This window comes from uncultured Reyranella sp., from assembly GCF_945957355.1.
Classification (GTDB): Bacteria; Pseudomonadota; Alphaproteobacteria; order Reyranellales; family Reyranellaceae; genus Reyranella.
The window spans coordinates 327,929-382,094 of record NZ_CAMFKM010000003.1 but is presented as its reverse complement, the minus strand read 5'-3'; the positions used below and the strand labels follow the sequence as shown (position 1 = coordinate 382,094).

The 54,166-nt window shown below is 65.6% G+C and carries 61 protein-coding genes and 1 pseudogene (2 of these 62 cut by a window edge); 25 read left to right on the top strand and 37 right to left on the bottom strand.

Going from position 1 to position 54,166, the window contains the following annotated elements:
• The 9 genes and pseudogenes from Q0Q48_RS07560 to Q0Q48_RS07520 form a co-directional block, all read right to left on the bottom strand.
• On the bottom strand, window positions 1-497 hold the 5' end (the start) of the coding sequence (locus tag Q0Q48_RS07560; RefSeq protein WP_295136216.1) for an ABC transporter ATP-binding protein. 589 nt of this gene lie to the left of the window's left edge; only the first 497 of its 1,086 coding nucleotides appear in the window; it begins with the start codon at window positions 495-497; its stop codon lies off the left edge, out of view.
• A 96-nt stretch (window positions 498-593) separates the two neighbouring features.
• Window positions 594-1,586: a glutathione S-transferase family protein gene (locus Q0Q48_RS07555; RefSeq protein WP_295136214.1), complete on the bottom strand. Its 993-nt coding sequence runs from the start codon at window positions 1,584-1,586 to the stop codon at window positions 594-596.
• 7 nt (window positions 1,587-1,593) lie between these two features.
• Window positions 1,594-2,661, bottom strand: coding sequence for a magnesium/cobalt transporter CorA (corA, locus tag Q0Q48_RS07550; RefSeq protein WP_295136212.1), 1,068 nt, complete (start codon window positions 2,659-2,661; stop codon window positions 1,594-1,596).
• Between the two features lie 23 nt (window positions 2,662-2,684).
• On the bottom strand, window positions 2,685-2,969 hold the full coding sequence (locus Q0Q48_RS07545) for a putative quinol monooxygenase (protein WP_295136210.1): 285 nt from the start codon (window positions 2,967-2,969) through the stop codon (window positions 2,685-2,687).
• A gap of 20 nt (window positions 2,970-2,989) precedes the next feature.
• Window positions 2,990-3,481, bottom strand: a complete 492-nt coding sequence (locus Q0Q48_RS07540; RefSeq protein WP_295136208.1) for a MaoC family dehydratase — start codon at window positions 3,479-3,481, stop codon at window positions 2,990-2,992.
• Between the two features lie 2 nt (window positions 3,482-3,483).
• On the bottom strand, window positions 3,484-4,170 hold the full coding sequence (locus Q0Q48_RS07535) for a glutathione S-transferase N-terminal domain-containing protein (protein ID WP_295136206.1): 687 nt from the start codon (window positions 4,168-4,170) through the stop codon (window positions 3,484-3,486).
• Window positions 4,171-4,177: 7 nt separating this feature from the next.
• Window positions 4,178-5,080, bottom strand: a pseudogene (gene mmsB / locus Q0Q48_RS07530) (3-hydroxyisobutyrate dehydrogenase); the annotation flags it as partial.
• A 7-nt stretch (window positions 5,081-5,087) separates the two neighbouring features.
• A complete protein-coding gene (locus Q0Q48_RS07525; RefSeq protein WP_295136204.1) occupies window positions 5,088-6,155 on the bottom strand; it encodes an enoyl-CoA hydratase/isomerase family protein in 1,068 nt (355 codons plus the stop codon).
• Between the two features lie 4 nt (window positions 6,156-6,159).
• Entirely contained in the window at window positions 6,160-7,299 is a 1,140-nt protein-coding gene (locus Q0Q48_RS07520; RefSeq protein ID WP_295136202.1) for an isobutyryl-CoA dehydrogenase, read from the bottom strand.
• Between the two features lie 89 nt (window positions 7,300-7,388).
• Between Q0Q48_RS07520 and hemB the strand changes: the two genes are divergently transcribed.
• Window positions 7,389-8,399, top strand: coding sequence for a porphobilinogen synthase (gene hemB / locus Q0Q48_RS07515; protein WP_295136200.1), 1,011 nt, complete (start codon window positions 7,389-7,391; stop codon window positions 8,397-8,399).
• 10 nt (window positions 8,400-8,409) lie between these two features.
• Entirely contained in the window at window positions 8,410-8,898 is a 489-nt protein-coding gene (locus tag Q0Q48_RS07510; protein WP_295136198.1) for an NUDIX domain-containing protein, read from the top strand.
• Here the strand turns inward: Q0Q48_RS07510 and Q0Q48_RS07505 are convergent.
• From Q0Q48_RS07505 to Q0Q48_RS07495, 3 genes are read right to left on the bottom strand one after another with little or no spacing between them, the layout of a single operon-like run.
• The gene (locus tag Q0Q48_RS07505; RefSeq protein WP_295136196.1) at window positions 8,895-9,020 is read right to left on the bottom strand and encodes a hypothetical protein; all 126 of its coding nucleotides are present in this window, start codon (window positions 9,018-9,020) and stop codon (window positions 8,895-8,897) included. The two genes, Q0Q48_RS07510 and Q0Q48_RS07505, sit on opposite strands and share 4 nt — an antisense overlap.
• 10 nt (window positions 9,021-9,030) lie before the next feature.
• Entirely contained in the window at window positions 9,031-10,008 is a 978-nt protein-coding gene (locus tag Q0Q48_RS07500) for an alpha/beta fold hydrolase (RefSeq protein ID WP_295136194.1), read from the bottom strand.
• Complete coding sequence (locus tag Q0Q48_RS07495; RefSeq protein WP_295136192.1) at window positions 10,005-11,012, bottom strand: alpha/beta fold hydrolase; 1,008 nt, start codon at window positions 11,010-11,012, stop codon at window positions 10,005-10,007. The genes Q0Q48_RS07500 and Q0Q48_RS07495 overlap by 4 nt, the downstream gene beginning before the upstream one ends.
• Before the next feature lie 29 nt (window positions 11,013-11,041).
• Between Q0Q48_RS07495 and Q0Q48_RS07490 the strand changes: the two genes are divergently transcribed.
• From Q0Q48_RS07490 to Q0Q48_RS07480, 3 genes are read left to right on the top strand one after another with little or no spacing between them, the layout of a single operon-like run.
• Entirely contained in the window at window positions 11,042-11,917 is an 876-nt protein-coding gene (locus tag Q0Q48_RS07490; protein WP_295136190.1) for a DMT family transporter, read from the top strand.
• Window positions 11,918-11,926: 9 nt separating this feature from the next.
• Window positions 11,927-13,084 carry a CaiB/BaiF CoA-transferase family protein gene (locus tag Q0Q48_RS07485; RefSeq protein WP_295136188.1) on the top strand — a complete coding sequence of 386 codons (1,158 nt, stop codon included), beginning with the start codon at window positions 11,927-11,929 and terminating at the stop codon, window positions 13,082-13,084.
• Window positions 13,085-13,088: 4 nt separating this feature from the next.
• Window positions 13,089-15,524, top strand: a complete 2,436-nt coding sequence (locus tag Q0Q48_RS07480; protein WP_295136185.1) for a penicillin acylase family protein — start codon at window positions 13,089-13,091, stop codon at window positions 15,522-15,524.
• Between the two features lie 106 nt (window positions 15,525-15,630).
• Here Q0Q48_RS07480 and Q0Q48_RS07475 read toward each other — a convergent pair whose 3' ends face one another.
• The 3 genes from Q0Q48_RS07475 to Q0Q48_RS07465 are packed head-to-tail and all read right to left on the bottom strand — an operon-like array spanning window position 15,631 to window position 18,592.
• On the bottom strand, window positions 15,631-16,941 hold the full coding sequence (locus tag Q0Q48_RS07475; RefSeq protein WP_295136183.1) for a hemolysin family protein: 1,311 nt from the start codon (window positions 16,939-16,941) through the stop codon (window positions 15,631-15,633).
• Window positions 16,942-16,952: 11 nt separating this feature from the next.
• On the bottom strand, window positions 16,953-17,789 hold the full coding sequence (locus tag Q0Q48_RS07470; protein WP_295136181.1) for a TauD/TfdA family dioxygenase: 837 nt from the start codon (window positions 17,787-17,789) through the stop codon (window positions 16,953-16,955).
• Window positions 17,790-17,791: 2 nt separating this feature from the next.
• A complete protein-coding gene (locus tag Q0Q48_RS07465) occupies window positions 17,792-18,592 on the bottom strand; it encodes an enoyl-CoA hydratase/isomerase family protein (protein WP_295136179.1) in 801 nt (266 codons plus the stop codon).
• On the opposite strand from Q0Q48_RS07465, the gene mepA reads away from it, so the two are divergent.
• Complete coding sequence (mepA, locus tag Q0Q48_RS07460) at window positions 18,591-19,457, top strand: penicillin-insensitive murein endopeptidase (RefSeq protein WP_295136177.1); 867 nt, start codon at window positions 18,591-18,593, stop codon at window positions 19,455-19,457. The two genes, Q0Q48_RS07465 and mepA, sit on opposite strands and share 2 nt — an antisense overlap.
• Before the next feature lie 5 nt (window positions 19,458-19,462).
• Here mepA and Q0Q48_RS07455 read toward each other — a convergent pair whose 3' ends face one another.
• The 4 genes from Q0Q48_RS07455 to Q0Q48_RS07440 form a co-directional block, all read right to left on the bottom strand.
• Complete coding sequence (locus Q0Q48_RS07455; RefSeq protein WP_295136175.1) at window positions 19,463-19,789, bottom strand: hypothetical protein; 327 nt, start codon at window positions 19,787-19,789, stop codon at window positions 19,463-19,465.
• Between the two features lie 95 nt (window positions 19,790-19,884).
• Window positions 19,885-20,682: an ABC transporter permease gene (locus tag Q0Q48_RS07450; protein WP_295136173.1), complete on the bottom strand. Its 798-nt coding sequence runs from the start codon at window positions 20,680-20,682 to the stop codon at window positions 19,885-19,887.
• Window positions 20,679-21,452, bottom strand: coding sequence for an ABC transporter ATP-binding protein (locus Q0Q48_RS07445; protein ID WP_295136171.1), 774 nt, complete (start codon window positions 21,450-21,452; stop codon window positions 20,679-20,681). Before Q0Q48_RS07445 ends, Q0Q48_RS07450 begins: the two co-directional genes overlap by 4 nt.
• Before the next feature lie 7 nt (window positions 21,453-21,459).
• The gene (locus Q0Q48_RS07440; RefSeq protein ID WP_295136169.1) at window positions 21,460-22,671 is read right to left on the bottom strand and encodes a pyridoxal phosphate-dependent aminotransferase; all 1,212 of its coding nucleotides are present in this window, start codon (window positions 22,669-22,671) and stop codon (window positions 21,460-21,462) included.
• Window positions 22,672-22,770: 99 nt separating this feature from the next.
• Between Q0Q48_RS07440 and bamE the strand changes: the two genes are divergently transcribed.
• Genes bamE through Q0Q48_RS07420 form a run of 4 tightly spaced genes read left to right on the top strand, consistent with a single transcriptional unit; the run spans window position 22,771 to window position 25,151 of the window.
• Window positions 22,771-23,070: an outer membrane protein assembly factor BamE gene (bamE, locus tag Q0Q48_RS07435; protein WP_295136168.1), complete on the top strand. Its 300-nt coding sequence runs from the start codon at window positions 22,771-22,773 to the stop codon at window positions 23,068-23,070.
• A 31-nt stretch (window positions 23,071-23,101) separates the two neighbouring features.
• A complete protein-coding gene (locus tag Q0Q48_RS07430; protein ID WP_295136166.1) occupies window positions 23,102-24,052 on the top strand; it encodes a hypothetical protein in 951 nt (316 codons plus the stop codon).
• Complete coding sequence (locus Q0Q48_RS07425) at window positions 24,049-24,621, top strand: chromate transporter (RefSeq protein WP_295136164.1); 573 nt, start codon at window positions 24,049-24,051, stop codon at window positions 24,619-24,621. Before Q0Q48_RS07430 ends, Q0Q48_RS07425 begins: the two co-directional genes overlap by 4 nt.
• Window positions 24,618-25,151, top strand: a complete 534-nt coding sequence (locus tag Q0Q48_RS07420; RefSeq protein WP_295136162.1) for a chromate transporter — start codon at window positions 24,618-24,620, stop codon at window positions 25,149-25,151. Before Q0Q48_RS07425 ends, Q0Q48_RS07420 begins: the two co-directional genes overlap by 4 nt.
• On the opposite strand, the gene Q0Q48_RS07415 is transcribed toward Q0Q48_RS07420, so the two are convergent.
• A complete protein-coding gene (locus Q0Q48_RS07415; protein WP_295136160.1) occupies window positions 25,148-25,717 on the bottom strand; it encodes a hypothetical protein in 570 nt (189 codons plus the stop codon). The two genes, Q0Q48_RS07420 and Q0Q48_RS07415, sit on opposite strands and share 4 nt — an antisense overlap.
• A 175-nt stretch (window positions 25,718-25,892) precedes the next feature.
• On the opposite strand from Q0Q48_RS07415, the gene Q0Q48_RS07410 reads away from it, so the two are divergent.
• The 3 genes from Q0Q48_RS07410 to Q0Q48_RS07400 all read left to right on the top strand — a co-directional run bounded on the left by Q0Q48_RS07410 (window position 25,893) and on the right by Q0Q48_RS07400 (window position 27,282).
• Complete coding sequence (locus Q0Q48_RS07410; RefSeq protein ID WP_295136158.1) at window positions 25,893-26,192, top strand: hypothetical protein; 300 nt, start codon at window positions 25,893-25,895, stop codon at window positions 26,190-26,192.
• 85 nt (window positions 26,193-26,277) lie between these two features.
• A complete protein-coding gene (locus tag Q0Q48_RS07405) occupies window positions 26,278-26,844 on the top strand; it encodes an NnrU family protein (RefSeq protein ID WP_295136156.1) in 567 nt (188 codons plus the stop codon).
• A gap of 90 nt (window positions 26,845-26,934) precedes the next feature.
• The gene (locus tag Q0Q48_RS07400) at window positions 26,935-27,282 is read left to right on the top strand and encodes a hypothetical protein (RefSeq protein WP_295136153.1); all 348 of its coding nucleotides are present in this window, start codon (window positions 26,935-26,937) and stop codon (window positions 27,280-27,282) included.
• Here the strand turns inward: Q0Q48_RS07400 and Q0Q48_RS07395 are convergent.
• From Q0Q48_RS07395 to Q0Q48_RS07375, 5 genes are all read right to left on the bottom strand, one after another.
• The gene (locus Q0Q48_RS07395) at window positions 27,279-28,814 is read right to left on the bottom strand and encodes an amidohydrolase family protein (RefSeq protein WP_295136151.1); all 1,536 of its coding nucleotides are present in this window, start codon (window positions 28,812-28,814) and stop codon (window positions 27,279-27,281) included. The genes Q0Q48_RS07400 and Q0Q48_RS07395 overlap by 4 nt on opposite strands.
• 26 nt (window positions 28,815-28,840) lie before the next feature.
• Window positions 28,841-29,671: an ABC transporter permease gene (locus Q0Q48_RS07390; RefSeq protein WP_295136149.1), complete on the bottom strand. Its 831-nt coding sequence runs from the start codon at window positions 29,669-29,671 to the stop codon at window positions 28,841-28,843.
• Entirely contained in the window at window positions 29,643-30,425 is a 783-nt protein-coding gene (locus Q0Q48_RS07385; RefSeq protein ID WP_295136147.1) for an ABC transporter ATP-binding protein, read from the bottom strand. The genes Q0Q48_RS07390 and Q0Q48_RS07385 overlap by 29 nt, the downstream gene beginning before the upstream one ends.
• A gap of 10 nt (window positions 30,426-30,435) precedes the next feature.
• Complete coding sequence (locus Q0Q48_RS07380; protein ID WP_295136145.1) at window positions 30,436-31,434, bottom strand: ABC transporter substrate-binding protein; 999 nt, start codon at window positions 31,432-31,434, stop codon at window positions 30,436-30,438.
• 61 nt (window positions 31,435-31,495) lie between these two features.
• Window positions 31,496-31,942, bottom strand: coding sequence for a YqaA family protein (locus Q0Q48_RS07375; RefSeq protein ID WP_295136143.1), 447 nt, complete (start codon window positions 31,940-31,942; stop codon window positions 31,496-31,498).
• A gap of 158 nt (window positions 31,943-32,100) precedes the next feature.
• Here Q0Q48_RS07375 and Q0Q48_RS07370 point away from each other — a divergent pair, with 158 nt between their 5' ends.
• Window positions 32,101-32,433 carry a hypothetical protein gene (locus tag Q0Q48_RS07370; RefSeq protein ID WP_295136141.1) on the top strand — a complete coding sequence of 111 codons (333 nt, stop codon included), beginning with the start codon at window positions 32,101-32,103 and terminating at the stop codon, window positions 32,431-32,433.
• A gap of 163 nt (window positions 32,434-32,596) precedes the next feature.
• On the top strand, window positions 32,597-34,198 hold the full coding sequence (gene mdlC / locus Q0Q48_RS07365; protein ID WP_295136122.1) for a benzoylformate decarboxylase: 1,602 nt from the start codon (window positions 32,597-32,599) through the stop codon (window positions 34,196-34,198).
• On the opposite strand, the gene Q0Q48_RS07360 is transcribed toward mdlC, so the two are convergent.
• Window positions 34,183-35,649: an amino acid permease gene (locus Q0Q48_RS07360; protein ID WP_295136120.1), complete on the bottom strand. Its 1,467-nt coding sequence runs from the start codon at window positions 35,647-35,649 to the stop codon at window positions 34,183-34,185. The genes mdlC and Q0Q48_RS07360 overlap by 16 nt on opposite strands.
• A 55-nt stretch (window positions 35,650-35,704) precedes the next feature.
• Here Q0Q48_RS07360 and Q0Q48_RS07355 point away from each other — a divergent pair, with 55 nt between their 5' ends.
• Window positions 35,705-36,079 (top strand): hypothetical protein, encoded by a 375-nt coding sequence (locus Q0Q48_RS07355; protein WP_295136118.1) that lies wholly within the window; start codon window positions 35,705-35,707, stop codon window positions 36,077-36,079.
• A gap of 8 nt (window positions 36,080-36,087) precedes the next feature.
• On the opposite strand, the gene Q0Q48_RS07350 is transcribed toward Q0Q48_RS07355, so the two are convergent.
• Window positions 36,088-37,056 carry a tripartite tricarboxylate transporter substrate binding protein gene (locus Q0Q48_RS07350; protein WP_295136116.1) on the bottom strand — a complete coding sequence of 323 codons (969 nt, stop codon included), beginning with the start codon at window positions 37,054-37,056 and terminating at the stop codon, window positions 36,088-36,090.
• A 93-nt stretch (window positions 37,057-37,149) separates the two neighbouring features.
• On the opposite strand from Q0Q48_RS07350, the gene Q0Q48_RS07345 reads away from it, so the two are divergent.
• Together Q0Q48_RS07345 and Q0Q48_RS07340 are read left to right on the top strand one after the other, a co-directional pair.
• Window positions 37,150-37,650 (top strand): helix-turn-helix transcriptional regulator, encoded by a 501-nt coding sequence (locus tag Q0Q48_RS07345; protein WP_366915272.1) that lies wholly within the window; start codon window positions 37,150-37,152, stop codon window positions 37,648-37,650.
• Window positions 37,651-37,826: 176 nt separating this feature from the next.
• Window positions 37,827-38,114: an MliC family protein gene (locus Q0Q48_RS07340; protein ID WP_295136112.1), complete on the top strand. Its 288-nt coding sequence runs from the start codon at window positions 37,827-37,829 to the stop codon at window positions 38,112-38,114.
• Window positions 38,115-38,124: 10 nt separating this feature from the next.
• On the opposite strand, the gene Q0Q48_RS07335 is transcribed toward Q0Q48_RS07340, so the two are convergent.
• Genes Q0Q48_RS07335 through Q0Q48_RS07320 form a run of 4 tightly spaced genes read right to left on the bottom strand, consistent with a single transcriptional unit; the run spans window position 38,125 to window position 41,112 of the window.
• Window positions 38,125-38,790 (bottom strand): amino acid ABC transporter permease, encoded by a 666-nt coding sequence (locus Q0Q48_RS07335; protein ID WP_295136347.1) that lies wholly within the window; start codon window positions 38,788-38,790, stop codon window positions 38,125-38,127.
• Window positions 38,787-39,467, bottom strand: coding sequence for an amino acid ABC transporter permease (locus Q0Q48_RS07330; protein ID WP_295136110.1), 681 nt, complete (start codon window positions 39,465-39,467; stop codon window positions 38,787-38,789). Before Q0Q48_RS07330 ends, Q0Q48_RS07335 begins: the two co-directional genes overlap by 4 nt.
• A gap of 13 nt (window positions 39,468-39,480) precedes the next feature.
• The gene (locus Q0Q48_RS07325) at window positions 39,481-40,224 is read right to left on the bottom strand and encodes an amino acid ABC transporter ATP-binding protein (protein WP_295136108.1); all 744 of its coding nucleotides are present in this window, start codon (window positions 40,222-40,224) and stop codon (window positions 39,481-39,483) included.
• 39 nt (window positions 40,225-40,263) lie between these two features.
• On the bottom strand, window positions 40,264-41,112 hold the full coding sequence (locus tag Q0Q48_RS07320) for a transporter substrate-binding domain-containing protein (protein ID WP_295136106.1): 849 nt from the start codon (window positions 41,110-41,112) through the stop codon (window positions 40,264-40,266).
• Window positions 41,113-41,200: 88 nt separating this feature from the next.
• Between Q0Q48_RS07320 and Q0Q48_RS07315 the strand changes: the two genes are divergently transcribed.
• Entirely contained in the window at window positions 41,201-41,863 is a 663-nt protein-coding gene (locus tag Q0Q48_RS07315) for an aspartate/glutamate racemase family protein (RefSeq protein WP_295136104.1), read from the top strand.
• Between the two features lie 16 nt (window positions 41,864-41,879).
• On the opposite strand, the gene Q0Q48_RS07310 is transcribed toward Q0Q48_RS07315, so the two are convergent.
• Genes Q0Q48_RS07310 through Q0Q48_RS07295 form a run of 4 tightly spaced genes read right to left on the bottom strand, consistent with a single transcriptional unit; the run spans window position 41,880 to window position 45,910 of the window.
• Window positions 41,880-42,503, bottom strand: a complete 624-nt coding sequence (locus Q0Q48_RS07310; RefSeq protein ID WP_295136102.1) for a flavin reductase family protein — start codon at window positions 42,501-42,503, stop codon at window positions 41,880-41,882.
• Window positions 42,504-42,514: 11 nt separating this feature from the next.
• Window positions 42,515-43,465, bottom strand: coding sequence for an N-carbamoyl-D-amino-acid hydrolase (locus Q0Q48_RS07305; protein ID WP_295136101.1), 951 nt, complete (start codon window positions 43,463-43,465; stop codon window positions 42,515-42,517).
• Window positions 43,466-43,478: 13 nt separating this feature from the next.
• The gene (gene hydA, locus Q0Q48_RS07300) at window positions 43,479-44,948 is read right to left on the bottom strand and encodes a dihydropyrimidinase (protein ID WP_295136099.1); all 1,470 of its coding nucleotides are present in this window, start codon (window positions 44,946-44,948) and stop codon (window positions 43,479-43,481) included.
• A gap of 5 nt (window positions 44,949-44,953) precedes the next feature.
• Window positions 44,954-45,910 (bottom strand): dihydrodipicolinate synthase family protein, encoded by a 957-nt coding sequence (locus Q0Q48_RS07295; RefSeq protein WP_295136097.1) that lies wholly within the window; start codon window positions 45,908-45,910, stop codon window positions 44,954-44,956.
• A gap of 136 nt (window positions 45,911-46,046) precedes the next feature.
• On the opposite strand from Q0Q48_RS07295, the gene Q0Q48_RS07290 reads away from it, so the two are divergent.
• The 6 genes from Q0Q48_RS07290 to Q0Q48_RS07265 are packed head-to-tail and all read left to right on the top strand — an operon-like array spanning window position 46,047 to window position 53,074.
• Window positions 46,047-46,985, top strand: coding sequence for an ABC transporter permease (locus tag Q0Q48_RS07290; protein WP_295136095.1), 939 nt, complete (start codon window positions 46,047-46,049; stop codon window positions 46,983-46,985).
• Window positions 46,982-47,887, top strand: coding sequence for an ABC transporter permease (locus Q0Q48_RS07285; protein ID WP_295136093.1), 906 nt, complete (start codon window positions 46,982-46,984; stop codon window positions 47,885-47,887). The genes Q0Q48_RS07290 and Q0Q48_RS07285 overlap by 4 nt, the downstream gene beginning before the upstream one ends.
• 24 nt (window positions 47,888-47,911) lie before the next feature.
• Window positions 47,912-49,486, top strand: a complete 1,575-nt coding sequence (locus tag Q0Q48_RS07280; RefSeq protein ID WP_295136091.1) for an ABC transporter substrate-binding protein — start codon at window positions 47,912-47,914, stop codon at window positions 49,484-49,486.
• 35 nt (window positions 49,487-49,521) lie between these two features.
• Window positions 49,522-50,985: an amidohydrolase family protein gene (locus Q0Q48_RS07275; protein WP_295136089.1), complete on the top strand. Its 1,464-nt coding sequence runs from the start codon at window positions 49,522-49,524 to the stop codon at window positions 50,983-50,985.
• Between the two features lie 8 nt (window positions 50,986-50,993).
• On the top strand, window positions 50,994-52,001 hold the full coding sequence (locus Q0Q48_RS07270; protein WP_295136087.1) for an ABC transporter ATP-binding protein: 1,008 nt from the start codon (window positions 50,994-50,996) through the stop codon (window positions 51,999-52,001).
• On the top strand, window positions 51,998-53,074 hold the full coding sequence (locus tag Q0Q48_RS07265) for an ABC transporter ATP-binding protein (RefSeq protein WP_295136085.1): 1,077 nt from the start codon (window positions 51,998-52,000) through the stop codon (window positions 53,072-53,074). The genes Q0Q48_RS07270 and Q0Q48_RS07265 overlap by 4 nt, the downstream gene beginning before the upstream one ends.
• Window positions 53,075-53,081: 7 nt before the next feature.
• Here Q0Q48_RS07265 and Q0Q48_RS07260 read toward each other — a convergent pair whose 3' ends face one another.
• Together Q0Q48_RS07260 and Q0Q48_RS07255 are read right to left on the bottom strand one after the other, a co-directional pair.
• Window positions 53,082-53,657 carry a hypothetical protein gene (locus Q0Q48_RS07260; RefSeq protein WP_295136083.1) on the bottom strand — a complete coding sequence of 192 codons (576 nt, stop codon included), beginning with the start codon at window positions 53,655-53,657 and terminating at the stop codon, window positions 53,082-53,084.
• A 177-nt stretch (window positions 53,658-53,834) separates the two neighbouring features.
• A protein-coding gene (locus Q0Q48_RS07255; protein WP_295136081.1) for an NAD(P)/FAD-dependent oxidoreductase crosses the window boundary here: on the bottom strand, window positions 53,835-54,166 show its 3' end. The gene runs 691 nt beyond the window's last position; 332 of the gene's 1,023 nt are visible here — the last part of the coding sequence; its start codon lies off the right edge, out of view — the gene reads right to left on this strand; it ends in the stop codon at window positions 53,835-53,837.

Below are 54,166 nucleotides of genomic sequence, written 5' to 3'. Positions count from 1 at the left end.
TCGTCCATCAGCAGCACTTCGGGATTGTACACGACGGCCCTTGCCATCGCGACGCGCTGCTGTTGGCCACCCGACAGCTGGGCGGGCTTGCGCTCGCCATAGCCTTCGAGGCGCACCGTGCTGAGTGCCGCGCGCGCCCGTTCCTCACGCTCGGCCCGGCCGATCCTCCTCATGCGGAGCGGGAATGCGATGTTGTCGAGCACGGTCATGTGCGGGAACAGGGTGTAGCGCTGGAACACCATCCCCAGGTTGCGCTTGTGGGACGGCGTCCAGGTCACGTCCTGTCCGCCAATCTCGATGCGCCCGGAGTCAGGAAAATCGAAGCCCGCGATGTTCATAAGGACTGTGGTCTTGCCCGATCCCGAAGGGCCCAGCAGGGCAAGGAATTCTCCGGTACGGACACCGAACGTCACCCCGTCCACGGCCGCGACATCACCGTAGCGCTTTACCAGCTCGTGAACGCCGACATGCTCGCCATTTCCGGTGCCTGTACGCAACTCTGCCCCGCCTGCTGCTGCACGCATCCTAAAGAGCGGCCGACGTCGCGCACAACCTCATATTTGCACGATGCTGCTAGTCGTGACATCCGTACGCTAGTCCGCCAGCACTTTCAGGCAGCCACTCTCGGCCAGTAGCCTGTCGAGGCCGGGCGCATCCTTTGCCGCTTCATACTTGCGCCGGATCTCGGCCAGCGAGCGTGCATGGTACTTCTGCGGCTCCTGCGTCCACTCCGCGCCGCCGAGGCTCAGGGTGAAGCTCTTCTCGCCGGCTGCGATCGCGGCCGCGTTGGCCTTCGACCAGGGCAGGAACAGCGCACCGACCTCTTCGCGCAGAAGCGGCATCAGCGTCGGCACGAGGGCCGACAGGGCCTCGAACTCCCCTTCCAACCGTGGCGAGAGCATGCGCTGGAGCCAGGCCATCACGTTCGGTGCCGTTTCCCGCATGATCGCGCCCGGCGTGGGATCGGTCGCGCCCTCGTAGAGCTGTGCCCAGAGACCGAAATCCGCCATCGCGGGCCGGCCGCCCAGCAGGTAGGGCCGCGACGCCAGATGAGCCTCGATCAGGCCAAGCGCCGTCTTGAATGAGGCCTCGATCAGTTGCTGGGTCTTCTCGTTCGATCCCACGAATCCCAGCCGTCCCATCATGCGCTCGGCCACGGCCGCCCGGGCCTGCGCGACGGCCAGCGTGCCCTGTGCGCCCATCATCTGCTGGGCGATGCGCTCGGCCGTCGACCAGACGTCCGGTTGGTAGCGCCAGCGATAGTGGAACATCCATTTGTTGCCCCACTCGTCGCCATACTCTTCGAGAAGTGCGGAGACGAAGGCGAGCGCGGGGTCCGCGGGCGTAACGGCAGGTTCGGGATGGAACACCTCGAACCGTTCAAGGATCGGCGTGGAGTCCTGGATGCCCTCGCCTTCGGGGGTCACCACAAGCGGCACGAGCGGCAACTTGGCGTATTTCTGGAACTCGGGCTGCACCGCGGGCGACCTCGGAATCCACTCGTGATCTAGGTTCTTGTAGCGGAAGAAGGACCGGACCTTGACCGAATAGGGCGACAGTTCGGAGCCGTAGATCCTGTAGGTCATGGCGCTCTCAGATCCAGCGTTTGCGCTTCAGCCAGAGGAAGATGGACGTCACGATGACCACGACCATCACCCAGAAGAAATCATAGCCATGCTTCCATCCCAGCTCGGGCATGTTGCCGCTGTCGCGGTCGAAGTTCATGCCGTAGATGCCGGCAAGGAAACTGAGCGGCATGAAGAACACGGTGATGACCGCCATGGTCTTCATCACCTCGGACATCCGGTTGGACGAGTCCATGAGGTAGACTTCCATCAAGCCATTGGCCATTTCGCGGTAACTCTCGACCAGGTCGAGCACAGCCACGGCATGGTCGAAGCAGTCGCGCAGGTAGGTCCGCGTCTCCGGCATGATGAAGGGTACGTCCGGCCGCATCACCGCCAGCACCGTCTCGCGCTCGGCCCACTGGATGCGATGGAAGGCGACGAGCGCCCGCCGGGCCTGATGGATATGCGCCAGCGTGTCCTTGGTCGGGTGGTCGAGCGCCTCCTCCTCCAGCTCCTCGAGATGAGTCGACAGGGCCTCGATCAGCGGGAACTTGCGGTCGACCACGAGATCGATCAGCGCATAGACGAGATAGTCGATGCCGAACGTGCGCAGCCGCGAGCCCGGGGTCTGCAACCGATCGCGCACCGGCTTGAAGATGTCGGCCTTCAGGTCATGGAAGGAGATGACGTAGTTGTCGCCGAAGAAGATGCTGACCTGCTGGCCCTTCAGGACGCAGTCCTCGTAGGCCGGGTCGTTCAGGACGATGAATCCCTGCCCTTCGTAGAGATCCAGCTTGCTGCGCTGATTGGCGTGGAACACGTCCTCCAGCGCGAGGGGATGCAGGTTGAACGCCATGCCGAGATTGCGAAGCATCTCGGAACTCGGGCGGCCGCTCACGTCGATCCAGGTATGCCCGGGCGTGCCGAGATGGAAGCGGCACTGGTCCACTTCCACCTCGTGCAGGACTTCGACCTCGTCCGCCGTGTACTCGACCAAGGTGAAATCGAGCGCCTCGTCCGGGACCGGCGCGCGGCCGGCCAATGTGCCGGGCGCCGTTCCGGGCTTGGTATGGCGGCGGGAAAAGCCCTCCATGCGGTCACTCGCCCTCGAGTCGTTCAGACTTCTTCCATCACCTGGACGTCGGGGCGGCCGGCGAGATAGTCGCCGAGCTTGCGGCCGAGTTCCTTGAAGTGCGGCGCAGCCCGATGGGCCTCCAGCGCCGCCTGGTCTGCGTAGCGCTCCAGCATGACGTAGACGTTAACGTCGGCCGTCTTGTGCAGCGCATAGAGCTTGTTGCCCGGCTCGTCGGCGTGAACCTTGGCTTGAAGCGCCTTCATGGTCGCCTCGAAGTCGCTGTTGGTGCCGGGCTTGATGGTCAGTTTCGCGATAACGCCGATCATACTCACTCCTCCTGCCGTCTCTATTGCGGCTTCTTCTTCAAAAGATACTTGTGCTCGCCATCGCACACCAGTTCACCTTTCTGGTTGTGGATGGTGAGTTTCAGCACGGCAACGCCCGTCGTGCGCCCGGGCTTCAGCCCGATGACCTGAAGCATTGGATAGAGTGTGTCGCCGACATAGACCGGCTTCAGGAAACGCGAGGACTGTTCAAGGAATCCGACCAGCGATTCGCCCACGAAATGCGGGAATATCCCGCCGCCCGCCGCGCCCTGGATCGCGACCTGGAGTCCATGGGCCAGCATGTCCCGATGCCCCAGCGCCTTGCAGTATTCGCGATCGTAGTGGATCGGATGATTGTCGCCGCTGGCGAGCTGGAAGGCCGAGAACAATGCCTCGGTCTGGGTCCTGGAGTTGATATAGAATTTCTGGCCGACCTCGAGATCCTCGAACCAGTGGGCCGGCCCGAAGCGATGCTCGGCCGGGTCGAACGGCTTGGCCTGGTCGTCCGTCATGCCTAGGCTGCCTTCGCCTTGCGGGCCATGCCGTCGAAGAGGTCGAGCATGCGCTCTCGCCACGCGTAGACCGGGTCGTCCTTCTCCAGCAGTTCGAGCGGGCTGACAGTGCGCGGCCACATGAAGGTGCCGGCAAGGATGTAGTCCGGATACGCCGCCTCGGCGCCCGACAGGAACGCCTGCTCACGCAGCGCCCGGCGAGCCGGTTCGAGCGCGGCGCGGAAGGCCGCCAGCCCCTTTTCACGCGCCTTCGTCTGGAACGAGGAGAAATCCGTCGTGCCCAGCCGCTTCCCGCGCGACTCCGCGAAGTAAGGCTTGTCCTCTGCCCGCACGCGATCATAGAGGTCACCAACGATCAGCGGGAATACCCCGGCATTGACCACCGTGTCCGTCCAGCCATTGATGAAGCGCGCATAGGACCGGCCCATCTCGCTCTTCAGCAACAGCCTCTCCGGATACATGTCGTCGAGGTAGACGGCGATGGCCCAGCTGTCCTTGACCGGCTTCTCGCCGTCCCTGATCACCGGCACGGTCTTCGAATCGGCGAAGGCGATCTTCTCCTTCTCCGTGAAGCCCATCGGCACGCTGGTGAAGTCTAGGCCCTTGTGCGCCAGCGAGAACTTGGTGCGCCAGCAGAAGGGACTGGGACGCCGGTCGTTCTCGAAGGCCAGGTCGTAAAGCGTGATCATCCGCGCCTCACTTGCCGTCCAGCATCCTGACGATGCCGGAGAAGTCCTTGGCGCCGTTGCCCGAGTTCACGAACAGGCTGAAGAGTTGGGCGGCTTCGGCGCCGAGCGGCGTGCTGGCGCCGGCCGCACTGGCCGCCTGCTGGGCCAGCATCAAATCCTTCAGCATCATCGCCGCCGTGAAGCCCGGCTGGTAGTCGCGATTGGCCGGCGAGGCCGGCACCGGGCCCGGAACGGGGCAGTAGTTGGTGAGCGACCAGCACTGACCCGATGCGGTCGAGGCCACGTCGAACAGCTTCTGGGCATCGAGGCCCAACCGCTTGGCCAGCATGAAGGCCTCGCTGACGGCGATCATCGAGATGCCCAGGATCATGTTGTTGCAGATCTTGGCGGCCTGCCCGCCGCCGCTCGCGCCGGCCAGGACGATGTTCTTGCCCATCTTCTCCAGGATGGGCCGGGCCTTGGCGAACGACGCTTCGCTGCCGCCCACCATGAAGGTGAGCGTGCCCGCAGTGGCGCCGCCGACGCCGCCCGAAACCGGCGCGTCGACCATGTCGAGGCCCGCCTTCTCCGCCAGCGTCGCCACGTGGCGCGCGCTCTCCACGTCGATGGTCGAGCAGTCGATCAGGAGCGTGCCCTTTGCGACATTCGGCAGCACGTCCTTCTCATAGACCTCGCGCACATGCTTGCCGGCCGGCAGCATGGTGACGACGATCTCCGCCCCCCTCGCCGCTTCGGCGGCCGAGGAGGCCTTGTGCGCCCCCTTCTCCACCGCCGCGCTGACCGCGGCGTCGGAAAGGTCGAAGGCCATGACGTGATGCTGGGCCTTTGCCAGGTTGGCGGCCATCGGGCCGCCCATGTTGCCGAGACCGATGAAGGCAATCTTCGCCATGGTTTCCTCCGTATTTGCTTGCTGCCGCCTAGTCGAAGAACAGGTCGTTGGACACCGGCTGGAAGTGCTCCTCGACCAGGGCGCGCGTGACGCCGTCGATGGTCGGCGGGTTCCATTGCGGCTTCTGGTCCTTGTCGATCAGCAGCGCGCGCACGCCCTCGAAGAAGTCATGGCCCTTCTGCATGCAGCGCTGCGACATGCGGTACTCGATCGTCATCGTGTCCTCGAACGACCGGTTGGCGCAGCGCTTCAGCTGCTCCAGCGTGATCGCCATCGAGAGCGGCGAGAGCTTCATGAGGGCGGCGAGCTGCTTCTGCGCGAACTCGCTGTTCGACTTCTTCAGGTTGCCGACGATCTCCTGCAGGGTCTCGGCCGAGAAGCAGCGGTCGATCTCCGGCATCAGGTCCGGCAGCGTCTGCTCGCCCGCATCCCCCTGGAACCGGGCAATGACGGCATCGACCTTCTCGTTGGCGCGCGGGCCGGAAAGGTCTGCCGCGCCAAGGGCGGCCTGCAGGTCGTCGATCTTTGCGCTCGGCACGAAGGCATGTGCGATTCCTGCCCAGACTGCGTCGGCTGCCTTGAGCCGGTAGCTGGTCAGCGCGAGGAAGGTGCCCAGTGCGCCCGGCAGGCGCGTAAGGAAATAGCCGCCGCCGACATCGGGGAATAGGCCGATCGTCGTCTCGGGCATGGCGAACAGGTACTTCTCCGTCACCACCGAGTGCGAGCCGTGTGCCGACAGGCCGACACCGCCACCCATGTTGATGCCGTCGATCAGCGAGATCCACGGTTTGGCATAGCGGTAGATGCGACGGTTGACGATGTACTCGTCGCGGAAGAAGTCGCGACGCAGGGTGCCCGACGGATTGTCACGCATCTCGCGATAGAGACCCGCCACGTCGCCACCCGCCGAGAAGGCCCGGTCGCCCGCGCCCCGCAGGACAACCGCCTTGATGGAAGGATCCTTCTCCCATTCCGGCATGACCCTTTCCATCTCGAGGATGATGCCGTGCGACAGCGAGTTGAGGACCTTCGGGCGGTTGAGCGTCATGACGCCCAGACCGTCCTTCACGTCGAACAGGATTTCAGCTTCGGACATACTTTCAACTCATCAACAGGCGGCGGGAAATGATCACGCGCATGATCTCGTTGGTGCCTTCGAGGATCTGGTGCACGCGCAGGTCGCGGAGATAGCGCTCCAGCGGGAAGTCCTTCAAGTAGCCGTATCCGCCATGCAATTGCAGAGCGTCGTTGACCACGCGGAAGCCGACGTCGGTCGCGAAACGCTTGCCCATGGCCGCGGCCTGCGTCGCCTCGGGCGACTTTGCATCGAGCAGCGAGGCCGCGCGCCAGATCAGCAACCGCGCCGCGTCGAGTTCGGTCGCCATGTCGGCCAGCTTGAACTGCGTCGCCTGGAAGTCGGCCAGCGGCTTGCCGAACTGCTTCCGCTCGACCACGTAGCGCGAGGCCGTCTCCAGGCAGGCGCGCGCGCCGCCCAGCGAGCAGGCGCCGATATTGATGCGCCCGCCGTCGAGTCCCATCATCGCGATCTTGAAGCCGTGCCCTTCTGGGCCGAGCCGGTTGGCCACCGGCACCCGGCAGTTTTCGAAGATCACCGAAGCCGTCGGCTGGCTGTTCCAGCCGAGCTTGTTCTCCTGCTTGCCGAAAGAGAGGCCGGGTGTCCCCGCCTCGACCACCAGGGTCGAGACGCCGCTGGCGCCCGGGCCGCCGGTGCGCAGCATCACGACATAGATGTCGCTGCGGCCACCGCCCGAGATGAAGGCCTTGCTGCCGTTCAGCACATAGTGATCGCCCTGGAGTTCGGCTCGCGTGGCCAGCGCCGCCGCGTCGGAACCGGCCCCGGGTTCGGTGAGGCAGTAGCTCGCGAAATGCTCCATCGAGCAGAGTTTCGGCAGGAAGCGCCGGCGCTGCTCGTCGTCGCCGAAGGCGTCGATCATCCAGGCGGCCATGTTGTGGATCGAGATGTAGGCCGCCGTGCTCGGACAGGCCGCCGCCAGCTCCTCCATGATGAGCGCTGCGTCGAAGCGGCTGAGGCCGCTGCCGCCGACATCGTCGCGCACGTAGATGCCGCCGAAGCCGAGTGCCGCGGCCTCGCGCAGCACCTCCTCCGGAAAGATCTTCCCGGCATCCCAGCGCGCGGCCTGGGGCAGCATGCGGTCGGTCGCGAACTGCCGGGCCGTATCGCGGAAGGCCTGCTGGTCTTCTGAAAGCGTGAAATCCATCGGCGGGACCGTATCAACTCTGGCGACAGCTTTCCGCAGGAAAAGGAGCCGCATTGCGGGCCCTGGCGGTTCGCGCGATAAGGCGGGTCATGTCCGCCCGTTTCACGACCCTCGGCCGTTTTCCCACGACCCGCCTGCGTCGCAATCGCGGCGAGGAATGGTCCCGCCGCCTCGTCGCCGAGAACAAGCTCTCCGTCGACGACCTGATCTGGCCGGTCTTCGTCCAGGAGGGCCAGAACACCCGTACGCCCGTCGCCTCCATGCCAGGCGTCGACCGCCTCTCGATCGACCTGTTCGCGGAAGCGGCCAAGGAGGCACGCGACCTCGGCATTCCCGCCATCGCGATCTTTCCCGAGACCGATCCCAAGGCCAAGACACCCGACGCGCGCGAGGCCTACAACCCGGGCAATCTCGTCTGCCGCGCCATCACGGCGGTGAAGAAGGCCGTCCCCGACATCGGCATCGTCTGCGACGTGGCGCTCGACCCGTTCAACAGCGACGGCCATGACGGCATCGTGCGCGACGGCCGCATCCTGAACGACGAATCGGTCGAGGCGCTGGTCAAGCAGGCGATCGTGCAGACCGAGGCCGGCGCCGACATCCAGGCGCCCTCGGACATGATGGACGGCCGCATCGGCGCCATCCGCGCCGCGCTCGACGCCAGGGGCTTCCAGCACGAACAGATCATGTCCTACGCTGCCAAGTATGCGTCGGCCTTCTACAATCCGTTCCGCGACGCCATCGGCAGCTCCGGCGCCCTGAAGGGCGACAAGAAGACCTACCAGATGGACTACGCCAATTCCGACGAGGCGCTGCGCGAGGTTGGCTTCGACATCGAGGAAGGCGCCGACATGGTGATGGTGAAGCCCGGCCTGCCCTATCTCGACATCGTGCGGCGCGTGAAGGACACGTTCGGCGTGCCGACCTACGCCTACCAGGTGAGCGGCGAGTACGCGATGCTGAAGGGCGCGGCCGATCGCGGCTGGCTCGACTGGAACAAGGTGCTGATCGAGACGCTGACCGGCTTCAAGCGCGCCGGCTGCGACGGCATCCTGACCTATGGCGCAATCGACGCGGCGCGGCTGCTCAAGTCGAAATGATCGCCTGCCGATGATCGAACGCCCCTCGGCCCGCCTGATCCTGCTCGATCCGCAGGACCGGCTGTTCCTGTTCAACGTCCACGATCCCCACGTCTTCGATCCGGCCAAGCCGTTCTTCGATCCTTTCTGGGTGATGATCGGCGGCATGGTCGATCCGGGCGAGGACTATGCCCAGGCCGCGGTACGCGAGGCCGGCGAGGAAACCAGGCTGCCGGTCATCGGCACCCCGCGCTGGGTCTGGTCGCGAGAGCGAGTCATGAGCTGGCGCGGCAAGGACGTGCTGCACAGGGAGCGCTTCTTCCTGGCACGCACCGACCGAACCGAGATCGACGTGTCGGGCCTTGACGAGAAGGAACGGAGCTGGACGCTCGGCCATCGCTGGTGGACCGCCGAGGAGATCGCCTCGTCGTCCGAGCGCTTCGAGCCGCTTGCCCTCGGAACGCTGCTGCCCGCCCTGCTGCGCGACGGGCCTCCGGTCGAGGCGCTGCAACTCAGCTAGCGGCGTTCGCGCTCCTCGCGTTCCCGCTTGCGCCGTTCCTGCTCCTCTGCCGCGCCGCGATAGGCGCGCCATGCCAGGACGAGTGCGACCGCTGAACAGGCCACGCCCACGATCATCGCCATCGGCTCCACCTCACCCACGATCGAAAAACCTCATGATGGCCTCGTCGCTCCAGGGATGGCGGCTGGCGGCGCCATGGAAGCCGACATGCCCGCCGCGCGTCGGCAACAGCGGCATCAGCGCCTTGTTGCCTGCCCAGTCGTAGCTGCTGTAGAGCGCACCGGGAATCCAGGGATCGTCCAGCGCGCCCAGCACCAATGTCGGCACGCGGATGCCGCCCATGAAATGGACCGGCTTGCAGCGTTCGTAATAATCCTCCGCACCGGCAAAGCCGTGGCGCGGCGCGATGAAAACTTCGTCGTAATCCCAGACCGAACGCGATCCGAGGATGGCCTCTCTCTCCGCCGCCGTGATTTCCGCCCCCGCCGCCGTTGCCTCGATCTTCATCTGTCCGAGAATATAGCGATGGTAGATCGTGTTGCGGCGCTCCAGCATCCGGCGGCAGGTCGCGGACAGGTCGATGGGCGCGCACACTGTCGCCGCCGCAAGCAGAGGGGCGGCCTCTCCTTCCTCGCCGAGGTATTTGAGAAGCATTGCGCCGCCCAGTGAGTAACCCGCCGCGCGCATTCCATCGCGTGTCAGCTCGGCTGGCAGGTTCGCCAGCAGCGCGCGGAAGTCGTGGCTGCGGCCCGCATAGTATTGCCCGCGGCAGGTCGCCCGCGACGGCCCGGCACCCCGCAGGTTGACCCGCAGCACCCGTTCGCCGGCATCGAGCAGCCGGCACGCCATGCTGTAGATGTACTGGCTCTCCTGCGAGCCGGTCAGCCCGTGGACCAGGATCGTGAGCGGCGTGCCGGGCCTGGGTACCGCGGGTCTGTCGAGCGTGCAGAATAGACGGTCGCCCGTGCCGTCCCGCAGGTCGATCAGCAAGTTTTCGGAATCGTGAGGAGCCAACGTCCGCTTTGCCGAGCGTACGAAGTTGGCGACGGTCTGGAGATCGGCGCCCCACCAGGGAAAGCGCGGACGGAACAGCGGGAGATCGAGCTTCACGCCTCGATGGTAGCAAGCCGGTCGATGAATTTCTCCACCGCGAGATCGCACCAGGGCCGCGTGCTGTCATGGGCATGGAAGCCGATATGCCCGCCCGCCGGCGGCATCAGGGGCACGAGAGACGGATTGTCGGCCCAGTTGAACTCCCGATAGTACTCGACGGGAATCCAGGGATCGTCGCACGAGGCGATGACCATCGTCGGCACGCGGATCTCGGGCATGAAGGCGAGCGGCGAGCAAAGCTCGTAGTAATCCTCGGCACCGCGGAAGCCGTAGCGCGGGGAGATGAACCGGTCGTCGTATTCCCTGACGCTCCGCGCCGCCCTGATGATCTCCCGCTCCTCCGGCGACGTCAGCGCCCCCGGCGCCAGCGCCTCGGCCTTCATGTCGTTCAGGAGGTAGGCCTGATAGAGCCAGTTGCGCGCCCGCGACATGTGCTTGCAGGTCCGGATCAGGTCGATCGGGGCGCAGATCGTGGCGGCTCCCAACAGGGGCGAGAACGATCCCTCCTCGCCCAGATACTTCAGCAGCATCGCCCCACCCAGCGAATAGCCGACGGCGACCACGCCGTTTGCGGTGAGATCCTCCGGCAGTTGCGCGAGCACGCGGCGGAAGTCAGCGGTACGTCCGAGGTGATAGTGCTCCCGGCAGTAGGGCCGCGAGGGACCGGATCCCCGCATGTTCAGGCGCAACACGCAGTAGCCGCTGTCGAGCAGGTATCGTGCGGCGTTCAGCATGTAGGGACTGTCCTCGCTGCCCGTCAGCCCGTGAATCAGGAGCACGAGAGGCCGCTGCTCGGCAGGTTCAGCCGGCTTATCGAGCATTCCGAGGAGGATATCGCCAGTCCGGTCGGCCATGGGAAAAGCCATCCGCTCGCTGGTATGCGGCGCGAGATCCGACGCACGCCCCGTCAGCAGGATGGCTATGGTCTGCAGGTCCGGCCCCCACCACGGAAAGCGTGGCTTGAACGGCGGCAGATCGAGGGAATCGATGGACGGGGGCACGGTCGATCCGTATTCACGCTTTCGTTGCGATGAAAACGTCCGTCACCCCGCCAAGTTCCCCGCTGCTCGGAGTGCTGTTCGCCGTCGCGGCGGCAATCACATTCAGCACCGCCGGCGTCATCGTGCGACGGATCGACCTTCCCGCATGGGATGTGTCCTTCTGGCGTTCGGCCCTTCTCGTCGCGACGATGCTGCCGCTCCTGATCTGGCAGCGACGGCAAGTCCTGATCGACGTGCGCAACGGCGGGCCGGCCCTGCTGCTCAGCGCCATTTTGCTCTCCGGCGGTTTCGTGAGCTTCATCCTGGCGCTGGGCCTCGCGCCGGTGGCGAACGTGCTGATCGTGTTTGGCGCGACGCCGTTCATCACGGCGATTGCCGCCCGGCTGTTCCTGCGCGAGCCCCTGCATGGTCACACCATCCTCGCCATGGCGGCGGCGGTCGTCGGCCTGGCGATCAGTGTCGCCGGATCGCTGCAGCCCGGCGCCCTGGCGGGCATGGCCGTCGCCTTCATCGTCGTGCTGTGCATGAGCGGCAACTACGTGGTGGTGCGCCACCGCCGTGACATCGGCATGACGCCCTCGATCTGGCTCGCCGGCGTCATTTCCGGCCTCGTGGCGCTGCCTTTTGCGTATCCCGGGAACGTCACTTGGTCGCAGCTTCCGTGGCTGTTTGCCCTCAGCCCGGGTCAGCTCGCAGTCGGCCTGCTGCTCTACATGGCCAGCCTGAAACGCATTCCGGCAGCCCAGGCCTCGTTGCTCGGCCTGCTCGAACTGGTGCTGGGGCCGATCTGGGTGTGGCTGTTCGATGGCGAAAAGCCGGACGATCTCACCTTGTTCGGCGGTCTCATCGTCATCTCGGCGGCAGCGGCCAATGTGTGGCTGGATTCACGACGATCCACTGGCTAAGAACCGGGCATGACCCAGAATACCAAGGGCCCCCTGTCGGGCATTCTCGTCGTCGATCTCTCCCGCATCCTGGCGGGCCCCTATTGTACCCTTCTGATGGCCGAAATGGGCGCCCGGGTGATCAAGGTCGAGCCGCCCAAGGGCGGCGACGATGCCCGTGCCTACGGCCCCTTCGTGAACGGCAAGTCGACCTATTTCGCCTCGGTGAACCGCGGCAAGGAGAGCATCGCGCTCGACCTCAAGAACGACGAGCACCGCAAGATCTTCGAGAAGCTGCTCGAGAAGGCCGACGTGGTGGTCGAGAACTTCCGCCCCGGCACGATGGAGAAGCTGGGCTACGGCTGGGAGACGCTGCACGCCAGGTACCCTAAGCTGATCTACGCCTCGGCCTCGGGCTTCGGCCACACCGGCCCGAACTCCAAGGACCCTGCCTACGACATGGTCATGCAGGGCCAGGGCGGCATGATGAGCATCACAGGCAACGAGGGCCAGCCGCCCAGCCGGGTCGGCATGTCGATCGGTGACATCGGCGCGGGCCTCTACACGGCCGTCGCCGTGAACGCGGCACTCGTGCACCGGCTCAAGACCGGTGAATCGACCAAGGTCGACATCGCGATGTTCGACTGCCAGCTCGCGCTGCTCGAGAACGCGATCATGCGCTACACGGTCGAGAAGGAGATCCCCGGTCCGCTCGGTGCGCGCCACCCGACCATCACGCCCTTCGAGGCCTTCGCCACGGCCGACGGCTCGATGATCATCGCCGCCGGCAACGACAGCCTGTTCATCAAGATGTGCGAGGCGCTCGGCCGCCCCGACATGGCGACCGACCCTGCCTACGCGTCGAATGCCCTGCGCCAGAAGAGCCAGAAGAAGTTGAAGGACGAGATCGAGTCCGTCCTGAAGACCGACACGACCGACCACTGGATCGCCGTCGTGTCCAAGGGCGGCGTGCCCTGCGGACCGATCAACAACATCGCCCAGGCCATCGCCCATCCGCAGGTTGCCGCGCGCAACATGCTGGTCGACGTGCCGGACGGCAGCGGCGGCATGCTGAAGCTGGCGGGCAACCCGCTCAAGATGTCTGCCTTCCCCGATCCGACGACACGCCCCGCCGCGCCCGACCTCGACGGCGACCGCGATACGATCCTCTCCTATCTGGGCGGCTGACCCGGTGAGGCTGTTGGTCCGCGTCGCTGCCGTCCTCGGAAAGGTTCTGGCCGGCACGGCGCTGGCGCTCGCGGTCTTCCTCACCGGTACCTACTTCCACGTACACGGCGCCCTTCCGAGTTACAGCGGCACGATGGACGTGGCCGGCCTGAAGGCTCCAGTCGAGATCCTGCGCGACAAGAATGCGGTCCCGCACATCATCGCGGGCTCGATCGACGATGCTTCCTTCGCCCTGGGCTACGTCCACGCCCAGGACCGCTTCTGGCAGATGGAGCTGATGCGCCGCATCGGCCAGGGACGACTGGCGGAACTCGTGCCGCCCGCCCTGGTCGGCAACGGCCTCGTGGACAGCGACCGGACGATGCGCGGCCTGGGCGTCTACCGGCGCGCGTCGGAAAGCGTGAATGCCCTCTCGCCCGCCATGCGCGCCCGGCTCGACGCCTATGCCGCCGGCGTGAATGCCTGGCTGTCAGACGACGATCAGCAGTTCGGCCTCGAACTCACGCTGATCAAGCTCCTGTCCGCGGGCGGCTACCGGCCCGAGCCATGGCGGCCGGCCGATTCGCTGGTCTGGGCCAAGCTCATGGCGCTCGGCCTCGACGGCAACTGGCGCGCCGAGCTGCTGCGCCTGCGGCTGTCGCAGAAGATCGGCGAGGACGGGGTGAAGTTCCTGATCGAGCCGTCCGGCGACAGCAAGGACTCGACCCTCTCGATGGTCATGGCCGCCGTGAAGGACATCGACCTCGACCGGATTTTCCGCGGCACCGACAACGAGGTGACGCGCAAGCGTGAAGCGTCCAACGAGTGGGTGCTCTCGGGCGCGCACGCCGTGTCGGGGCGCCCGCTGCTCGCCAACGACCCGCATCTCGGCTTCTCCTTTCCGGGCGTCTGGTATCTCGCCCGCCTGATCGGACCAGGGTTCGACATCCGCGGCGCCACCTCGCCCGGCTCGCCGGCCGTGGTGCTGGGCCACAACGGAATCATCGGCTGGGGCTTCACGACCACCAATCTCGACAGCCAGGACATCTTCGTCGAGCGCGTCGATCCGACCGATCCCAACCGATACATCACGCCCGACGGCGCCCGCCCCTTCGCGGTACGGGAAGAGACCATCAAGGTTGCCTGGGGCGATCCGATCACCATGCGCGTGCGCGAGACGCGCCATGGTCCGGTGATCGACGACTTCGTCCGCCACGGCGAGAACCTCACGCCCCAGGGACATGTGCTCGCCCTCCAGGCGACCGCACTCGACGGCGCCGACACCTCGGCAGAGGGCTTTGCGCGCGTCGGCTCGGCGCAGAACTGGGACGAATTTCTCTCGGCTGCCCGCCGCATCGTCTCGCCCATGCAGAACATGGTCTATGCGGACACGTCGGGGAACATCGGCCTGATCTCTCCGGCGCGCGTGCCGATCCGGCGCAAGGGCGACGGCTCGATGCCGGTGCCGGGCTGGACTTCCGAATACGACTGGGCGGGCTTCGTGCCGTTCGAGGAGCTGCCCCGCGTCTACAATCCGGTCGGCGGCGTGATCGTCAACGCCAATGGCCGCCTGGTGCCCGACGACTATCGCCATTTCATCAGCAAGGACTGGGCCGAGCCCTATCGCCAGCGCCGCGCTGCCGAGCTTCTGGGTGAGGTCGAGCGCCATCCGGTCTACGGCATGATCGTCATGCAGGCCGACAATCTCACGCTCGATGCCGCCGAGATGCTGCCCTACCTCCTGAAGGGCGCAGCGCGCAACACTCGCGCCGCCCAGGCGCGCGACCTGCTGAGCCGCTGGAACATGTTCATGCTGGCGAGCCGGCCCGAACCCCTGATCTACAATGCCTGGATCACCGAGCTGCAGCGCGGTCTGCTCGCCGACGAGCTGGGCGAGGATCTCTTCAATTCGATCGCCGTGCCCAATGTACCCCTGATGATCCGCATCCTGCGCGACAAGCCGGGCTGGTGCGACGACGGCGGCACGAAGCCGGCCGAATCGTGCGAGGATGCGATCGCACTGGCGCTAGACCGGGCGCTCGACTGGATCGCGCGCCGTCAGGGTCCCGACATGACCAAATGGCAGTGGGGACGGGAACACTTCGCGGTGCATCGCCATCCGCTGTTCGACGGCGTGCCGCTGCTGCGCGACATCGCATCGGTGCGCTACCCGTCCGACGGCGGCAACCAGACGCTGAACCGCGCCTCCCCCTCCTTCAGGGGCAACCGGCCGTTCGACGCCGTGCACGGCGCCGGCTATCGCGGCATCTACGATTTCAGCGATCTCGAGAACAGCCGCTTCGCGACCCCGCTCGGCCAGTCGGGCAACATGCTCTCGCCGTGGGCCCGCAACTTCGTCCAACCCTGGCAGAAGCTCGCCTACATCAACATCGGCGGCACACGCGCCGAAACGGCGCGCAGCGCCGTCGGCACGATCACACTCAATCCGGCGACGCGCTGACGGACTCATCGGAGCGCGCCACTCCAGTGGCGCTCAGGCTTCGTCGATTAAAAGAATATGAGCGCAACTGGAGTTGCGCGCTCCCCTTGACCACAGTCATCCCGCCCTAAGCCTCGAGCGTCGGCGTCCGGCGCGCCAGCAGCTTGTCGATGCGCCGTCCATCCATGTCGACGATCTCGAAGGTCCAGTCTTCGTAGGTGAACTGCTCGCCGGCCACCGGCAGATGACCGAGCTGGGCCAGCGCAAAGCCCGCGATCGTGTGGAACCTGGTGCTGACCGGCAGCTTGTCGAGCTGCAGGCGGTCCAGCGTCGCGTGGACGGGCGCCATGCCGTCGATCAGCAGCGAGCCATCCTCGCGTTCGACCACGTCGGGATCCTCGCCGGGCGCCGCCGGAAGGTCGCCCGCCAGCGCCTCCAGCAAGTCGGCCTGGGTGACAATGCCCTCGATGCCGCCATACTCGTCGACCACGACGGCCAGGCGCACGGGCGTCTTCTTGAACTGCTCCAGTACCTTGAAGATCGGCATGGCCTCATGGACCATCAGCGGCGTCGCCACCGCCGCGCCCGGATCGAGCGGGCCGCCCCGCAGCATCTGGTTCAACAGGTCCGTCTTGCTGACGGCGCCCAGCAGGTTGTCGATGCTCCCTCGCCCGACCAGCATCTGCTCATGCGGGCTTTCGAGAACCCAACGCGCGATCTCGTCGCGATCGTCGGCGACGTCGATCCAGTCGAGCTCCGTGCGCGGCGTCATGATTTCCCCGATGCGACGGTTGCCGATGTCGAGCGCACGCACGACGACCTCTTCCTGCGCATCCTGCAGGAGACCGGCATCCTGGCTGGCCTCGACCAGCAGCTTCAACTCGCCAGGCGAATGCAGGGACTCCTCGCCCGCTCCCGGCCGCAATCCGAACAGCCTCAGCACGAGGTTGCCCATACCGTTCAGCACCAGGATCGCCGGGCTGAGCAGCCACCGGAACAGGCCGAGCGGCCGGACGACCCACAGCGCCGTGCTTTCGCTGCGCTGGAGCGCGAGGCTCTTGGGCGCCAGCTCCCCCAGCACGATGTGCAGGGCCGTGATGAGGACGAAGGAGATGCCGACGGCGATGGCGTAGGCGCTGATGCCCGCGGTCGTGCCCCAAAGGTCCGCCAGTGGCTTTTCGATCAGGTGACCGATCGCCGGTTCGCCGATCCAGCCCAGCGCCAGCGACGAGATGGTGATGCCGAGTTGCGTGGCGGCAAGGTTGGAATCCAAATGGTCGAGCGCGCGTATCAGTGCCTGGGCGTTCATCCGTCCCGAGGCGGCCAGTTCGATCACCCGGCTGCGGCGAACGGCCACCAGCGAGAATTCCGCAGCCACGAAGAACCCGTTGGCCGCGACCAGCACCAGGACCGCCAGCAATCCTCCCGCTCCCGACATGTGCAGCTCCCCTATCGCGGCTTGTCGCCGGCCAGCGTGATCCGATGCATGACGCGCCGGAAGCCGTGGTAATCGTTGATCGGGTTGTGCATGGCGCAGCGATTGTCCCAGAAGGCCAGCGAACCCGGTTCCCAGCGGAAGCGGCAGGTGAATTCCGGCCGCGTCTGGTGCTCCCACAGGAAGCGCAGCAGCGGCAGGCTCTCCTTCTCCGCCCAGCCCTTGATGTGGGCGGTATGGGCATCGGATGTGTAGAGCGCCTTGCGGCCGGTCTCCGGGTGCGTCCGCACGATCGGATGCTCCGCCGTCATCACCTTCAGCTCGGCACCCGCGGCCTTCATGCGGTCCTCGCGGGTCTTGGTGACATCGGCCTTGGCGGAAGAGCTGACGCCGACCAGCCCGTCGAGTGTCGCCCGCAGCCCGTCCGACAACGCCTCGTAGGCCAGGTACTGGTTGGCGAACATCGTATCGCCACCGAATGGCGGCACCTCGCGCGCCAGCAGCATGCTGCCCATCGGCGGCATCTGCAGGTACGTCGTGTCGGAGTGCCAGATGCCGCCGAAATTGTTGCGCTCGTGCTCGAGCTTCACCACCGGCGTGATCATCGGCGATTCCGGCAGCCCCTTGAGCTGAGGATACTCGACGGGTTCGCCGAACTTCCGCGCGAAGGCGAGCTGCTGCAGCGGCGTCACGGTCTGATCGCGCAGGAAGATCACGAGATGGTCGAGGAAGGCCTGGCGCATCTCCGCCACGACTTCCGCGTCGAGATCCTGTGCGATGTCGACGCCGTGGATCTCCGCGCCCAGGGCGCCAGCGACCGGCCTCACTTCAATGTGGCGATAGTTTCGCATGTCTACCTCTTGGCCCATGAGGGCGTCGTCTTCGCCATGAAATGCCGGATGCCCTCGGCCGCCTCCGGCTCGCGCAGCAGGCCGACCAGGCTCGCGGCCGCCTCGTCGAGTACGTCGAGATCGTCCTTCTTCGCGCAGGACAGGACCAGCCGTTTGGCCACGGCCAACGCCTTGGGTTCCATCTTCAGGATGTCATCGAGCAGACCCTGAAGCGTGGCTTCGACGTCGGCGTCCGTCAGGCAGGGATAGCGTCCCACGCCCAGGCGATACGCCTCGGCCGCATCGATCACGCGACCCGTCACCGCCAGATCGCGGACCGGCCCTTCTCCGAGCCGCCGAACCAGGAACGGTATGATCTGCGACGGGATGAAGCCCACCTTCGGTTCGGGAATACCGAAACGGGCGTCCTCGCGCAGGATGACGACGTCCGAACAGCAGGCCATGCCGAAGCCCGCCCCGACCGCCGAGCCTTCGACCACCGCGATGGTGGCTTGCGGCAGGGCTTCCAGCGCCAGCAGCGCGTTGCCGAACTGGCGATAGGTCGGGAGCAGCGGGTCCGTGCCACCCGGCGGCACGGGCGGCAGGTCGGCCATCGTGTCGAGATCGCCCCCGGCGCAGAAATGCCCGCCCGCCCCGCGAAGAACCAGCACGCGGCAGGCCGCGTCGTTGCCGACGCCCACGAAGGCATCCTCCAGTTCCAGCATCATCCGGTGCGTCAGCGCATTGCGCCGCTGCGGCCGGTTGAGTGTCAGGAAGGTGACGGCGCCCTGCCGGTCGATAGTGAGGAACTCATAGTCGGCCATGGGCAAAGTCTTAGCGAGCGACTATCGTGGCAACAAGATGATGCGCTTCGCGATTCCGCTGCTCGCGGCCCTCCTTTTCCTCACGAACGCGGCCCGCGCCGATGACTGGGCCACCGTGATGACGCCGGCACCCGGGCCGACGCAGTCGATCGGTTTCTATACCGCGGGTTGCCTGCAGGGCGCGCAGGCGCTGCCGTTGGAAGGGCCCGGCTATGAAGCCATCCGCGTCAGCCGCAACCGCTACTGGGGCCAGCCGGTCACGATCGAGTTTATCAAGACCCTGTCGGAGAAGATCCGGGCCGCCGGCCAGGCGCATCTCTACATCGGCGACATCGGCCAGCCGCGTGGCGGGCCCGCCCCGTCGGGCCATGCCAGCCACCAGGTCGGGCTCGATGCCGACATCTGGTTCGAACGGCAGCCCGGGGCGCGCCGCACGCCCACCGACCGCGAAAATCCCCGCCTGCGCTCTCTGGTGCTCGCCGACGACAGCGGGATCGACGACTCGGTCTTCAACGAGCAGCATGTATTCCTGCTGAGAACGGCCGCGCAGATGCCGAACCTCGACCGCATGTTCGTGAACAAATGGATCAAGCAGCGGCTCTGCCAGACGGTCGGGGGCGACCGTTCGTGGCTGCGCAAGCTGGTCCCCTGGTACGGGCACGATTCGCATTTCCACGTGAGACTCTACTGCCCGCCGGGCAATCCGCAGTGCCAGCCGCAGGCCGACTATGCGCACGACGACGGCTGTGGCGAAGCGCTCGAATCATGGTTCCGCAAGGCACCGCTCGTGCCGCCGACCACCCCGCCCAAGCCCTACCGGCCGAAGCTGCCGGCGGCCTGTACTGCGGTGCTGAACGCCCGGTAGCCGGATCAGCCGATCCCGCCGCAGCGGTTGGCGCGCTGGCGGGCCTGCACGTCGAGCCAGTCGAGACCGCCCACCGTGCCGACGCGGATCCAGTCGACCTGGATCGTGCCGTCGGGCACGCGCTTCACGACATAGCGCGACTCCGCCTGCGGGGCGCTCTGCGGCACGTAGAGGACCGTCGTCGTCCCCGGCGCCGACGACGGCTCGATGTTCACCACGAAGCCGCTGGCCGCCGGGGCCGCGAGGCAGGTCACCATCGAGTCATAGGGGACTGTATAGACGCTCGACCAAGCCGGCACGGGCTTCGGCGGCTTGATGGGCTCGCTGCCCAATTTGTCTACGGTCGAACACGCTGCGGCGGCGAGCGATAGAAGAGCGGGAACCATCACGTGCTTGAACATCACTCACCTCCGGAAACGGCCCTATTCTACTCACCTTGCCCGAGGAGGGAACCGGCCTGGCGCGAGGAGCGGAAGAACCACTGGAACACCTGGAAACCGATTACCAGGTAGACGGCCGACAGCCCGAAAGCGACGGCCAGCAGGTCCCAATGGACCGTGTTCTCCAGCATGATGGAGCGCATGCCCTCGAAGATGTAGGCCGGCGGCAATCCCCAGGCGACGACCTGCAGCCAGTGCGGCAATACCGAGACGGGATAGTAGACTCCGCTCACCGGCATCAGGACGAAGACGGCCGCCCAGGCGAAGCTCTCCGCGCTCTGCCCCACCCGCATCACGAGGCCCGACATGGCGAGCCCGATCGACCAGGAGAACATCTGCAGGATCACGAAGAAGGCGAGCAGCGGCAGGCCGAGCGTGTAGATCGAGTAGCCGAAGAACGCCCAGGCCAGCAGCGAGACCGGGATCATGCCCAGCAGGGTGCGCAGCAGCGACGCGACGATGATGCCGGCGGCCAATTCCCAGGAACGGATGGGACTGACGAAGAGATGGCCGAGGTTGCGCGACCAGATCTCTTCCAGGAAAGCGATCGACAGCGAGAGGTTGCCGCGGACCACGACCTCCCACAGCAACAGTCCCGACAGCAGCACACCGGCTGCCTGCGCCACGAACGATGCCTGGGGCAGAAGGTACTGGGTCATGAAGCCCCACATCACCATCTGCACGGCCGGCCAGTAGATCGAATCGACCAAGCGCATGATCGAGCTGCGCCAGAGATAGATATGGCGCAACACGAGGGCGTATATGCGTTGCAAGGAGCCGCTCATGGCGCGCGCTCCTCCCGCTTCAGCGCGTCGAGCCCGCGGCCCCGGCCGCGCGCCATGTCGAGGAACACTTCCTCCATGTCCTCGCGGCCGAACCGCTCGAGCAGCTCGCGCGGGCTGCCGCGCTCGAACACCTTGCCGGCCTGCAGAAGGATCACGTCGTCGCACAGCCGCTCGACCTCGGCCATGTTGTGCGAGGCGAGCAGGATCGTGGCGTGGGTCTCGCGCTGATAGGCTTCGAGATAGCCGCGCACCCAGTCGGCGGTATCGGGGTCGAGCGACGCCGTCGGTTCGTCGAGCAGCAGAACATCCGGCCGGTTGATCAGCGCCTTGGCCAGCGCCACCCGCGTCTTCTGCCCGGCCGACAACCTGCCCGCCTGCCGGTCGAGGAAGGCCGAGACCTGCATATGCTCGGCGATCTCCTCGATGCGCTGACGCAGGCCCTTCACGCCATACAGCCGGCCGTAGAACTGCAAATTCTGGCGCACCGTCAGCCGATGCGGCAGGTCGACGTAGGGCGAGGAGAAATTCATGCGCGGCAGCGCCGCGTAGCGTCGTCTCAGCATGTCGACGCCGAGGATCTCGATGCTGCCGGCCGTCGGTTCGAGGAGGCCGAGCAGCATGGCGATGGTCGTCGTCTTGCCCGCACCATTGCCGCCGAGCAATCCCAGCACCGCGCCGCGCGGCACCGAGAAGCTCAGATCGTCGACGGCGACGATCTCGCCATACACCTTGCGCAGGTGATGGACGGCGATGGAGGAAGGCGCTGGCATACCGGCATCACAACGCCTTGACCGCCGCTTCGATGCGATCGAGGCCTTTGCTCAGCCGCTCCGCGCTCGACGCGAAGCACAGGCGGACATTGCCCTGCCCGCCCGGCCCGAAGGCCTCGCCGGGGGCCAGGCCCACCTTGTACTGCTTCGCCATCGTCTTGCAGAAGGCCAGCGTGTCGCTCACGCCCTCGACCGAGAAGAAGGCGTAGAACGCCGCGTCCGGCCGCGCGATCGTCACCTTCGGCAGCGCAGAAAGACGCTGGAACACGAGTTCCCCACCGGCACGGCAGCGTTCGACCATCTCGTGGACGAAATCATCGCCCTGCTCCAGCGCGGCTACCGCACCCTTCTGCAGGAAGGCGGGAACGCCCGAGGTGTTGATCTGCACCAGCTTGGCGAACTGGTCGCCCAGCGCCGCCGGATGGGTGAGCCATCCCAGGCGCCAGCCCGTCATGGCCCACGGCTTGGAGAAGCTGTTGAGCACGATGACCGGGTCGTCGGGACCGGCGAGCTCGAGGAAGGACGGCGCCGCCTGCCGGCCGTCGGGTCGCTTCGTGTAGATCAGGCGAGCGTAAACTTCGTCGGCCATGATCCAGACGCCGCGCTTGCGGGTGAAGTCCAACAGGGCCGCCTGCTCCTCGGTGGACATCGTCCAGCCGGTCGGATTGCCCGGCGAGTTGACGAAGATCGCGCGTGTGCGGTCATCGACGGCATCGAAGACCTTCTGGAGGTCGAGCTTCCAACCACCGCCCGGCGTGCGGTCGAGCGCCACATACTTCGGAACCCCGCCCACCAGCCTGGTGGCCGAGGTGATGTTCGGCCAGATCGGCGAGACGATCACGATATTGTCGCCCGGATCCAGCAGGAGCTGGCAGGTCAGCAGGATCGCCTGCATGCCGCCGGTCGTCACCGTGAGGCGCTCGATCGGGCACTTGATGCGATACAGGCGTTCGGTATAGGCCGACAGCGCGCTCCGCAGCTCAGGGATTCCCCGCTGCCACGTATAGAACGTCTCGCCCGCCTGCAGCCCCTTGGCCGCGGCGTCGCGCACGAAATCCGGTGTCACGAGATCGCTCTCGCCGAACCAGAGCGGCACCACGTCCGGGTCTCCGAACACGGTCATCGCCACTTCGGAAATGGGCGTTTCGGCCATGCCGGCGGTGGCGCCGCTCAGCGAAGCCGGGAGGCCCGGCGCGACGAATCTGGAGTGGTCTTGCATGCTGTGGACGTACCGCATCGTTCGGAATTGCGCCAGTCAGGGGCCTGCACGACAATTGTTGGCGGCGAGGCCCAACCCTACTAATCACAGGAGAAAGCCATGAAGTATCTTCCCTGTCTGCTTGCACCCCTGCTTCTGGCCGGCTGTGTACACGGCGACAATGTCGAGCGCCTCCAGGCAGGGATGGACCGCGAGCAGGTGCGATCGGTCATGGGGCCGCCCGAAGGGTCCGCCCATTCGCCGGGCAAGGATTGCGCCTACTACACCGTGCTCAAGGACTTCTGGAGCCGGACGCCCTGGTCGATGTCGGATCGCTATTACGTCTGCTTCACCGACGGCAAGGTCGACACCTATGGCCGCGTGGATCAGCCCGCGTCGGCTCAGATGACATCGCCATAGAGCGGCGCTACGGTATCGTCAGGGAGAGACAATGCATTCACATCAGGATGACGGGCAGATCGCGCAATGGCTTTCCGAGCGTCAGGACAGTCTCTACGCCGACGGGCGACGCTGCGATGAGATCCAGTACCTCCAGTGCAAGCTGATCCTCAAGCCCGATCGCTTCACCTCCGCCCGCGTTTTCAAGGAGTTCGCGGCACTCGTCCAGCGAGCCGCGGCCACTACCGGCGTCGGCTACCAGCACACGCCAAAATCCCAGCAGCGCCCCGAGGTCCGCGAGGTCCTGTTCCTCGATACCGGTGGCTACCATCTCTACAACAACAACTTCATCGTCCGCCGGCGCATCGCCTATGAGGACGGCTTCGCGATCGGCGATCCCGAGATCGTCTTCAAATATCGCAGCGACAACATGGTGAAGGCCCAGGCCCTCGACGTGCGGCCGCATATCGATGGCAAGTACAAGATCAAGTTCAAGCTGGAGATCATGCCCCTCAAGGAGAGGATCGGCGGAATCCGGCGCCTGCTCTCGCACAATGTGGAGTTCGGCCTCAGCCAGGCCCCCCAGGCGGCCCGGATCGTGATGTCGTCGCTTGGCAACATGTCCCTGCCGGAGCTGACCCAGATCTTCCCGACGCTGGGTGCGATCTCCTGTGACGGTCCCAACGACATCTCCCTCGTCAACCAGACGATCGTCGAGGAACTGCTGCAGGACATCTGCCTGCTCGACTTCGGCCATCACACGGCGGCGACGGCCAATCTCGGCCTTTGGCGCGCGCGCGGTGACCACCATGCGTTCGTCGGCGAGTTCGCCTTCCAGCTGCGGTTCGCAGGCCCCGACGACATCAAGCACAAGTCACTGAACCATTGCGAAAGGTTCTTTCTGGAGCTCCAGCAGGTTGCGGCCGACTGGCTGACGCTGACCACGACCAAGACCGGCGCCGTGTACCGCCTTAAGGGCAACCCGCCGCAAGCGCACGAATGAGCGTCGCAGAAACCCCATCGCCGCCGCCACCGCCATCACTCGGAAAGCTCTTCTGGGTCTTCCTGGTCATGGGCGCGACGAGCCTGGGCGGTGGCGTGGTCGCCTATCTGCGAACCGGCCTCGTCGTGCGCCAGCGCTGGCTCGACGATCTGAGCTTCGTCGAGCTGCTCTCGATCAGCCAGACCCTGCCCGGCCTCAACGCAACCAACATGTCGATCCTGGTGGGCGACCGCCTGAGGGGTGGCATGGGCGCCCTGGTCGCCACCCTGGGCATGTGCCTCCCCGGCGCCAGTCTCATGATCGCCGCAGGTTTCCTCTATGGTGCGGGTGGAGACGGTCCCTGGTCGAAGGCCTTCCTGCACGGGATTGCGGCCGGCGCCGTAGGCCTCGTCGTCGTCGTCCTTGTCCAGCTCGGCGCCAAGACGCTCAAGACCGCAGCCGACTACGTGTTCGTGGCGGCCACGGCCGTCGCTGTGGCCTTCTTCAAGGTGCCGGTGCCGTATGCGCTGATCGTGGCCGGGATCATCGCCATCTGGTGGCACCGGCCGCACGACAAGGATGTCCGGTGAAGCAGCTCTGGGACCTCGCCGGCGTCTTCGCCTACCTGTCGCTCCTGACCGTGGGTGGCGGCATGGCCGCCTTCCCGGAAATGAAGGAGCTCACGGTCGACACCTATCACTGGCTGACCTTTCCGGAGCTGCTGCATTTCTACAGCCTGGGCCAGCTCGCCCCCGGCCCGAACATGATGATGGTGGCGTCGATCGGCACCGTCGTGGGGCACATACCCGGCGCGCTGGTGGCCCTCGTCGCCTTCTTCCTGCCGACGGGTCTGCTGACCTTCTTCGTCGGCCGCCTGTGGAGCCACCTTGCGACCTGGCGCTGGCGCCCGTCGATTCAGACGGGTCTCGGTTCGGTAGCGGTCGGGCTCGTGCTGGCCGGTGCGATCATCATGGGACGCGGTGCGATCACCGAGATCTTCTTCGGCGTGATTGCGCTGGCAGTCTTCCTGCTGCTGTGGCGGACCAAGATCAATCCCGCCTATCCGATCGTGGCCTCGGGCTTGATCGGCATGGCGCTGCACTATTTCAACATCGCCTAATTAGGCAAGGTCGCCGTCTCGGCCGTGTATTCCGGTTCATGCTCGCAACTGGCCCGCGGAACACCGATCGCCACGACCTTGTCGCCCGTCTTCAGGCATCCATTGCGCCATTCGCCTGAAAGCGTAGTACCCGCCAGCGTTACCGTCCCGAATCCGTTCGGCAAATCGTTGGCGTAGGTGCCCTCGAAGCGATCGGTTGCGTTCCAGACATAACGGCCAGCACCTTCGCGGCGCCCGTTGCGGTAGCTGCCCTCGAAGCGATCGATCGGCAGGCCATGTTCGGTCCACTGGGACACTCCGTTGCCCTCCTTGAGCGAGGAGCGGCACGCCCCGCTCCACGTCACCTTGTCGTGCTTGTCGGGGTGCCAGTCCCACATGCGGCAACCGACGCCCGGTTCGAAGAGCCAATCGCCCTGTTGGCAAGGCGCATTCCAGCTGATCTCCACCGGATCGGGCTCAGCGCCGGCGCAGTCTGACCGGCCCGGCGCAAGCGCGAGCTGCTGCGCCAGAACCGGAAAAACCGTCAGCATAAGTCCCGAGGAAACAAGCACGGGCAGAATCTTCACGAGAACCCCTTCAACGGCCTTGCGACCGTGGAAATGGAACGCGACAGGCCAGTGTACGGTTGCCCCCATGTGGGGCCGAATGATGATCGTACCGGGATGAATTCGGGGCAGAACCTCGCAACGCCTGGAGGATTTCCGCATTAGACCGGACAGTCTTTGTCCGAGGAGTGTTACGATGAAAACCGTCCTTTCGACGGCCGCGGCCCTGATCGTCGCCGCGTCGAGCGCAAATGCCCAGATGCCTCCGGCCACCGGCACGTCAACGACGCCGGCTGCCCCGCCAGCCGGCATGCCCGGAAGTGCCCCCCAGACCGCTACATCGGCTCGGACGCAGATCGAGGCGAGCGGCTATACCAACATCAAGGCTCTCAAGCGCAAGGAGGACGGTTCCTGGGAGGCCCTCGCCACCAAGAACAACGTCGAGGTCGCCGTCTCCGTCGACACGACCGGGAGTGTCACGCAGACTTCACGATAGCCCGGGTGTGCAGGCGAGCCTGCACGCAAACAATGCGCGTATTATTGCGCCTAATGCGCAATAATATGTGTGCTATAGAGACTGCATGTCACTGTTGATCCTGGGTCTGGCCCTGTTTCTTGGCGTTCATTTCTTCACCACCCTGCGGTCAACACGGGCAGCGGTTATCGGGCGTTTGGGCGACGCGGCTTACAAGGGCATCTATTCCCTGCTGTCCGCGGCCGGGTTGCTCCTGATCTTCATCGGCTTCGGCAGTTATCGCAGCGCGGGCTACGTCCAGGTGTGGAACCCGCCCTCGCTTTTCCATCCAATTGCGCTGGTTCTGCTGTGGTTTGCATTCGTAGCCCTTACGGCGGCGTATGCGCCGCCGAGCCGGATCAAATCGCTGCTGCGGCATCCCATGTTGGTGGGAGTGAAGGCCTGGGCCCTGTCCCATCTCCTGGTGAACGGCGACCTGGGCTCAATGTTGGTGTTCGGCGGTCTGCTTGCCTGGGCCGTCTACGATCGCATTGCCCTGAAGCGCCGGGGCGATACGGGCGCTCCGCCGGTGGGGTGGTCGATCAACGATCTGCTGGTCGTCGGACTGGGGACCGTAGCCTACGTCGCCATGTTCTGGTTACACGACAGCTTGATCGGCGTTACAGCCGCATAGGCGTGCCGTCGCTGGCTCAATTGCATAGGCCATGATAGGTTCGACGGTAAATTCCGTCTCCCCCCAGTCCCCGAAAGCTGCCGAAATCCAGTGATCCTAGACGCACTGTTTCCAACCTATCGCTTCGACAAGGCCGAGACCGACGATCTCGTGGTCATCGATCGCTGGTCATATACTTGGGCGGCCTTCGGCGGCCCGCTTTTCGTGCTTTCGAAGCGACTCTACTTCCTGGCTTTCATTGACCTTCTCGCCATGATCGCCATTGCCGGCGGGATAATCTTCGGTCTCACCGTCATCGTCTACCTATTCAGCGCCTCGCTGGAAGGCATGCTGCTGATGCTCATAACCGTCGTCGGCGGCATTGCATTGAACGGCGTCATGGCCGTGCGTCTGGTTCGCTACGGCTACCTGCAGAGAGGCTGGCGCCTCGGCTACTAGTGGTGATGCGGGTGGTGGCCGTGATGGTGCCCGCCGCCGAACCGGTCGATATGTAGCGGCTGCTTGGCGAGCCCCGGACAGAACGTGTTCACCACCTTCTCGAGCTTGTCGTAGAGCGCCTTGGCGGGCTTGCGGCCCCGCTCCAGCCGCTCCCGCGCCTTCTCGGCCAGGCGGGCAAGCTGGGCCATGTCGACGTTCAGCAGCTTGCGGTCCTCGAGGATCATGCGACCGCCGACCATCACCGAATGCACGGCGGAACCGTCCTCGGTATGGACGATCTGGTTGGTCGGATCATTGAACGGGATCCAGTTGATGTGCCCGAGGTCGAGGAACACGATGTCGGCCTTGTAGCTAGCCTCCAGTTTGCCGATCCTGTCGCCGAGCCCCAGCGCCCGCGCGCTGCCCGCCGTCGCCGCATGCAGCACTTCCTCGGTCGTGATCCACTCGCGGTTATCCGGCCCCTGCACCTTGGAGACCATCGAAGCCAGCCGCATGTTCTCGTACATGTTCTGATTGTCCGAACAGCTCGCGCCATCCGTCCCGATGCCGACATTGACCTTGGCATCCAGCATGCCCCGCATGTCGGCGATGCCGTTGCCCAGCACCATGTTCGAGCCGGGATTATGCGAGACCGAAGCCCCCTTGTCGCCGAGCAGCTTCATGTCGTCCCCGTCGAGCCACACACCGTGCGCCACGGTGAACTTCGGTCCGACGAGGCCCAGCGAGTCCATGTAGGCGGTGAGCGAAGTCCCGTAGAGCCGGTAGCCGGCGATCACCTGCACTTTCGATTCGGAGACATGGGTATGAAGACCGGTATCGTAGTCCTTGGCGAGCTTCAGGCAGGCCAGCAGGAACTCCCGGCTGCAGTGATGCGGGATGGTCGGCGCGACCGCCAGATGAACGCCCAGGCGGTCGAGCTTCCAGCCGTGCAGCGCCTTCTTCATCTGCTTCACGCTCGCCTTGTAGGGCGAGAACCTATAGGCCTCGACCTCCTTCTGCAGTGACCGCGGCAGCTGCTCCATCAGGCCCGGGATCGCCTCGAAGAAGCTGGTGTCGGCGACCATCGGCGCCAGCATGGCCCGCATGCCGACATCGGCATAAGCCTGCCCGATCGCAGCGAGGCCCTCAGCCGTCGGCATGGGGAACTCGGCCGCCAGGTCATAGGCTGCGGTGCAGCCTTTCATCACCATCTCAGCAGCCCCGATCAGGCTCGACAGGTACTTGTCCTCGAGCGTGCGAGCGCCGCTCATGTAGGGGCCAGCCGTCAGCAGCAGCTCGAGAGTCACGCGGTCGACCATGCCCTTGGCGAGGTTGCCGTGGCTGTGCGTGTGGCCGTTGATCAGGCCGGGATGCAGCAGCTTGCCCCTGGCGTCGATCACGGTGGCCGACTCCGGCGCCGAGACCTTCGTCCCGATCTCCATGATGGTATCGCCGTTCACCAGGATGTCGGCCTTGGGGGCCGCATGCCCCTTGATGTCCACCACGCGGCCGCCGCGGATCACGGTCATCGAGGCTTTGGAGGCTTTCGCCATATCACACACTCCCCTTGCGCAGTCGGTCAGGCACCCGGAGTCGCATTGCTGCTCGACCATGGGAAGAACACCCGTTCGGCGACCACCACGATCTGGAACAGAACGACACCCATCACCGACAGGATGATAAGTGCCCCGAATGCCACGGGCACCTTGAAGAACGCCGTCGAGGTCTGGATCAGGAAACCCAATCCGGCATCGGCGTTGACGAACTCGGCGACGACGGCGCCGACAACGGCGAGCGAGATCGCGACCTTGAGGCCTGCGAAGATGAAGGGAATCGCATAGGGTAGCCTGATCCGCAGCAACTCGCTGAGCTTCGAGGCGCGGCAGGCACGGCTCAGTTCGATCAGCTCCGGAGGTACCGAGAGGAGCCCGGTCGCGATCGAGATGACCAGCGGGAAGAACGCCACCAGCACGGTGATGACGATGCGCGGCAATTCGTTGGTTCCGAGCAACACCACGAGGATCGGAGCGAGCGCTACCTTGGGGATCGACTGGGTCCAGACCAGGAAGGGATAGACGGCCGCCGCGATGGCGGGCGAAGCGGTGAGGACTACCGCCAGCGGCAGGCTGATGAGGATCGAGACCACGAACCCCAGCATGACGGTCTTGAAGGTCGCCATCGTATGGCCGGCCACGGTGGGGCCGATGGCCATCGTTTCGTTCCAGATATCGACCGGCGACGGCACGAGATAGCCAGGAATCTGGAAGAGGCGGCAAGCGCCCTCCCATGCCACGAACAGCCCGATCGTGGCCAGCAGCGGCACCACCATCTCATAGAGGGCGGCGCTCCTCCTTCGTCGTCGGGGCGGCTTCGGCCGCTCTTCAAGCGGCGGCGCGGCCTGGACCGACATGGCGTGTTCCGAAGATGAGTTGGCGGATGCGCTGGCTGGCCTCGTGGAATTCCGGCGAGGCCTCCGTCTCGAAGCTGCGCGGGCGCGGCAGGCCGATATCGATGATCTCGGCGATCCGGCCGGGCCGCGGCGACATCACGACCACGCGATCGGCCAGCACAACGGCCTCCGTGATCGAGTGCGTCACGAACAGCACGGTCTTGGGCCGCTCGCTCCAGATGCGCAGCAGCTCCATGGTCATCTCTTCGCGCGTCAGCGCGTCGAGCGCCCCGAACGGCTCGTCCATCAGCAGGATGTCCGGATCGTGCACCAGCGCCCGGCAGATGGCGACCCGCTGCTGCATCCCGCCCGACAGCTCGCGCGGCGACTTGCCTTCGAAGCCCTGGAGGCCGACCAGCTTGAGTAGCGCCATCGCCTTGTCGGTGCTGGTGGAATCGATGCGGTGCATCATGCGCAGCGGGAACAGCACGTTGTCGAGCACGCTGGCCCAGGGCAGCAGTGTCGGCGCCTGGAACACGATCCCGGTTTCCGCCCTCGGCTCGGTGATCTCCTGCCCTCCGATGAAGGCCCGGCCCGCCGTCGGCAGGATCAGGCCGGCCACGATGCGCAACAGGGTGGACTTGCCGCAGCCCGAGGGCCCCACGAGAGTGATGAACTCGTTGCGGCCGATCTCCAGCGACACGTCCTGGAGCGCCGTGACCTGGTCTCCGTCACGACTGTTGAAGATGCGCGTGACCCGATTGAGCGAGATCACTTCCCGCCCCCTACTTGGTGACCTTGCTCGTGTCGATCGCGGTCTTGTAGTCGAACCCGGGCTTCAGCTCGTTCGCCGTGGCGATCGTCTCCCACGAGAACTTGAGCCGCTCCGGGCTTTCCTTGCCCCAGCCGAATTCCTTGCTGTGGTCGTTGAAGACGAACTTCATCACCGCCTTCACGCTGCCCATGCAGTCGTCGAGCTCGACCTCGGGAAAGCGCGCGACATGCAGCTTGCAGGCTTCCTCGGGATTGGCCGCGGCCCATTCGAAGGCTTCCTTGGTCGCGGCCAGGAAACGCCTCACCAGGTCCGGCTTGTCCTGGATCATCTTGTCGGTGGTGATGAGCGAGGCGGCGTAGATCTTGAAGCCGACCTCGACGAACGGCAGCGGCAGGATCTCCTCGCCCGCCTTCACCGCGGCCTTGTTGATGTAATAGTAATGGATCGAATAGAACGGCGCGGCATCGATGTTCTTGGCGATGAGCTGCGCCGCCATCGCCGCCCCGTCCATGTTCGTCCAGATCAGCTTGTTGGGATCGGTCCCCGCCTTCTTGGCGACTTCGGGGAAATAGAAGCGATGGCTGTTGCCCGGGGTAATGCCGATCTTCTTCCCCTCGAGGCCCTTGAAGGTCGTGATGCCCGAACTCTTCAGCACGAACAGCGAATGCGGCGATTCATTGTAGAGCACGGCGATGGTCTTGACCGGCACGTTGGTGCGGGCCCTTGCCGTCATGACGGCCGCGATGTCGGCGACGCCGAAATCGGCTGCGCCCGATGCCACCTTGGTGACCGTGTCGCCGGAGCCGTATCCGCGCGTGATGGTGATGTCGATGCCGTGCTTGGCGTAGATGCCCTTGCTCCACGCGCCATAGTACATCGCGTGCTCGCCTGACGGGATCCAGTCGGTCTGGAAGCGGACCTTGTCCTGGGCCAGCGCCGGCATGGCGGACAGCAGCGTCAGCGCAAGCGCCGCCAATCCGGTACGTCGGCGGAACGATGATGACTGCATGGCTGCCTCCCTGTCCGTGTCGAGCACTGCGAGAGGAAGCAAATTCGGTGCCACGCAGTTTTCACCCGACGAACCATCCCACCGTTGCAGCGACAAGGACGGCATACCGGGCCGTCTTGCCGATCGCGACCAGCACGAGGAACGGCAGCAGCGGCGTTCGCATCGCGCCGGCCACCACGGTGAGGGCGTCCCCGCCGAACGGCAACCATGCGAACAGCAGGGACCATACACCCCATCGGGCATACCAGCGCTCGACGCGCTCATAATCGCGCGCCTTCACCGGAAACCACGCCCGGTCATGGTAGCGCTCGATCAAACGGCCCAGGACCCAGTTGACTGCCGATCCCAGCGTATTGCCCACGCTGGCCACCAGCAGCAGCGTGGGCCAATGGGTCGGCTCGGCAACCAGCAGGCCGACCAGCACCAGTTCGGACTGGAAGGGAAACACCGTCGCGGCGAGGAAGGCGGCGGCGAACAGACCACCATGGCTCAAGACGAAATCGCTCATCGAGACTTGTCATTAGCGGCTGGAGAAGTGTGCGGATAGCGCGTTGAGATCAGGGCCATTTCCTGACGATCGCTTTCTGCGATCCGATGCAACACCTTCCACGGGGGCGACGTTGATCCGGCACAGCCCACGCCATTCACCCGCCACGGAGGAATACCATGAAGAAGACCCTCATGACGCTCGCCGCGCTTGCCATGACCGGGATCGGCACCGCCTCGTTCGCGCAGACGATGCAGCCGAGCACGCCGGCCGGCCGTGACATGAACTCGATGCCGGGCCAGACCAGCAATCCGAACACCAACTTGCCGGCAACTTCGCCGAACGCCACGGCCGCCGAGGCTGCGGCCAAGGCCCAGCTCGAGGCGAAAGGCTACAACGGCGTGAAGTCGTTGACACGGGACACGGCCGGCAACTGGACCGCCAAGGCGATGCGCAACAACGTCGAGGTCGCGGTGACGCTCGACCCGAAGGGAAATATCCGCGAGCAGTAGGAGCCACACCCTACACGCCTGCGGTACGGCGGAGCGCCCTATCCCTCATGGGGCGCTCCGTTCGTATGCCTGCGTCCGGGCACCGCAAAGAATGCCGTGCCGCCGTCATGGCCGCCGTCTAGGATGCAGGCCTTCACGCTCGGTCTGACGAGGGACATTCGGCATGCGCACCGTCAAGGACGTAACCTTCGACCTGCTCCGCAAGCTTGGCCTGACGACCATCGTCGGCAATCCTGGCTCGACCGAAGAGACGTTCCTAAAGAATTTCCCTGTAGATTTCGATTACGTGCTGGCCCTGCAGGAAGCCAGCGTCGTCGGTATCGCCGACGGCATCTCCCAGGGTCTCCGCAAGCCGGTCATCGTCAACGTGCATACCGGGGCCGGCATGGGCAACGCGCTCGGCTGTATCGTGACCGCTTACCAGAACAAGACTCCCTTGATCATCACCGCCGGCCAGCAGACCCGCGAGATGCTGCTGCTCGAGCCACTCCTGACCAACATCGACGCCGTGACTTTGCCGCGGCCTTGGGTGAAGTGGTCGTATGAGCCCTCGCGCGCCGAGGACATCCCCGCCGCATTCATGCGCGCCTATGCGACGGCCCTGCAGCAGCCTGCCGGACCGGTATTCCTTTCCCTACCGCTCGACGACTGGGACAGGCCGATGCCCGAGATCGATGCCTTCCGCACGATCGCCACGCGCGTCGGCCCCGATCCCGCGCGCGTCGCCGAATTCGCGGAGCGCATCAATGCCGCCAGGTCGCCCGTCATCGTCTATGGCTCGGACATCGCCCGCAGCCAGGCGTGGGACGAGGGCGTCCGCTTCGCCGAAGCGCTCGGCGTCCCGGTCTGGACCGCGCCCTTTGCAGAGCGCACGCCCTTCCCCGAAAGCCATCGCCAACATGCCGGCGCGCTTCCGTCCGCGATCGGCCCGCTGGGCAAGAAGCTGGAAGGCCACGACCTCGCGATCGTCGTCGGGGCGCCGGTCTTCCGCTACTATCCCTATGTCGGTGGAGACTATCTGCCGAAGGGGATGCGGTTGCTTCACGTCACCGACGACCCGAACATGTCGTCCAAGGCGCCGGTCGGCGACAGTCTGGTATCCGATGCCAAGCTCTTCCTCGAGGCGATCCAGCCGTTCTTGAAGAAGCGGACCTCATCCGTGTCCGCGCCCCTGCGCGCTGCGCCGAAGAAGCCCGACATGGAAGCGCAGCCTTTGGCCGCCGAGGCGATCATGGCCGCTGTCCGCGACGCCTGCCCGGCGGACTACGTGCTCGTCGAGGAAGCGCCCTCCGTCGTGGCTGAGATGCAGGACCAGTTCCGCATCGCAAAGCCCGATAGCTTCTACACTTTCGCCTCTGGCGGCCTCGGCTGGGACATGCCGGCTGCGGTAGGGCTTGCACTGGCGGAGCGAAGCAGCGGTCGCAATCGGCCGGTGATCGCCCTCATGGGAGACGGCTCGTTCCAGTATTCGATCCAGGCGCTCTACACCGCGGTTCAGCAGAAGGCGCACGTGGTCTTCGTCGTCTTGCAGAACCACGAATATGCCATCTTGAAATCCTTCGCCGAACTCGAGGAGACACCGAACGTGCCCGGCCTCGATCTGCCCGGCATCGATCTCGAAGCCCTGGCGAAAGGCTACGGAGCACCGGCGACGCTGGCCAAGACCGGCGCACAGGTGACGGCGGCCGTTGCCGCGGCCCTTGCCCGCCCTGGCGCGAGCGTCGTCGTCGTGCCCCTCACGCGGAAACGTCACTCCCTGCTTTGAGCGCCACCCGGCAAGCGACGGGTGGCGCGCGATCGGCCGTAGGCGAAGTAGATGACCAGCCCGATCGCGATCCAGAGGACGAGTCGCGCCCATGTCACCGGCGCCAGTCCGACCATCAGGCCAAGGCAGGACAGGATGCCGAGTATCGGCACCAACGGGACGGCGGGTACCCGGAATGGACGCGGGGCATGCGGCTCCAGGTGTCGAAGCCTCACCACCGACGCACAGACCATCAGGAACGAGAACAGCGTGCCCACGCCGACCAGCTCGCTCAGCGTCTCGATCGGGGCCACGGCGGCGATTGCAGCCACGATCAAGCCGATCAGGATCTGACTCATCCAGGGCGTCTTCAGCCGCGGATGAACGCGGCTGAACAGCGACGGCATCAGGCCGTCATTTGCCATGGTCGCGAAAATCCGACCCTGTCCGTAGAGCAGAACGAGGATCGCCGTCGTGATCCCGATCATTGCGCCGAGCTGGATCAGCGCGGCGAACCAGCCAATGCCCATGTGATCGACCGCCAGCCCGACCGGGGCCGCCACGTTCAGTTGATGGTACGGCACGACGCCGACCAGCACGCCCGCCACCATCACATAGAGGACCGTCGAGATCACGAGTGCGCCCAGGATGCCGATCGGCATGTCGCGCTGGGGCCGCCTTGCTTCCTGCGCACAATTGGAGACGGCGTCGAATCCGATGTAGGTGAAGAATACGACCGAGGCGCCGTGCAGGACGCCGCTCCATCCGAAGGTCCCGAATGTGCCGGCATTCGGCGGCACGAACGGCTGCCAGTTCGCGACCGAGACATGGCTGATCCCGAAGCCGATGAACGCCAGGATGACGAGCAGCTTGAGCGCCACCATGAAGTTGTTGAGTCGCGCCGACTCGCGCGTCCCCAGGACCAGCAGGAGCGTCAGAAGCGCCACGATCGCCGCGGCCGGCAGGTTGGCAATCGCGGTCGTCGTCGAGCCGTCGGCGAGCTGGACGGCCTGGCCGGTCGAGACCGACAGCCGGGGCGGAATGGCAAGACCGACGGAGGCCAGAGTGCCGTTGAAGTAACCCGACCAGCCGACGGCGACTGCAGCCGCACCGATCGAATATTCGAGGATGAGGTTCCAGCCGACCAGCCATGCCGCGAGCTGGCCCAGGCTCGCATAGGTGTAGGTATAGGTGCTGCCGGAAACGGGCATCAGCGCCGCCAGCTCCGCGTAGCAGAGCGCCACGAACGCACAGGCGATGCCGGCCAGCATAAAGGACACGACCACGGCGGGCCCGGCATAGAGGGCCGCGGCCGTGCCTGTCAGGACGAAAATGCCGGCGCCGATGATGGCGCCGATGCCCATGAACACGATGCTGATGGGGCCCAGGACCTTGGGCAAGGGCGCGGCGTGGGCGGCCGACGCCAGGATATCGGAAAGCAACTTACGCGACGCCGCGCCCTTGATCTTCATTCGGTTCCCCCGCCCCCTCTTAGCAAGACCGGGGCAGACACCCTATATAAACCGCATGCGTCCCACCCTGCTCACCCTCGTCTTCGTGATGGCCCTGGTCGCCGCGGCGGACACGGCCTTCGGCCAATTGGTGCCAGGCTCGATCGGCAATGGCGGCCGCATGCCCGACACCATGTCGCCCGGCGCCCTGCCGCCGCCTCCCGTCGCCCCGCCCGCGCCGGTCATGGCGCCGCCGGCGCCGCAGCCCAACACCTACTCCCTGCAGCGCGACCGACTCGAGAACCAGGGCTACAAGGTTCAGAGACTGGAAGAGCAGAATGACGGCTCCTGGCGCGCCAGGGTCAGCCGCGACCCCGTGCCGACCCGGCCTCAGGGCGTGCCGAAGAGGGTCACGATCCATCCCAACGGACAGGTGATCGAAGAGTACTGAGCCGGCGGCTACTTCGCCGTCTTGATGTTTGCGTCCTTGATGACCTTGGCCCACTTGGGGATGTCGGCGGCTATGGCGGCCCGGGTTTCCTCCGGCGTGCTGCCGAGGAGGTCGAGACCCATGGTGGTGAATTTCTTTTCCATCTCGGGATCGGCCAGCACCTTCAGCGACTCCGCCCGCACCTTGTCCACGATCGGCTTTGGCAGGTCGGCAGGCCCGAGCAGGGCAAACCACGAAGTCGCCTCGAAACCCGGAAAGCCCTGCTCCGCGAGCGTCGGCAGGTTGGGCGCACTCCGGGTCCGCTTCAACGAAGTAACCGCAATGCCGCGCACGCGGCCGTCGCGTACCAGCGGCATCGCCGCGCCGGCATTCTGGATGCCGACCTGGACCACACCGCTCATGAGATCCGCCATGTTCGCGCCGCGATAGGGAATGTGCTCCATCCTGATGCCCGCCAGGAAGCAGAACAGCTCGCCCGCAATGTGCTGCGGCGTGCCGACGCCCGGCGTGCCGTAGGACAGTTTCCCCGGATTGGCCTTGGCGTAGGCAATCAGCTCAGGGATCGATTTCACCGGCAGATCGTTGTTCACCATGAACAGCGATGGCATGACGAGCGAGGTCGAGATCGGCGTGAGATCCTTCAGCGGATCGAACGGGAGGGCCTGCATCGAGGGCAGGATGGTGATGGCGGCGTTTCCCGACCACATCAGCGTGTATCCATCGGGCGCCGCCTTGGCGACACGGTCGACACCGATCGCGCCCGAATTGCCGGCGATGTTTTCCACGATCACCGGTTGGCCCCAGGCCTCGGAAAACTTCTGTGCGAACATCCGCGCCGTGACGTCCGTCGAGCTTCCCGCCGTGAAGCCAACCACGATCTTGACCGGTTTGTCCGGCCAGTTCGTCTGGGCGGCGGCCGGCTGCACAACGGCCAGCGCAAGCAGGCATGCGAGGGCGCCTCGGATAGTTGACAGCATCGTGAAGTCCTCCGGGATTGCGGTCTTTGCCGCTTGACCCGGAGGGTATGGAGCTTGCACCCCGTCGGCAACCGCCTCTCGCCCGCGAGGTCCGTGCTGCGAAGTTTCGCGCCTGGACGTGCATCACCGTATCGATCGAAAGGTGGCTGTAAGCCCCGCGTGCGATATCCACAGCGTATTTCGGAGGATCATTTGGCTCTTTCCCATCCCGTAGACACTCACGTCGGAAACCGGCTACGGCAACGGCGCGCGCTCCTCGGCATGAGCCAGACGGATCTCGGCAAGGCCGTGGGTCTTACTTTCCAGCAGGTTCAGAAGTACGAACGCGGCTTCAACCGCATCAGCTCCAGCCGCCTGTTCGAGTTCGCCAAGGTCCTCGACGTCCCCGTGACCCACTTCTTCGATGGCATGGACCCCGCCGCCGCCGGGACCAAGCGCAAGCCCGGCCGCCCCAAGGCCGCCAGCAAGTCGGCCGATGGCGATCTCAACACCAAGCGCGAAACGCTCGAACTGGTCCGTGCCTACTACAAGATCCGGAGCAAGAGCCTGCGGACGAAGACGCTCGACCTGATCGAGGCCCTCGCGCGCGATTGACGGCGTCGCGAAACTTTCGGCCATTGGCGGCGTTGAGGAAAATTCGTTCCCTCTTTGCGGTCCGGTGTTCGGATATGCCTCGTCTCCCGGCTTTGGCCGCTGCCCTTCTGTTCACGCCAGCAATTTCGGCGTGCAATGACGGTCCGCCCCTGAAAGCGCCGCCTCCCGGCGCCCCCATGTCCACGGTCCGCTACCAGTGTGAGCAGAACAAGACGATCGTCGCGGACTACTATGACGGCAAATCGAGCGTCGGAGCCGACGGACGGCCGATTCCCGGCGGGCGGGTCGTGGTGCAGCTGAGCGACGGGCGCAAGTTCAGCCTGCCGCAGACGCTCTCAGGCTCGGGAATCCGCTATGCCGATGCGAGCGGCACTTTCGTTTTCTGGAGCAAGGGCGACACCGCCTTCGTCGAGGAAGGCGCCAACCAGACCGTGACCTACCGCGGCTGCGCACCGAAGCGCTGACGCCGCGCCGTCAGCGGCGGCCGGCCAGCGCGCGATTCTCCAACCGGCTCAACAGCCGCACGACCGGCCAAAGCAGCAGGAAGTAGATCACGGCGGCCATCACGATTGGCGTGGGATTGTAGGTGATGCTCTGCGCCTGCCGGGCCTCGTAGAGCAGTTCCGGCACGGCGACCACCGAACCCAGCGACGTGAGCTTCACGACTTCCAGCGTATTGGAGAGCAGGTCCGGCATCACGTTGCGCACCGCCTGGGGCAGCACGACGTAGCGCATGGCCTGCATCCGGGTGAGGCCGGTGGACCGTGCTGCCTCGACCTGGCCGGCGGGCACGGAATCGATGCCGGCGCGGAAGATCTCGCCGTAGTAGGAGCCGGTGTTCAGGAAGAAGGCGATCGCCACGCAGGCGAAGCCGCCCAGTTCGAGGCCGGCGAACGGAAGGCCCGCGAACAGCAGGACCAGGAGCACCAGCGGCGGGAAGGCCCGGAAGAAGTCGACCCAGGCCATCAGCGGCCAGCGCACAAGCGGATGCCTGATCGAGGCGAGCAGCGCCAGGATCAGGCCGCCCAGCAGGCCGAGCGGCACGACGATCAGCGACAGCAGGATCGTGTTCCAGAGGCCCGTCAGCACGATGGGCCAGGCCGCCTTCATGATCTCGATGTTGAAGAAGGCCTCGATCATCGCTTCCACGCGAACCTGGTCTCGATCCAGCGCGCCGCGACGACCACGGGGAGGAACAGGACGACATAGGCCGCCGCGCCCATCATCAGCGGCGAGGGATTGTACGAGTTGGACATGGCCGAACTCGCCTGCCCGAGGATCTCGGTCACGGCCACGACGGTGCCGAGCGCCGTTCCCTTGGTGATGGCGATGGTGCGGTTGGTCAGCGGCGGGATGGTGAGCCGGAAAGCCTGCGGCAGCACCACGTTGAACAGGGTCTGGCCGAACGACAGGCCGGTCGAGCGCGCGGCCTCCCACTGGCCCTTCGGGATCGATGTGATTCCAGCCCAGAAAATCTCCTCGGAGAAGGCCATCAGCACGAAGGCGAGCGATAGCCAGGTCGATACGAATCCCGACGGGGCCGGCCCTGCGTAGGGCAGCCCGAAATACATCAGCACGATGATGACCAGCGGCGGCAGCGAGCGGAACAGGTCGACGATGAAGATGATCAGCCAGTTGAGCGGCCGGATGGCCAGGCTGCGCAGCAGGGCCAGCGCTAGCCCCGCCCCGAGGCCGGTGACGATGATCAGCAGCGCGAGCTCGATGGTGACCACCACACCGGACAGGATATCCGGCAGGTACTTCACCATCACCTTCGCGTTGAAGAAGGTCTCGACGAACTTGTCCCAGCCGCTCATTGCCGTGCGGCCCTCAGTGCCGCTGGATCTGGCCGATGAAGGCGCGCGTGCGTTCGTGGGTCGGGTTCTCGAAGATCGCCGCGGGCGGCCCCTGCTCCACGGTCAGCCCGTCATCCATGAACACGACCCGGTCGGCCGCGTTGCGCGCGAAGCCCATCTCATGGCTGACGACGATCATCGTCATGCCGCTTTCGCGCAGGCCGCGCATCACCTCGAGCACCGACCCGACCAGTTCCGGATCGAGTGCACTGGTCGGCTCGTCGAACAGCATCACGCGCGGCTCCAGCGCAATTGAACGGGCGATGGCGACCCGCTGCTGCTGACCACCGGAAAGCTGGCCCGGCGTGTGGTCGGCGCGTTCGGCGAGGCCCACGCGCTCCAGCGCCGCCCGACCGAGAGCCTCGGCCTCGGCGCGGCCCTTGCCGGCCACCTTGCGCAGCGCCAGCGTCACGTTCCCCAGCGCCGTCATGTGCGGATAGAGGTTGAACGACTGGAAAACCATGCCGATGCGGCGACGGGCATGGTTGATGTCGGTCTTCGGGTTCAGCATGTCGATGCCGTCGACCACAATCGAGCCGGAGGACGGTTCCTCCAGCCGGTTGAGGCAGCGCAGCAAGGTCGACTTGCCCGAGCCCGACGGCCCGATGATGAAGACCAGCTCGCGCTCGTCTACCTTCAGATCGACACCCTTCAGGACATGAAGGGTGCCGAAATGCTTGTGGATGGCGCGCGCGTCGACGATGTGATTCGTTGCCATGAGCCTAATCCGTCGCCTCGACCGGAGGCGACGATAACGTCAGTTGCACTTCAGCTCATGCGGCGTCGGATCGTAGCCCGGCATGCCCGGCACGCCGTATCCCGGCGTGACCACGACCGCGAGATCGTCGGCCGCCGGCTTCTTGTTGAACCACTTCTCGTAGAACTTTGCCATGGTGCCGTCCTTCTTCATGCAGTCGAGCGCATCCTGCAGCTCGGCGCGAAGCTTGGGATTGTCCTTCGGGACGGGCGCGGCCCAGTGGGCGCGCGTTTCGGCGAGTTCGAGGTCGGCGATGAACTGCGGGTTCTTGGACGCCGCGTAGACGATCGTGGTGTTGCCACCCAGCGTCGCGTAGGCGCGGCCGGAGAGAACGGCCTGCGTGGCGTCGGGCTGCGTGTCGTAGACCTGCACGGTGAAGCCGTGCTGCTCTGCCATCTTCTTGGCGAGCGTCTCGTAGGGCGTGCCCTTGTTCACGGCCACGGCCTTGCCTTTCAGGTCGGCCCAGCTCTTGATCGGCGCGCTGCCCTTCTTGATGCCGAACTGGAACGCGGTCCACAGGTAGCCGGCGGTGAACAGCATGTTCTCGGCGCGCTCCTTGGTCACCGTGGTCGGTGCCGCGATGAAGTCGTAGCGGCCTGACTGCATGCCCGGGATCAGGGTGGAGAAGCTCACGGCATCGATCGTGATGTCGCGCTTCATGCGCTTGGCGGCCTCGGTGAAGACGTCGATCTGGAAGCCTTCGACACCGCCGCCCAGCTTCGGCATGGCGTGCGGTGCGAAGGTGCCATCGACGCCGGTGCGCAACGGCGGCTTCTTGTCCTGGGCCAACGCGGGGCTCGCGCACATCAGGGCCGCGAGGGCCAGCGCGGCAAAGCGACGGTTCAGCATTTTCTCAGTTTCCTTCCCATGAAATCCCCAAGCGGCAACGTTAGATCAGGCATTGTTGAATAGCAATTTAGAGGCCATCTTGCGGCCCATGTCCGACCGCATCCTCGTCATCAATCCCAACTCCACCGAAGCCGTCACCCGCGGCATCGACACCGCCATGGAGCCGTTGCGCATCACCGGTGGTCCGACCATCGAATGCGTGACGCTGAAGGACGGTCCGCCCGGCATCGAGAACCAGGGACATGTCGAGCAGGTCGTTCCCCTGATCGGCGCCATGGTGAAGCAACGCGACAGGGACTGCTCGGCCTTCGTGATCGCCTGCTATTCGGACCCCGGCCTGCATGCCGCGCGCGAACTGACGACCAGACCGGTGCTGGGCATCGCCGAGTGCGGCATCCTGACCGCCCTCACCCTCGGGCAGCGCTTCGGCGTGATCTCGATCCTGCGCAAGTCGATCCCGCGTCACCTGCGCTACGTCGGCCAGATGGGCCTCAACGATCGCATGGCGGGCGACCGGGCGATCGGGCTCGGGGTCGTCGAGCTCGCCGACGAGGCCCGTACCTTCAGCCGCATGGCCGAGGTCGCCGCCGAGCTGCGCGACGAGGACGGCGCCGACGTGCTGGTGATGGGCTGCGCCGGCATGGCGCGCTACCGCGACCGCCTGCAGCGCCACGTCGGCCTGCCCGTGGTCGAGCCCAGCCAGGCCGCGGTCTCGATGGCGATCGGCCGCAGCCGACTGAATTGGAGCTAACGACGGGGGCGGACCGTCACTCGGCCGCAGCCTTGACGACCGGCGCCGCGGGAAACTCCATGCGGTCGTCGGTGCGGCAATAGCGGTCGGCGAACATGCGGCCGACCGGATGGTACTTGTCCATGTGCACGCGCATCGCCTTGGGGTCCCACAGCTCGTCGCGGATGTGGAAGCGCGAGCCCTCGCCGATCACGAGCTGGCGGTCGTCCTTCACGTTGATGACCTGCCAGGTCTTGCACTCCATCGCCCATGGCGCGTCGGCCAGGCGCGGCGTCTTGATGTCGACCGACGGCGCGAGCTTCAGGCCGAGATAGTCCGGCTCGCCGACGTCCGGCGGAAAATCACCGCTCGATTGGTGCATCTTGAGCGCCAGCGGCTCGTCGGTCAGGTTGACCACGAACTCGCCGGTGCGCTGGATGTTGGTCCAGGTGTCCTTGAGGCGCCCGTCCGGCCGCTTGTTGATGGCGAACATGCAGAGCGGCGGGTCCTCGGCAAAGACGTTGAAGAAGCTGAACGGCGCGGCGTTGACGACGCCCGTCGGCCCCAGCGTCGTCACCCAGGCGATCGGCCGCGGCAGCACGAAGGCCGTCAGGATCTTGTAGCGATCGTGCGGATTAACGTCGGAAGCGGCGTATTGCATGACCCTGTTCCTCAGTTCGACGGTTCGAGCTTCACGCCGGTGCGCTCGCTGATCAGCTTGTAGTGCTCCGGGCGGCGGTGCTTGGCGAAGTTGAAGGTGGTGTTGCGGATGTATTCCCCGAGGCCGAGGTCACAATCGTAGGAGATGACCTCGTCGTCCTCGGTCGTGCCCTTGGCCACGATCTCGCCAGTCGGCGCGACGATCACCGAACCGCCATGCAGCCAGAACCCGTCTTCCTTGCCGGCCTTGGCCGTCGCCACGACCCAGATGCCGTTCTGATAGGCAGCTGCCTGCAACGACAGCATGTGGTGGAACACACGCAGGTACGGCGGCTCATGCGGCGCGTAGACGTTGTCGCTGGGCGTGTTGTAGCCCAGCACCACCATCTCGGCGCCCTTCAGCGCCATGACGCGGAACGTCTCCGGCCAGCGGCGATCGTTGCAGATGCACTGGCCGACGATCACCTCGTCCTTGAACATCTTCCAGACGTTGAAGCCCAGGTTGCCGACCTCGAAGTACTTCTTCTCGAGATGCTGGTACGGCACCGTCGGACGATGCTCGTCGTGGCCGGGCAGATGGACCTTTCGGTACTTGCCAATCAGCCTGCCGTCGGGTCCCACCAGGATCGACGTGTTGAAGTGATGCGTCGATCCCTCTTCCTCGGTCCGCTCCGCATAGCCCAGGTAGAAGCCGATGCCCTTCTCGCGCGCCAGCTCGAACAGCGGCAGCGTGTCCGGGCTCGGCATCTGGCTCTCGAAGTACTTCTCGACCTCGTTGGGATCCTCCATCCAGTAGCGCGGGAAGAAGGTCGTGAGCGCGAGTTCGGGAAACACGACGAACTTGGAGCCGCGGCTGTCGGCCTCCTTCAGCATCTCGATCATGCGCTTGACCACGCTCGCGCGGCTGTCGGCGAGATGGATCGGACCCAGCTGGGCGGAAGAGACTTTGAGACGGCGGGACACTTGCTTCACTCCTCTAGAACAGCGGCTTCAGGCCGAAGCGCGACATGGCCTGCAGTTCGGGCGCGCTCTGGCCGATGGGCCTGGACGAATCGGGCGAGGCGCAGGGCAGGAACTGGCCCGAGCCCCGCTCGGCGTTGAGCTTGCCGTCTTCGACGACGACACGGCCACGGCTCACCACGGTGACAGGCCAGCCCTTGAGCTGACGTCCCTCGTAGGGCGTGTAGCCGACATTGTCGTGCAGGTCCTTCCAGGTGACCGTCACATCCTTGTCGGCATCCCAGATCGCGAAGTCGGCATCGGAGCCGACCGCGATCGTGCCCTTCCTCGGATAGAGGCCATAGAGCTTGGCGTGGTTGGCGGAAGTCAGCGCCACGAACTGCTGCAGGGTGATGCGGCCCTTCTGGACGCCTTCCGAGAACAGCATCGGCAGGCGGATCTCGAGGCCGGGCACGCCGTTCGCCATCTCCTTGAAGGTCGTCTTATCGCCCTTGGGAATCTTGCCGCCGGCATTGAACTGGTACGGCGCATGGTCGGACGAAAAGGTCTGGAACGTGCCGTCCTTCAGCGCCGCCCAAACGGCTTCCTGTGCCGCCGAATCGCGCGGCGGCGGGCTGCAGCACCACATGGCGCCCTCGACGCCGGGCTTGTCCATGTCGTCGGCGGTCAGCGCGATGTATTGCGGGCAGGTCTCGCCGAAGATCTTCAGCCCCTTCTTCTGCGCCTGGCGCAGCGTCTCGATCGCCTCGATCTCGGACATGTGGACCAGCAGCAGCGGCGCATCGACCAGCCGCGCCAGCGAGATCGCGCGGTTGGTCGCCTCGGCCTCGGCGATGCGGGCATGGGCGATGGCGTGGAACTTCGGCGCGCCATGGCCCTGGTCGACCAGGTGATGCGCCAGCCACTGGATCATGTCGTGGTTCTCGGCATGCACCATGACCAGCGCACCGTCGCGCCGCGCCACGGCCAGGATGTCGAGGATCTGGTAGTCGCTGACCTTCATAGCGTCGTAGGTCATGTAGATCTTGAACGAGGTGTAGCCGTCCTTGATCAGCGCCGGCAGCTCCTGACCCAGTGCCTGCGGTGTCGGATCGGTGACGATCAGGTGGAAAGCGTAGTCGATCACCGCCTTTGGCGTCGCCGCCTCGTGATAGTCGTTCACCACCTGGCGCAGCGACATGCCGCGATGCTGGGCGGCGAAGGGAATGACCGTGGTGGTGCCGCCGAACGCGGCGGAGACGGTGCCGGTATAGAAATCGTCGGCGCACATCACGCCCATGCCCGACTTCTGTTCGATGTGGCAGTGGCTGTCGACGCCACCCGGCAGCACGAACTTAGCCCCGGCATCGATCTCCCGCGTGCCCTTGCCCTTGAGGTCGGGGCCGATCTCGACGACCTGGCCATCCTTGACGGCGATGTCACCCTCGGTCTGGCGCTCGGCCGTAACGATCTTCGCGTTGCGAACGATCAAATCATACTCAGCCATTCTTCCTACTCCGCCGCCTTGGCGAGACGGCCGGCGGCCGCCAGACGCCGCTCGAGGCGCGCAATCATTCCATCGAGTTCGCTCTTGTCCGCCGCCGTCAGCGACGAACCGGGCGCCCGCTGCTTCGGGCTCTTGATGGCCCCGCGCCGGAACAGCACTTCCTTGCGCAGCGCCAGGCCGATCGCCGGCTGTACCTCGTGGCGCACCAGGGGCAGATAGATGTCGAACAGGTCCTCGGCCTCCTCCGCCTTTCCCTGAGCGAAGAGGTCATAGACCTGCACCAGCATCTCGGGCCAGGCAAAGCCGGTCATCGCGCCGTCGGCGCCGCGACGCATCTCCTGCGGATAGTAGAGCCCGCCATTGCCGACGAGTATCGACACCCGACGCCGGCCCGGCTTCTTCTCGCCCTCGCGCACCTTTGTCAGCTTGGCGAGACCTGGTGCGTCCTCGTGCTTCAGCATGACGAGTTGCGGGAACTCGTCGACCAGCCGCTCGAACACGTTGACCGGCAAGTAGACACCGGTGGTCTGCGGATAATCCTGGTACACGACCGGGATGTGCGGGCCGAGCGCCTGGAAGACCTGCGTATAATAATTGTAGAGGCCCTCGTCGCCCTTGAGGCCGGGAGGCGGCGCGACCATCACGCCGGCGGCGCCAGCCATCATCGCCTCGTGCGAGAGACGACGAACGTTCTCCAGTCCGGCATGGCTTACACCCACGATCACCTGCCGGCCCTGGGCCCGGCCGATCACGCGGTTGACCACCGAAAGAGATTCGTCGGCCGTGAGCTTGTGCGCCTCGCCCATCATGCCGAGCAGCGTGAATCCATGTACGCCGCAGCCCAAATAAAAATCGGTCAAGCTGTCGACGCTCTGCAGGTCGACCGCGCCCTCGTCCGTGAAGGGCGTGGCGGCGATGATGTAAACGCCCTTTGCCTGCTCGTTCAGCTTTCCTGATGACATCGTCGACCTTCCTCGGCGCGGTTCTTGCAACACCCCAGGAATGAGGTTGCAGCGATCATGCCAGTCGCCGGGCGCTTGTCGAGCGTTGCGGCGGTGGCAAGCGTTCTTACCCGAAGCGGGGCAGGTGTCGAAGTAAATGGCGCGGCATATCGCTCATCGATTGATGATTTCGTTTCCGGTCCTGCTGGGGGTGCTGCTCATCGGCTTCCTGCTGCTGCAGGTCGTGCCCACGGATCCGGCAACGGTCGTCGCCGGACCGACCGCAACGAAAGCGGAGATCGACGCCATCCGCAACGACCTCGGGCTGAACCAGCCGCTCTGGGTCCAGTTCGGGCGCTATCTGGGCCGCGTCTTCCAACTCGATCTCGGCCGCTCCATGATCTCCAACCGCGCCGTCGTCGACGAGATCGCCCTCACCCTCTGGCCGACCATCGAGCTGATGCTGGCCTGCCTGATCTGGGCGGTGCCGCTCGGCATCACCCTGGGGACCCTCGCCGCCCGCCGCCGCGGCACGGTGATCGACCGCGCGATCATGGCGCTCTCGGTCATGGGCGTGTCGGTGCCGATCTTCTGGGTCGGCCTGCTCCTGATCCAGTATGTCGGAGGTGCAGGCCTGTTGCCCTTCCAGGGGCGCAACGGGCCGATTTGGACCGCCGACGGCTTCATGAGCATCATCCTGCCGGCCGTGACCCTGGGCGCCGTCTTCATCGGCCCGGTTGCGCGCATGACCCGGACCTCCCTTCTGGAAACGCTGGGCGCCGACTATGTGCGCACCGCCCGCGCCAAGGGCGCCTCGGACTGGCGCGTGACGATCCGCCATGCGCTGCGCAATGCGATGATCCCCGTCATCACGCTGGTCGGCCTGCAGATCGGCTTCCTGCTGGGCGGCTCCATCGTGACCGAGACCATGTTCGCCTGGCCGGGCGTCGGCCGCATGGCGGTTGGCGCCATCACCTCGAGCGACTTCCCGTTGGCACAGGGTGCGATCCTGATCCTCGCCGTCGGCTTCATGTCGATCAACCTGCTGGTCGACGTCCTCTACGCCTATCTCGATCCGAGGATCGCCCGCGGATGACCGACGCCGCCCTTCCCCTGCAGAGCCAGGCCGACCAGAGCGCCATCGCAGCGATCCGGCGCAAGAACGCCATATGGCGGCGCATCCTGCGCGATCCGCCGGCCGCCCTCGCGGCGCTCTTCCTCATCGTGATCGTCGGGGCGGCGATCCTCGCGCCCTGGATCGCGCCCTTCGACCCCTATGCCTCCAACATGCGGCTGCGCCTCTGCCCGATCGGCGGCGCGCGCTGCCCGGATTTCCTGCTGGGCGCCGACAACCAGGGCCGCGACATGCTCAGCCGGATCCTGTTCGGGCTGCGCGCCACCCTGGGCATCGGCATCGTCGCCGTCATGGTCGGCGGCGGACTGGGCGCGCTGATCGGCTTGAGCGCGGCCTATTTCAAACGCCTCGACCAGCCGCTCATGCGCCTGGTCGATGTGCTGCTCTCCTTCCCCTCGATCCTGTTCGGCCTGGCCATCGCGGCCGTCATGGGCACCGGCCTCTTCTCTCTCGTGGTCGCCCTCAGCATCGCCTCGGTCCCGTCGATTGCCCGCATCGCCCGCGGGGCCGCGCAGTCGATCATGCAGCAGGAATACATGGAAGCGGGCCGCGCGGTCGGTCTCGGCGACGGGGCGCTGATCTGGCGGTATCTCGCCCTCAACTGCTGGCCGACCATCCTGATTTACATGACCCTACAGCTCGGCCAGGCGATCCTGCTGGGCGCCGCGCTCTCGTTCCTCGGCCTTGGCGCCCAGCCGCCGACCGCCGAGCTGGGCAGCATGGCTGCCGACGGCCGCAAGTTCCTGTCGATCGCACCACACGTTTCGACCCTGCCCTGCGCAGCGATCTTCCTCGTGGTGCTCGCATTCAATGTCCTGGGGGATGCGCTGCGCGACGCCCTCGATCCGAAGTTGAGGCAATAACTCGAAACAGCAGGAGGTGTGGGCATGAGAAAGTTGACAGTGGCAACGCTGGCCGCGATGGCCGTAGCAGGTATTGCGGCACCGGCGATGGCGCAGAAGAGCGTGACGATCGTGCGCGAGATCGACACCGACCGCTACGATCCGCACAAGTCGACCGCCCGCTCGGGCGCCGAGGTCATCTACATGATGGGTGACACCATGGTGAACCTCGACTTCGACATGAAGACGTTGAAGCCGGGCCTCGCTAAGAGCTGGACGGTGTCGCCGGACGGTCTCACCTACACGTTCAAGCTGCGCGACGACGTCACCTTCTGCAGCGGCAAGAAGATGACGGCCAAGGATGTTGTGGCCACCTACGAACGCTGGCTCGATCCCGAGACCAAGGGTCTCGTGAAGTGGCGCATGGGCGACGTCGACAAGGTGACCGCACCCGACGACTTTACCGTCGAGTACAAGCTCAAGAAGCCGTTCTCCGAGCTGCTCTACCAGATGACGCAGTACTTCCACACGGTGCTGAACGTGGAGCAGGCCAAGCAGCTCGGCGCCGACTTCGGCGTGAAGGGCTTCGACGGGACCGGCCCCTACTGCTTCGAGAGCTGGACGCCGCGCGACTCGACGGTGCTCAGCAAGCACAAGGGCTACAAGTGGGGCCCGCCGATCTACGACTACACCGAGGCGCAGGTCGACAAGGTGATCTGGAAGGTGGTGCCGGAAGAGAACACCCGCGTTACCGCGCTGCAGGCCGGCCAGGCCGATGCCAGCCAGTACGTGCCCTACTGGTCGATCAAGGAGCTGCAGTCCAACAAGAACCTCTCGGTGACCAAGGCCGAGAACTTCTTCTGGACCTACTTCATCGGCTTCAAGGTCGACAAGGAGCTGGTCAACGACGTGCGCGTCCGCCAGGCGATGAACCTCGCCGTCGACCAGAAGGCGATCACCGAGGCCGTGACCTTCGGCTTCGCCGATCCGGCCTCGACGATGCTGATGCCCAACGTCCTCGACTTCAACGGCAAGCTCAACCGGGCGGCCTATGGCGAGAACATCAAGGAGGCCGACAGGCTGCTCGACGAGGCGGGCTGGAAGAAAGGCGCCGACGGCTTCCGTTACAAGGACGGCAAGAAGCTGGCGCCGGTCATCTATGGCATCTCCGGCGCTTTCAAGGAGATCGCCGAAGCCGTGCAGGGCGACCTGCGCAAGGTCGGCGTCGACCTGCAGATCCAGCTGTTCGACGCGACGGTCGCCTGGGGCAAGCTCGCCACGCAGGAGTTCGACGCCTTCGGCATGAGCTTCCCGTATGTCAGCGCGGGCGACGCACTGAACCTCTACTTCCGGTCGACCAATGCGCCGACCCCGAACCGCATGAACTGGAAGGACAAGGAAACCGACGAGCTGCTCGACAAGGGCTCCACTGCCCTCGACGAAGCCACGCGCGCCGCCTCGTATCAGGCGGTGCAGCAGAAGGTGCACGATGCCTTCGTCTGGATCCCGCTGTTCCACGAGCCGCTGTTCGTCGTGGCAGGCGCCAAACTGAAGCCCATCAAGGCCCACGGCAATTATGGCTGCGGCCTCTACAAGGGCCTGGGCCTCGCCTACAAATAACCAGCAGTCAGCCAAGCAACCGGAGCGAAGCGCGTATGAAGACGACCAAGATCGCCGGCCTCGACCACGTCGTTGCGTGGGACGAGGCCGAAGGGCGGCACGTCTATCTCGAAAATGCAGATCTCGTGTTCAAGGGCAACGAGATCGCCCATGTCGGACCGGATTACACGGGCCCGGTCGACACGACCATCGACGGCAAGGGGATGATGGCCATCCCCGGCCTCGTGAACGTGCACAGCCATCCCTTCTCCGAGCCTGCCAACAAGGGCCTGACCGAGGAGTATGGCAGCGACAAGCTCGGACAGAGCTCGCTCTACGAATACCTGACGGTCTTTGGGCTCAACCCCGAGGATGCCGGCCCCTCGTCCAAGGTGGCGGTCTCCGAGCTGTTGAAGAGCGGCGTGACGACCATCACCGACCTGTCGATGGCGCGCCCCGGCTGGGCCGACGATCTCGCGGCGACCGGCATCCGCGCCGTCGTCTGCCCGATGATGCGCCAGGGCGTCTGGTACACGAAGAACGGTCACACGGTCGAATATGCCTGGGACGAGAAAGCCGGCGAGAAGGCCTTCGAAGCCTCGATGGCGACGCTCGACGAGGCCGCGAAACATCCCAGCGGCCGCATTTCCGGGATGGTCGGGCCGGCGCAGATCGATACCTGCCGCGAGGGCTTCTTCAAGGAAGCCCTGCAGGAAGCCAGGCGTCGCGGCCTGCCGATGCAGACCCATGCCTGCCAGGCCGTCGTCGAGTTCCACGAGATGGTCCATCGCCACGGCAAGACGCCCATCGAATGGCTCGACTCGATCGGCGTGCTGGGACCCGACCTCATCATCGGCCATGGCATCTTCCTGAACGACCATCCGCAGATCCACTATCCGCATGCCAACGACTTCGAGCGGCTACGCGACTCCGGCGCGTCCGTCGCACACTGCCCGACCGTCTTCGTGCGGCGCGGCATGGTGATGAATTCGATCGGCCGCTACATGGATGCGGGCATCACGGTCGGCATCGGCACCGACACCTTCCCGCACAACATGCTCGATGAGATGCGGCTGGTCTGCTACCTCGCCCGCGCCGTCACCATGAACTACAAGATGGGCACGACGCGGCACGCCTTCGAGGCGGCCACGATCGGCGGCGCCCGGATGCTGCGCCGGTCCGACCTTGGACGCCTCGCGCCGGGCTGCAAGGCCGACTTCTCGCTGGTCGACATGAGCCATCCCTACATGCAGCCGGCCCACGAGCCGGTGCGCAGCCTGATCTACTCGGCGGGCGACCGCGCCATCCGCCACGTCTATGTCGACGGCAATCAGGTCGTGAAGGACGGCAAGGTCCTGACGGTGGATGTCGAAGCCGCGACCGCCGGTCTGGTCGAAGGCCAGCGAAAGCGGCTCGAAACGGTGAGCCAGCGCGATTGGGCCGGCCGCACCGCCGACCAGCTCGCGCCCCCGGTCTACGGCACGCGCGATCGCCTGCCGCAGTCCCGGCCTGTGACGTAAGGCGCAACGTGAGCGACGCCGCTCCCCTCCTCGAAGTGAAGGGCCTGCGCACGGAGTTCCGCTCTGGCGGCAGTTCCTTTGCCGCCGTCGACGGCATCAGCTTCTCGCTGGCGCCGGGCGAGACATTGGGCATCGTGGGCGAATCCGGCTGCGGCAAGTCAGTGACGTCACTGTCGATCATGCGGCTGGTGCCCAATCCACCCGGCAAGATCACGGCAGGCGAGATCAGGCTGGAAGGTCGCAACCTCCTCGACCTGCCGGAAAGCGACATGCGCGCCGTGCGCGGCGACGACATCGCCATGATCTTCCAGGAGCCGATGACCAGCCTCAACCCGGTACAGACCGTGGGCGATCAGATCATCGAGGCGGTCCAGCTCCACCGTTCGCTCAGCGCCGCCGAGGCCCGCGCCCGCGCACTCGAAATGCTGCAGCTGGTAAAGATCCCCTCGCCCGAGACCCGGCTCGACGAGTATCCCCACCAGCTCTCGGGCGGCATGCGCCAGCGCGTGATGATCGCCATGGCGCTGGCCTGCGACCCGAAGCTCCTGATCGCCGACGAACCGACCACCGCGCTCGACGTCACCATCCAGGCGCAGATCCTCGACCTGCTGCGCGACCTGCGCGAGCGCACCGGCGCGGCGATCATGCTCATCACTCACGATCTCGGTGTGGTGGCCGAGCTCGCGCACCGGGTGATCGTCATGTATTCCGGCCGCATCGTCGAGGAAGCGCCGGTCGGCCTGCTGTTCGCCGACCCGCAGCACCCCTATACGCTCGGCCTGCTGGGCTCGATCCCACGACTGGGCAGCGATGGCGACGAGCGCCTGACCGCTATCGAGGGGGTCGTGCCTAACCCCTACGCGCTTCCGCCCGGCTGCCGCTTCAGCCCGCGCTGTGCCCTCGCCGACGCGAGATGCCGCGCCGAGCAGCCCGCCCTGCGCGAGATCGCGCCCGGCCATCGCGCCGCCTGCTGGAAGGCGCCGCTCGACCTGATTCTCGCCGAGGCCGCCGAATGAGCACCGAGCCCCTCCTCTCCGTCGCCGGCCTCGCCAAGCACTTCCCGGTAAAGCGCGGCATCGTATTCCAGAGCGCGGTCGGCATCGTGCGCGCGGTCGATGGTCTCACCTTCGACGTGGCGCCGGGCGAGACGCTGGCGCTGGTCGGCGAATCGGGCTGCGGGAAGTCGACGACGGGCCGGCTGGTGCTGCGCCTGATCGAGGCGACTCAGGGCACCATCCGCTTCGAGGGTCGCGACGTGCGCGGCCTTTCGCGGGGAGCGCTGCGCGACCTGCGCCGCGACATGCAGATCATCTTCCAGGATCCCTACGCGTCGCTGAATCCGCGGCTGACCGTGGGCGAGACGTTGGCCGAACCGCTGCGCCTGCACGGGATCGCCTCAGGCGCGGCCCTGCGCAAACGCATCGACGAGCTGCTGGGCGAGGTCGGCCTTTCGGCGTGGCACGCGCTGCGCTACCCGCACGAATTCTCCGGCGGCCAGCGCCAGCGCATCGGCATCGCCCGGGCGCTGGCCTCGCAGCCCAAGCTGATCGTCTGCGACGAGCCGGTCTCGGCGCTCGACGTGTCGATCCAGGCGCAGGTCATCAACCTGTTGCAGGACCTGAAGCGCAAGCTGGGGCTGTCCTATATCTTCATCGCCCACGACCTCGCCGTCGTGCGCCACATCTCCGACCGGGTCGCGGTCATGTATCTCGGCAAGATCGTCGAACTGGCGCCCAAGCGCAGCCTGTTCGCCCGGCCGCGGCACCCCTACACGCAGGCACTGTTGTCGGCCGTGCCGGTGCCCGATCCGACCGCCCAGCGCGCCCGCATCCGGCTGGCCGGCGACGTGCCGAGCCCGCTCAATCCGCCCCGCGGTTGCCGCTTCCACACGCGCTGCGCCTACGCCCAGGACCGCTGCCGTCAGGAGGAGCCTGCGTTGCGCCCGCTGCAGGACGGCAGCGGCGTCGAGGGCCAGGTCGTGGCCTGCCACTTCGCCGAAAGCATCGTGCCGCCGGCCCTCGTGCCGGAGAACGACCCGCCCTATGCGCGCCGTCTCGCGGCGCTGCGCAAGCTCTCGGTGGCGGCTTGACCGCGGCTCATGCCAGGGGAATCACGTCTTCGATCCTGGCATCCAGGACGAGGTCGTCGGAGGCACCGAGGAGCCACAGCGAGACCACGTCGATCGTGAGGATGGGACGGTCCCACCACCGCTCGATGAGGTCGCGCAGTGCCTCCGCTTCCATGGAGTCCAGGTGATCCAGGAAGTTGAACAGACCGACGAGGTACAGGTCCGTTTCCGGTCTGCCGAGGATCCGTTGAATCTCCCGTAGCGAGTTCGCGCCGTTCCGGCACTCCGGATAGACGCGAAGGTAGAGGCGGCCGACATTGACGTTGCCGGAGAACAGGCCTCGCAGTTCGACGCGCAATGGGCCGAGCCGCCTGAGTGCCGCCCGTTCAACGTCGGAGACAAGGTGCGGCACGTCTTTCGAGAGAGATCCGCAGATCGTTGCGTGGAGCTTCGCCCGACGTCTTGCCAGAAGGTCCCAGGCGATCTTGCTCCCGAAGGGCGATTGCCTGAGCGCGAGCTCCAGCTCCCGATAGGCGACGGACTTCTCCAGCGCATCGGGAGGAACCGGCAACACCAGCGAGAAGATGCGTTCGTGCCGCCCCATGCGATAGGTCGCGCCCAGCCGCGAACGTATGACGTCGGGATGGTCCGGAGCGATTAGCGGCAGGTGCGCAAGTCGATAGGCCTCGTCCAGCCGAAGCTTCTCGCCAGGCGCGAACCGCGTCCGGCTCCGGAGGTAACCGAGTTTCGCATCGGGACAGAAGTCGTCCAAGCCGATTTCCTAGGCGTCGGGCACGCCCGAGGTCGTCGAATACTCGAAGTGCAGCGGCGTCTCGGGGTGGATCAGCGCGTAGGCCGAACGCGCCGCGATCGCGGCTTCGGCGAAGCCGGTCAGGATCAGCTTCAGCTTGCCCGGATAGGTGACGACGTCGCCCACACCGAAGATCCCGGCCTTGCTCGTCGCCGCCGTCGCGGGATCGACCTCGATCTGGTTGCGTTCCAGCGCAAGTCCCCAGTCGGCGATCGGCCCCAGCGACATCGACAGGCCGAAGAACGGCAGCAGCACGTCGGCTTCGATGCGCTTCGTCGCCCCTTCGAGCGTGGCGACCGTTA

Coding starts and splice junctions, on each gene's coding strand:
- Q0Q48_RS07555 (WP_295136214.1), bottom strand. CDS start 1,586: ATGACCTACAGGATCTACGGCTCCGAACTGTCGCCCTATTCGGTCAAG.
- corA (WP_295136212.1), bottom strand. CDS start 2,661: ATGGAGGGCTTTTCCCGCCGCCATACCAAGCCCGGAACGGCGCCCGGC.
- Q0Q48_RS07545 (WP_295136210.1), bottom strand. CDS start 2,969: ATGATCGGCGTTATCGCGAAACTGACCATCAAGCCCGGCACCAACAGC.
- Q0Q48_RS07540 (WP_295136208.1), bottom strand. CDS start 3,481: ATGACGGACGACCAGGCCAAGCCGTTCGACCCGGCCGAGCATCGCTTC.
- Q0Q48_RS07535 (WP_295136206.1), bottom strand. CDS start 4,170: ATGATCACGCTTTACGACCTGGCCTTCGAGAACGACCGGCGTCCCAGT.
- Q0Q48_RS07525 (WP_295136204.1), bottom strand. CDS start 6,155: ATGTCCGAAGCTGAAATCCTGTTCGACGTGAAGGACGGTCTGGGCGTC.
- Q0Q48_RS07520 (WP_295136202.1), bottom strand. CDS start 7,299: ATGGATTTCACGCTTTCAGAAGACCAGCAGGCCTTCCGCGATACGGCC.
- hemB (WP_295136200.1), top strand. CDS start 7,389: ATGTCCGCCCGTTTCACGACCCTCGGCCGTTTTCCCACGACCCGCCTG.
- Q0Q48_RS07510 (WP_295136198.1), top strand. CDS start 8,410: ATGATCGAACGCCCCTCGGCCCGCCTGATCCTGCTCGATCCGCAGGAC.
- Q0Q48_RS07505 (WP_295136196.1), bottom strand. CDS start 9,020: ATGGCGATGATCGTGGGCGTGGCCTGTTCAGCGGTCGCACTCGTCCTG.
- Q0Q48_RS07490 (WP_295136190.1), top strand. CDS start 11,042: ATGAAAACGTCCGTCACCCCGCCAAGTTCCCCGCTGCTCGGAGTGCTG.
- Q0Q48_RS07485 (WP_295136188.1), top strand. CDS start 11,927: ATGACCCAGAATACCAAGGGCCCCCTGTCGGGCATTCTCGTCGTCGAT.
- Q0Q48_RS07475 (WP_295136183.1), bottom strand. CDS start 16,941: ATGTCGGGAGCGGGAGGATTGCTGGCGGTCCTGGTGCTGGTCGCGGCC.
- Q0Q48_RS07470 (WP_295136181.1), bottom strand. CDS start 17,789: ATGCGAAACTATCGCCACATTGAAGTGAGGCCGGTCGCTGGCGCCCTG.
- mepA (WP_295136177.1), top strand. CDS start 18,591: ATGGGCAAAGTCTTAGCGAGCGACTATCGTGGCAACAAGATGATGCGC.
- Q0Q48_RS07465 (WP_295136179.1), bottom strand. CDS start 18,592: ATGGCCGACTATGAGTTCCTCACTATCGACCGGCAGGGCGCCGTCACC.
- Q0Q48_RS07450 (WP_295136173.1), bottom strand. CDS start 20,682: ATGAGCGGCTCCTTGCAACGCATATACGCCCTCGTGTTGCGCCATATC.
- Q0Q48_RS07445 (WP_295136171.1), bottom strand. CDS start 21,452: ATGCCAGCGCCTTCCTCCATCGCCGTCCATCACCTGCGCAAGGTGTAT.
- Q0Q48_RS07440 (WP_295136169.1), bottom strand. CDS start 22,671: ATGCAAGACCACTCCAGATTCGTCGCGCCGGGCCTCCCGGCTTCGCTG.
- bamE (WP_295136168.1), top strand. CDS start 22,771: ATGAAGTATCTTCCCTGTCTGCTTGCACCCCTGCTTCTGGCCGGCTGT.
- Q0Q48_RS07430 (WP_295136166.1), top strand. CDS start 23,102: ATGCATTCACATCAGGATGACGGGCAGATCGCGCAATGGCTTTCCGAG.
- Q0Q48_RS07425 (WP_295136164.1), top strand. CDS start 24,049: ATGAGCGTCGCAGAAACCCCATCGCCGCCGCCACCGCCATCACTCGGA.
- Q0Q48_RS07410 (WP_295136158.1), top strand. CDS start 25,893: ATGAAAACCGTCCTTTCGACGGCCGCGGCCCTGATCGTCGCCGCGTCG.
- Q0Q48_RS07405 (WP_295136156.1), top strand. CDS start 26,278: ATGTCACTGTTGATCCTGGGTCTGGCCCTGTTTCTTGGCGTTCATTTC.
- Q0Q48_RS07395 (WP_295136151.1), bottom strand. CDS start 28,814: ATGGCGAAAGCCTCCAAAGCCTCGATGACCGTGATCCGCGGCGGCCGC.
- Q0Q48_RS07390 (WP_295136149.1), bottom strand. CDS start 29,671: ATGTCGGTCCAGGCCGCGCCGCCGCTTGAAGAGCGGCCGAAGCCGCCC.
- Q0Q48_RS07380 (WP_295136145.1), bottom strand. CDS start 31,434: ATGCAGTCATCATCGTTCCGCCGACGTACCGGATTGGCGGCGCTTGCG.
- Q0Q48_RS07375 (WP_295136143.1), bottom strand. CDS start 31,942: ATGAGCGATTTCGTCTTGAGCCATGGTGGTCTGTTCGCCGCCGCCTTC.
- Q0Q48_RS07370 (WP_295136141.1), top strand. CDS start 32,101: ATGAAGAAGACCCTCATGACGCTCGCCGCGCTTGCCATGACCGGGATC.
- mdlC (WP_295136122.1), top strand. CDS start 32,597: ATGCGCACCGTCAAGGACGTAACCTTCGACCTGCTCCGCAAGCTTGGC.
- Q0Q48_RS07360 (WP_295136120.1), bottom strand. CDS start 35,649: ATGAAGATCAAGGGCGCGGCGTCGCGTAAGTTGCTTTCCGATATCCTG.
- Q0Q48_RS07355 (WP_295136118.1), top strand. CDS start 35,705: ATGCGTCCCACCCTGCTCACCCTCGTCTTCGTGATGGCCCTGGTCGCC.
- Q0Q48_RS07350 (WP_295136116.1), bottom strand. CDS start 37,056: ATGCTGTCAACTATCCGAGGCGCCCTCGCATGCCTGCTTGCGCTGGCC.
- Q0Q48_RS07340 (WP_295136112.1), top strand. CDS start 37,827: ATGTCCACGGTCCGCTACCAGTGTGAGCAGAACAAGACGATCGTCGCG.
- Q0Q48_RS07335 (WP_295136347.1), bottom strand. CDS start 38,790: ATGATCGAGGCCTTCTTCAACATCGAGATCATGAAGGCGGCCTGGCCC.
- Q0Q48_RS07330 (WP_295136110.1), bottom strand. CDS start 39,467: ATGAGCGGCTGGGACAAGTTCGTCGAGACCTTCTTCAACGCGAAGGTG.
- Q0Q48_RS07325 (WP_295136108.1), bottom strand. CDS start 40,224: ATGGCAACGAATCACATCGTCGACGCGCGCGCCATCCACAAGCATTTC.
- Q0Q48_RS07320 (WP_295136106.1), bottom strand. CDS start 41,112: ATGCTGAACCGTCGCTTTGCCGCGCTGGCCCTCGCGGCCCTGATGTGC.
- Q0Q48_RS07315 (WP_295136104.1), top strand. CDS start 41,201: ATGTCCGACCGCATCCTCGTCATCAATCCCAACTCCACCGAAGCCGTC.
- Q0Q48_RS07310 (WP_295136102.1), bottom strand. CDS start 42,503: ATGCAATACGCCGCTTCCGACGTTAATCCGCACGATCGCTACAAGATC.
- hydA (WP_295136099.1), bottom strand. CDS start 44,948: ATGGCTGAGTATGATTTGATCGTTCGCAACGCGAAGATCGTTACGGCC.
- Q0Q48_RS07295 (WP_295136097.1), bottom strand. CDS start 45,910: ATGTCATCAGGAAAGCTGAACGAGCAGGCAAAGGGCGTTTACATCATC.
- Q0Q48_RS07290 (WP_295136095.1), top strand. CDS start 46,047: ATGGCGCGGCATATCGCTCATCGATTGATGATTTCGTTTCCGGTCCTG.
- Q0Q48_RS07285 (WP_295136093.1), top strand. CDS start 46,982: ATGACCGACGCCGCCCTTCCCCTGCAGAGCCAGGCCGACCAGAGCGCC.
- Q0Q48_RS07280 (WP_295136091.1), top strand. CDS start 47,912: ATGAGAAAGTTGACAGTGGCAACGCTGGCCGCGATGGCCGTAGCAGGT.
- Q0Q48_RS07275 (WP_295136089.1), top strand. CDS start 49,522: ATGAAGACGACCAAGATCGCCGGCCTCGACCACGTCGTTGCGTGGGAC.
- Q0Q48_RS07265 (WP_295136085.1), top strand. CDS start 51,998: ATGAGCACCGAGCCCCTCCTCTCCGTCGCCGGCCTCGCCAAGCACTTC.
- Q0Q48_RS07260 (WP_295136083.1), bottom strand. CDS start 53,657: ATGGGGCGGCACGAACGCATCTTCTCGCTGGTGTTGCCGGTTCCTCCC.